The sequence below is a fragment of the Cellulomonas persica genome, assembly GCF_007989825.1.
In the GTDB taxonomy this organism is placed as follows: Bacteria; Actinomycetota; Actinomycetes; order Actinomycetales; family Cellulomonadaceae; genus Cellulomonas; species Cellulomonas persica.
On the sequence record NZ_BJUA01000005.1, the window covers coordinates 171,929 to 228,719 of the forward strand.

Sequence of the window (56,791 nt, forward strand, 5' to 3'; positions counted from 1 at the left end):
CCGTCGGAGTAGCCGTTGGAGGTGTCGATGAACCGGATCGGTGAGTCGAACGCCGCGAGGACCGTCGCGACGCCCTCCTCGGCGGTCACGTCACGCCCGAACAGGTCCGGCATGCTGCCGAGCGGACCGCCGCCGAGCGCGACGGCGGAGACCGTCAGGTCCGTGCCGGGCAGCGGGCGCAGCCACTGCGGTCCGCCGGGTGCGTAGCGGGGCTGGGTCATGCGGGGGTCCTCCTGAGGCATGGACGACGACGCCCGGACGGTCAGTCCGTCAGCGCCGCGACGACCGGCGACTCGAGGAACCGCGTCAGGAGCGGCCCCGCGGTCGTCGACCCGTACTCACCCTCGTCGACGAAGACCGCGACCGCCAGGTCACCCTGGATCGCGATCATCCACACGTGGTTGCGCAGGTCGTCGGTCTCGCCGAACTGCGCGGTGCCCGTCTTGGCCATGACCTCGCCCGGCAGGTCCCGCAGGAACCCCGCGCCGCCGTCGGTCACCACCGCGCGCATGAGCGACCGCAGCGCGGCCCCCTCGTCGGACGTGAGGTCGACGTGCGGGCGCGGCTCGTCCGTCGTCTCGGCGTCCTTGCTGCTCTCGTCGGACTCGTCGTCGGACGCCTGCGCCGACGACGTGCTGTCGTCCGTCGCGTCGTCGGCCGACGACGAGCCCGGCTCGACGAGGTGCGGCGTGACCGTGCGACCCGCGGCGACCGACGCGGCCACCGTCGCCATGCCGAGCGGCGAGGCCAGCACGCGACCCTGCCCGATCATCGTCGCCGCGTGATCCGTGCCGTCCGAGTCCGACGGCACCGCGCCGACGAACGACGCGAAGCCCAGCGACTGTGTCGGCAGGAGCCCCAGCGAGCCCGCGGCGTCGACGACCGCGTCCTGCGGCGTCTCGTCGCGCAGGCCGATGAACGCGGTGTTGCACGAGTTCGCGAACGCGGTGCGCAGCGGGATGTCACCGAGCGCCGCCGCCGGGTAGTCGGGGAAGTTGTCGAAGCGCCGGCCGTCGACCGTGATGCCGTCGGTGCAGGTCACCGAGCTGTCCGGGGTCAGGCCGGCGCGCAGCAGCGCGAGTGCGCTGACGACCTTGAACGTCGAGCCCGGCGCGTACTGCCCGAGCGTCGCGGTCGACAGCCCCTGGCTGCCCGGTCCGCTCGCAGCCGCGAGCACCTCACCCGTCGAGGGACGGATCGCGACGATCGCGGAGGCCGGGCCGACGCTCGCCAGGACGTTCTCGGCGGACTGCTGCACGAGCGAGTCGAGCGTGAGCTGCAGCGGCTCGCCGTCGACCGCCGGCACCGTGAACAGGGTGCGCGCCTGGCCCTCGGAGCCGCTGCCCTCGATCCCGCGGGCGTCGATGCGCAGGCCCGGCCGGCCGCGCAGCTGCTCGTCGAACTGCCGTTGCAGACCGGACAGGCCGGTGAGGTCGCCCGCCTGGATCGCGCCGCCGGACTTCTCGATGATCTCGGCGGTGGCGGTGCCCACCGTGCCGAGGATCGGGCGCGCGAACGTGCGCGTCGGGGCGAGCGGGAGGGAGTCGTCGATCGCGTTGACGCCGGGCAGCTTCCGCAGCGCCGGGACGTCGTAGTAGGAGTCCTCCCGCCGGATGACGATCGCCTCGACGAACGCCTTGTCGCCCGCGGACTCGACGCGCTTGGCGTACTCGTCGGGGTCGATCTCGAGCGCCGCGGCGAGCCCACGCGCGGCGGCGCCCGCCTCCGCGGCGGGCAGGAACGTCTTGTCGATGCCGACGCGGAACACGTCACGCGCCTCGACCAGGACCTCGCCACCCGCGCCCAGCACGTTCGCCCGCTGCGGCGTCTCGCGCGACACGACGAGGTCCTCCGCGACCGTGAGGTCGGGCGCGAGGATCGTCGAGGCCCAGTGCGTGCGCCACACGTCCTCGTCGTCGCGCTCGAGCCGGGCCGTCGTCTCGTACGTCCACTGCCGCTCGGAGTCCGCCGCCGCCGAGCCGGCCGTCGACCACGTGAACCGCAGCACGGCGTCCGCGAGCGCGTCGTCGTCCTCGAGCGTCTCGGCGCTCACCAGGCTCACGCGCAGCGCGTCCTCGCCGAGCGCCTCGACCACGGCGTCGTACGCGTCCGTGCGCTGCTTCTCGGCCTGGTCCGCCGAGACGTCGGGCGTGAACGCGACACCGTCCAGGTCACCCGACTCGAGGGCCGCCGCGAGCGCGGTCGCCGCGTCCTGGGGTCCCGGGGGCGAGGATGTGCACGCCGCCGCGCCGAGCGCCGTGACCAGGGCGATCACCGCTGTCGTCGCGATCGTCCGTCTCCGCGCACCCATTCGTCGGCCCCTTCGTCGCGTGCTGATCCGTCCTGATCCGTGCTGGTCGGCGCCTGCCCGTGGCGCGCTCGTGCCCGAGCGCGCGCGTCATCCGCACCTCGCACCACCGCCACCTCAGCGCGGCTCGCGAGGCGCCGGACGGCGACGTCCAGCGCCACGGGCGGCTGCGCCGAGCAGTGAGACGGGTGTCCACCAGCGGGACCTCGGCACTCTATCGGCCACCCCTGTCACGCGCGCAGGGCTTTGCGCTCCGATCGGACGCGGGGGTCCCTGTCCGACGCCTCGCGGCCCGGCCCCGAACCGCGACGCCAGGGCCCGCTCGCGGCCCGCTGTCGATCCTCGTGCCTCCCGCGCGTCATGCTGGCGACAGCACCCCACCGCACGAGGAGACGTCCCATGCCGCGTTACCTGCTCATCGTCGACTTCCAGCCCGGCGACGACCCGACGCCCCTCGAGGAGTGGACCCCCGCCGAGGTCGACGCCCACATGGCCTACTACCGCCGCCTCAACGACGAGCTCGCGGCCAGCGGCGAGCTCGTCGGCGGCGAGATCCTGTCCGCACCCGACGCGTCGTTCGTGGTCCGGTCCGCCGGGCCGGCCGCGACGAAGGTGACCGAGGGACCGTTCCCCGAGTTCAGCGAGTGGGTCGCGGGGTTCCAGGTCGTCGAGACCGCGACCGTCGAGCGCGCGCTCGAGATCGCGGCGCTCGTGTCCGCGGTGCCCGGGCGCGGTGGCCGGCCGCTCGCGCAGCCGATCCAGGTCCGCGAGGTCGTCGGCGACCCGCCGCGCAACCAGGTCGAGATCACCGCGTGGCTGCACGAGGCCTGAGCGCGCGTCCCGCGGCGGCGCACCCCGCGCGCGGCGGCGCACCCCGCGCGGAGCGGTTCACCCGGCGCACGGGCACGATCCCGGCACGTGGCGCGTTGAGAACCTCGCATCGTCGACGAACCTGCGGAGGTCCACCGCCATGACCCTGCCCACCACGTCGCCCACCACCTCACCCGCCGCGCCGCCCCCGCTCACCGAGCAGGCCGAACGGCTCGTCGCGCTCGGGGTCGCCGAGCTCGCGGGCCTCGCGCCCGACGACCTGCACGCGCTCGTCCGCGCCGCCGACCCGGCGCCCGGCGCGCTGCTCGTCGTGCCCCCTGAGCTCGCGCCGGTGGCGGCGCTCGCGCCGCTGCTGCGGCGCGGCGAGCGCGAGGGGTTCGTCGTCGAGGACATGACGGACGTCGCCGAGTTCGTGCCCATCGCGGGGCTCGACGTCCCGGCCCCGCCCGCGGCCCGCGCCTACGTGGTGTCCGGGCTGGACCGCGGCGACGACCTGGCGAGCTGGTCACCCGACGAGGCCCTGCCCGAGCTCACGTCCCGCGGCCGCACACCGCTCACGCTCGCCGAGGGCGTGCACTGGGCGCTGCAGGTCCCGGACGTGCTGGAGCGCAACCACTGCTTCATGACGATCGGGTCGCGCCGGGTCCGGCCGCGCGGCGGGCTCGACGCGCGCACGCCCGCGCTGTGGATCTCCAACGGCACGGGCCGTGACGGCCGGGAACGCCGCGACGCCCCGAAGGTCGGCTGGTGCTGGGCCGGCAACCGGCACACCTGGCTCGGCTTCGCCTCGGCGCTCAGCCGCACGCCGCTCGTCGGCTGAGGCAGCCAGAGCCGGACGGCCGACCGCGACGGCCTCGTGCTCCTGGGCGCGCGGCGGATCAGGGACCCCGGCCGCGCCGTCGGGCGCAGCCCGGTCAGGGAGCGGCGGTCGGCAGGCGCCCGGTCGTCGGGTCGCGGTCGGTCAGGCAATACGGGTGGCCGGACGGGTCCGCGAGCGTCGTCCACCGGGGCCCGTGGGCGAGCACGCGGGCTCCGGCGGCGACGTGCGCGCGCTCGACCGCCGGACGGTTCGTCGTCGCGAGGTCGAGGTGCGCGCTCACCTCGCGGCGGGGGTCCGTCGCGCCCAGGCGCTGCAGCATGAGGCGCAGCGGGATGCCGTCGGGACGGTCCAGCACGACGAACTCCTCGCGGCTCCCGGTGTGCGCGGGCCAGCGCGTCAGCTCGGACCAGAACGCGGCCTCCTGCGCGAAGCCCGCGGCCGGCACGTCGAGGCACAGCTGGTCGACCAGCGCGGTCACCGGCTCGTCGGACTCGGCCGCGGGGCCGACGTCCGGGGCCGGGACGGCTGCCGGACGACGCGCGTGCCCCTGGTCCGTGACCAGGCAGAAGACGTAGCCGCCGGGCGAGGACAGCACCACGTGCGTGCCCGGGTCGTGCTCGATCGCGGCACCCAGCGCGAGCGCGCGCACGAGCTCGGCGCGCAGCTCCTCGTCGTCGCCCACGTGCAGGTCCAGGTGCACGCGCGGGCCGTCGTCGAAGCGCTGCACCCGCAGGAAGTCGTCACCGTCCGGCGCGACGAGCGTCGCGAACTCGTCGCTCAGGCCGCGCCAGGGCGACAACGACGTGCCCGTCACGCGCAACCAGAACCCGAGCGTCTCGTCGAGCACGTCGGACGGCAGGTCGAGCATCGCCGTGGTCCACCGGATCGCCATGACCGCGCACGCTATCGGGTGGGTCAGACCCGGACGACGACCTTGCCGCGCACGTGCTGCGACTGGCTCGCCTCGTGGGCCGCGGCGGCGTCGGCGAGGTCGAACACCTGCGCCACGTCCACGCGCACCTGCCCCGCCTCGATCAGCGCGGTGAGCGCGTCCAGGTCCGCGGTGCTCGGGCGCACCCACACGTAGTGCCCGCCGAGCTCGTCGCGCGCCTTCGCGTCGACGATCGAGGCGACCGTGCCACCCGGCTTCAGCAGAGCCTTCGTCGTGCCGACGAGGTCGTCGGTCCCGTAGTCGAGGACGACGTCGACGCCCTCGGGCGCGAGCGCGCGGACCGCGTCGACCAGGCCGTCCCCGTAGGCGACAGGCTCGGCACCCAGCGCGACGAGGTGCTCGTGGTTGCGGGGCGAGGCCGTGCCGATCACGCGCGCGCCGCGGGCCGCCGCGATCTGCACCGCGAACTGCCCGACGCCGCCGGCCGCCGCGTGCACCAGGACGGTCTGACCGGCGGTCACGCCCGCGCGCTCGATCGTCTGGAACGCCGTGAGCCCCGCGAGCGGCACCGCCGCGGCCTCCTCGAACGACAGCGACGCGGGCTTGCGGGCCAGCGTGCGCACGGGTGCGGCGACGTACTGCGCGAACGTGCCGCCGTGCATCCAGTCCTTGCGCACGTACCCGTACACCTCGTCGCCCACCTGCAGCTCCGGGGTGTCGAGCCCGACGCGCTCCACGACACCCGCGACGTCCCACCCGGGGACCACGGGGAAGGTCGTGTCGACGATCCCGTCGAGGTAGCCCTCGCGGACCTTCCAGTCGACGGGGTTGACCGACGCGGCCCGCACCGCGACGAGCACCGAGTCCGGGCCGACCTTCGGGACGGGCAGGTCGACGAGCTCGAGGACGTCGCTGTGGCCGTACTTGCTGTAGGCGATCGCACGCATGTCGTGGGCAACGGGACGGCGTCCGCCGATGTTCCCCGGTCCTCACCCGCCTGTTCCCCGGCGCGGTGCCCGTACGCTCACGCCCGTGGACTGGCTGAGCGACACCTGGGCGGACGTGACGACGGCGAGCCCCGTGCCCGAGACGTGGGTCGTGGTCACCACCGCGGTCGTCGTGCTCGCCGCGCTGACCGTGCCCGTCGCGTGGCGGCTCGCGCGGCACGCGCTGACGATCGTGCACGAGGCCGGGCACGCGGGCGTCGCGCTGCTCGTCGGCCGGCAGGTCTCCGGGATCCGCGTCCACTCCGACACGTCCGGCCTGACGCTGTCGCGCGGCAAGCCGCGCGGCCCGGGGATGATCGCGACCGCGTTCGCCGGGTACCCGGCGCCGACGGTCGTCGGCGTCGGCGCCGCGTGGCTCCTGTCCCGCGGGTACGACCTCGCGGTGCTGTGGGCGCTGCTCGTGCTCGTCGTCCTCGTGCTCGTCGCGATCCGCAACTGGTACGGGCTGTGGGCGGTGCTCGTGAGCCTCGCCGCGCTCGTCGTCGTGACCGGGTGGGGCTCGCCCGACGTGCAGGCCGTGTTCGCGTACGCCGTCACGTGGTTCTTCCTGCTGGGGGCGCCGCGCGCGGTCCTCGAGATGCAGTCGGGACGACGAGACGCGCGCCGACGCGGGCGTCGGGACACGTCCGACGCGGGACTGCTCGGCGGCCTGACGCACCTGCCCGGGGCGTTCTGGGTGCTGGTGCTCGCGCTGGTCACGCTCGCGGGCCTCGCGCTCGGCGCGGTGTGGCTCGTCGGGCTCCAGGTCTGACGGCCCTGCCGGGCTCGTCGGGTGGCACCGCGCCGCTCGTCGCTGATGATGGAGCCATGACGCTCAGCGGACGGTTGCTCGTGGCCTCGCCGCAGCTGCTCGACCCGAACTTCCACCGCACCGTCGTCCTCGTGCTCGACCACAACGACGACGGCGCGTTCGGCGTCGTGCTCAACCGCCTGCTGCCGGTCGAGGTGGACGCGGTGCTTCCCGGGTGGCAGGACGTCGTCAGCCGTCCCGACGGGCTCTTCCAGGGCGGCCCGGTGGGGCTCGACGGCGCGATCGGCGTCGCGATCGCCTCGGCGCCGCCGCTCGGCGCGGCGGGCCGCTCGACCGATCCGGACCTCGCGCTCGGCAGCGAGCCCGACGACGAGCGCGACCACGGGTCGCTCGTCGACCCCGCCCGGCTGCGGGGCGCGTCGTCGGACGTGCCGGACGACCACCTCGTCGACCGGTTCACCGGGGCGTTCGGGCTCGTCGACCTCGACGCCGACCCGACGACCGTCGTCGGACGGTTCAGCGGGCTGCGGATCTTCGCGGGGCACGCGGGCTGGGGCGGCGGGCAGCTCGAGGAGGAGATCGACGAGGGTGCGTGGTACGTCGTGCCGTCGGAGCCCGACGACGTGTTCACCGCCGACCCGGAGACGCTGTGGACCCGCGTGCTGCACCGCCAGGGCGGCGACCTGGCGATGCTCGCCCACTACCCGCCCGACCTCCGCCTCAACTGACCCGCACCCACCGCCGACCCAGCGCTCGTCACCCGCACGCGCTCCGGTAGTGGATGCCCCGGGCGGGGCGGGGGCGTAATCGGTTCGTGGGCTGTGGCGGTCGAAGCGCTTCGATTACCGTCGCGGCTGCCGCGCTGCCGCCTGGGCGCCGGCGTCCCGCCAGCGGCACCGCGGCGGGGCACCACGCCACGAAGGAGTGAGCGGATGCGTGTTCCGTCCATCTCGCCGACCCCGGTCGCGCGGCGCGCGGCCGCGTGCGTCCTCGCTGCCGCGCTCGCCGCGGCGGGGGCCGCGGTCGTCACGGCCGCCGGCCCGGCCGAGGCCGCCGACCCACCCAACGCCGCGGGCTACACCTGGGGCAACGTCGAGGTCGTCGGCGGCGGGTTCGTCCCCGGGATCGTCTACAACCGGGGCGAGCAGGGCCTCGTCTACGCCCGCACGGACATCGGCGGCGCGTACCGCCTGGACACGTCCACGCAGCGCTGGGTCCCGCTGCTCGACCACGTCGGCTGGGACGACTGGGGGCACACCGGCGTGCTGTCCCTGGCCACCGACGCGCGCGACCCCGACCGCGTCTACGCGGCCGTCGGCACGTACACCAACGACTGGGACCCGAAGAACGGCGCCATCCTGCGCTCGTCGGACCGGGGCGAGACGTGGCAGCAGACCGACCTGCCGTTCAAGGTCGGCGGCAACATGCCCGGCCGTGGCATGGGCGAGCGCCTGCAGATCGACCCGAACGACAGCCGCGTCCTGTACCTCGGCACCGAGGGGGGCAACGGCCTGTGGCGCTCCACCGACTCGGGCGTGACGTGGGCGAAGGTGACGAGCTTCCCCAACGCCGGCACCTACGCGCAGGACCCGACGTCGAGCAACTCCTACCTCACGTCGAACCAGGGCGTCGTGTGGGTGACGTTCGACCCGACGAGCGGGACGCCCGGCAGCCGCAGCCAGACGATCTACGTGGGCGTCGCGGACAAGGCGAACGGCGTCTACCGCTCGACCGACGGCGGCACCACGTGGTCCCGCGTGCCCGGTCAGCCGACGGGCTTCCTGCCGCACAAGGGCGTGTTCGACGAGGTCGGCAAGCAGCTCTACATCGCGACGAGCGACACCGGCGGCCCGTACGACGGCGCCAAGGGTGACGTGTGGCGGCTCGACGCGACGAGCGGCACGTGGACCCGCATCTCGCCCGTGCCCTCGACGAGCGCCGACGACTACTTCGGCTACTCCGGGCTCACGGTCGACCGGCAGGACCCGGACACGATCATGGTCGCCACGCAGGTCTCGTGGTGGCCGGACATCATCATCTTCCGCTCGACGGACCGCGGCGCCACGTGGTCGCGCATCTGGGACTGGAACGGCTACCCGGACCGCACGCTGCGCTACACGCAGGACATCTCCGCGGCGCCGTGGCTCGCGTTCGGCGCGACGAACCCGCAGCCGCCCGAGCCGCCGGTCAAGCTCGGCTGGATGACCGAGTCGCTCGAGATCGACCCGTTCGACTCCGACCGGATGATGTACGGCACGGGCGCGACGATCTACGGCACCGACAACCTCACCGCCTGGGACCGCGGCGGGAAGATCGACCTCACGGTCAAGGCGCAGGGCATCGAGGAGACCGCGGTGCTCGACCTGGCCGCACCTCCCGGGGCCGTCGAGCTCGTGTCCGCGCTCGGCGACCTCGGCGGGTTCGTGCACACGGACATCACGAAGGTCCCCGCCCGGCAGTTCACGCAGCCGTTCCACAGCTCGGGGACGTCGGTGGACGTCGCCGGGACGAAGCCGGCGACGATGGTCCGCGTCGGGAACACGGCCGACGGGAGCACCGAGTCGCACATCGGCGTGTCCACCTCGTCGGGCTCGACGTGGTGGGCCGGGCAGGAGCCCGGGGGCGTCACGGGTGGGGGCACGGTCGCGGTCTCGGCGGACGGCACGACGATCGTGTGGTCGCCCGACGGCGCCGGCGTGCACCGGTCGACGACGCTCGGGTCGACGTGGACCGCGTCGAGCGGGGTGCCCGCGCAGGCGCGGGTGGAGTCCGACCGCGCGGACGCCGCGGCGTTCTACGCGGTGGCCGCAGGCAGGTTCTACGTCTCGCGTGACTCCGGCGCGACGTTCACGCAGTCCGCTGCCACCGGGTTCGCCACCACGGGCAACATCCGGTTCGCCGCCGTCCCGGGCAAGGCGGGCCACGTGTGGGTCGCAGCCGAGAACGGCCTGTGGCGCTCGTCGGACTACGGCACGACGTTCACGAAGCTCGCGGGCTTCACCGACGGCGGCGCGGTCGGGTTCGGCAAGGCGGCCGCCGGGGCGACGTACCCGGCGATCTACACGACGTCGCAGTACGACGGCGTGCGCGGGTTCTTCCGCTCACTCGACGGTGGTGCCACGTGGACGCGGATCAACGACGACGAGCACCAGTACGCCTGGACCGGCGCCGCGATCACGGGAGACCCGGACGTGTTCGGGCGCGTGTACGTCGCGACGAACGGGCGCGGGATCATCGTCGGGAACACGGGCACCTCGCCCACGGGCACCCCGACGCCCACGCCGACCGTCACGCCGACGCCGACGCCCACGCCGACCGTCACGCCGACGCCGACCGTCACGCCGACGCCGACCGTCACTCCGACGCCGACCGTCACCTCGACACCCACGGTCACGCCCACCCCGACGCCCACCGCGTCGCCGACGACGACGCCACCGCCCGCCGGCGGGTGCGCGGTGGCGTACTCGACCAACGACTGGCCGAACGGGTTCTCGGCGTCCGTGCGGATCACCAACTCCGGGACGACCGCGCTGAGCTCCTGGTCCCTGAGGTTCTCCTTCCCGGGCAACCAGCAGGTCGTCAACGGCTGGTCGGGCCAGTACACGCAGAACGGTCAGGCCGTGACCGTCACGAACGCGCCGTGGAACGGCACGATCGCGGCGGGTGGTTCGGTCGACATCGGGTTCAACGGCAGCTTCACCGGCTCGAACCCGAAGCCCACCAGCTTCACGCTCAACGGCACTTCCTGCACGGTCTCGTGACGGCCGCGGCCGTCGCGCGCTGACGCGGAGGCGTCGGGCGGGTCCCCGTGCCCGCCCGACGCCTCGTCCGCTCCCCGGTGCCTGCACCTGTGGATGACGGCGAGAGCGTGTCCGGACACATCGGTACGGTTCGAACATGCATTCGAGCCTCGTGGAGCTCCGCCCCGCCGTGGACGGTGGTGTCGCGGACGACGCCGCACGCGTGGGCCGTGCGGCGCGCGAGCTCGCCGTGCGGGCACGGGATGCCGCGACCTGGCAGCAGTCGCACCGGCACGCGGTCCTGGCCCGGATCGACGAGGCGGTCGCCGCGCTCACGGCAGCGAAGGCGCACGTGCTGCAGGCCGAGGAGGCTGCAGGGACCTGGCAGGGGCACGGCGACCGGGACCTCGCGGCGTGGCGTGGTCGCGGGAGCAGAGCCGGAGCGGGCGCGGCCGGTGCCGAGCTGCGCGACGCGCGCATCCTGACCTCGATGCCCGAGCTCGAGGACGCACTGCTGGCCAGCGAGCTCTCACCGACGCACGTCGGGGTGCTCGCACGGGTCGCGGCGCGGGCCACCCCAGCGGTCACGGCGGCCCTCGCCTCGCCCGCGGTCCAGGGTGAGCTCGTCGCGCTGGGCAGGCGTCTGGACGGACGCGAGTACGCCCGGGCGGTCGACAGGTTCGTCGCCCAGGCGGACCCGGTCTCCGTCGAGCGTGAGCACGCGGTGCAGCGCGAGCGGCGGCACCTGTTCGTCACCGACCTGCCGTCGGGGACGCGCGTGCAGGGCATGCTCGACGCGCGTGCGGGTCACCGGCTGCGTCTCGCGCTCGAGGCGGCAGCGGGCCGTCCGGCGCAGGACGACGTCCGCACGGCGGAGCAACGCCGTGCGGACGCGCTCGTGGCGCTCGCCGAGCACGCACTGGCGGCGCCCGAGACCGCCTCGGGTGCGGCGTCTCGGCCGCACGTGTCGGTCGTCCTCGGCGAGCAGACGTTCCGCACGCTCACGCGCGCGCTGCACGACGGGCCACGCTCGAGCGGGCAGGGAGCGACGACGGGTCCGGGCGCGACCCACAGCCCGGCACACGAGCTCGCGGCGGCGCTGACGGACGTCCCTGCCGCGACCGACGAGGACGGCGCACCGGTCCCGGCGAGCGAGGTCGCGCGCCTGCTGTGCGACTGCGCGCTGACGCGCGTCGTCATGGACGCCGAGAGTCGCCCGCTCGACGTCGGACGGACGCAGCGGCTCTACTCCGGGCACCTGCGACGTGCCGTGATCGCACGCGACGGCGGCTGCGCGTGGGACGGCTGCGGGAGCCCCGCGCGGTGGTGCGAGGTCCACCACATCCGGTGGTGGGACAGGGATCGCGGCCCGACGTCGGTCGAGAACGGTGTGCTGCTGTGCTCGTACCACCACCACGTGGTGCACGAGCGGGATCTGACCATCGTGCGGCACGCGCCACCGCCGCTGCGCGGGCTGCCGGCGACGGGGCGGGCGCCGGACGACCCGTCGGCGGGTGCTTCGGCAGTCTCGTCGGCCGACTCGGTGGCCGACTCGGTGGCCGGCTCGGTAGCAGACTCGGTGACCGGCGCCCCGCCGGGTGGCGCTCGGTCGTCGCCCTTCGCGCGGCCCGTCGGGGCGGTCGTGTACACGTTCCGCACCCGTCGTGGTGACGTCGTGCGGTCGGGGCTCGGCCGTGCCGACGGTCCGCCTGACACGCCGGGCTGACCGCCGACGCCGGTCGGCGGCCCGGGGTGGCCGATCAGCCGGTGGCGGCGGCGATGCCGATGACCGTCACCACGAGGACGAGGTTGATCACCAGCAGCGGCCAGACGAACTTGAGGTACTTGTCGTAGCCGACCTTGGCGATCGCGAGACCACCGACGACGACCGCGTTCGTCGGTGCGAACAGCAGCATGAGCCCGTGGCCCATCTGGAAGGCGGTGATGACGAGCGCGCGGGAGACGCCGGCGAAGTCGCCCAACGGGGCGAGCAGCGGCATCGCGAGCGTCGCGTGACCCGACGAGGAGGGGATGAGGAACGCCAGCGGGATGTTCACGAGCGTCACGAGCACCGCGAACCCGGCGGCGGAGGCGCCCTCGACGGCCCTTTCCATGGCGTGCAGCACGGTGTCGAGCGTCTCGGTGTTCGTCATGATCACCGAGACGCCGCGCGCCAGGAGGATGACGATCGCGGGACCGATCATGTCGGCCGCGCCGCGCCCGATGAGCGAGACGATCGTCGACTCTCCCATGCGAGCGACCACGCCGACGAGCAGCGCGGCGAGCACGAACAGCATCGTGAGCTGCGGGAACCACCAGCCGAGCTCGAACCAGTACGGCTCGGTCGCGGTGGCGTGCACGAGCTCGTCCTCGGCCGGTCCGGCGGTCGCGCCGAAGATGCTCGACCAGGGGATGACGGAGAAGATCATCAGCGCGAACGTGAGCCCCGTGATGACGAGCACCCACGTCTGCGTGCGGCTGAGCTTGGTCCCGGGCTCGACGGGTGAAGCCTCCTCCTCGTCGTCGGCCACCTCGACGTGCCCGACGATCGACGCCGAGGGGTCCCGGCGCACCTTCGCCGCATAGCGCAGGACGAACGCGACCGCGATCGCCGTCAGCAGCACCCACAGCACGACGCGCAGCACGATCCCGTCGCCGATCGACACCCCCGCCTCGCCAGAGGCGACGCCGATCGAGAACGGGTTGACCGTGGAGGCCATCGACCCGGTGAGCGCGCCGAGGATGATCGCGGCGGCCGCGACCATGCGGTCGTACCCGAGCGCGAGGAACAGCGGGATGAGCAGCGGGTAGAAGCCGAACGTCTCGACCGAGAAGCCCATCGTCGAGCCGAGCAGCGAGAACAGCACCATGATCGCGGCGATCAGCAGCCAGCCACGCGAGCCCAGACGCTGCGCCATCGACGAGACCGCGACCTCGAGGCTGCGCGTCGAGAAGCTGACGGAGATGAACGCGCCGAGCGCCATGATGAACATGACGACGCCGATCGAGCCGAACATCCGGCCCACGTTCTCCGTGTTGACGAAGCCGCTCGTGGCGTCCTGGATGCCGTAGAGCCCGTTGACCGGCGACAGGATCAGCTCGCGGATCCGGTCCCATCCCTCGAGCGGGGAGGGGACCTCCTCGAACGAGCCGGGGATCGGGCCGCCGGTGTCGTCGGTCTGGTACCGGCCGGACGGGATGAAGATCGCGGCGACCCACACCAGGACGGTGACGATCGCGAGCGTGGTGATCGCGGTGGGGAACTTCAGGCTGCGCTTCTTGCGCGGTGCGACGTCGGGCGGCTTCTCGGCGGTCGTCGCGCTCATGCTCAGCTCTCCTTCGTCGCCGCGAGCTCGCGCCAGAACGTCGCCATCGCGACGACCGTCCGTTCGAGCTCGTCGATCAGCAGCCGTTCGTCCGGGCCGTGCATGTTGCAGTAGCCGTCGCTCGCGCCGAACAGGATCTTCTCGGCGGCGGGCTGGGCCTCGTGGAAGGACATGACGATCGGGATCGAGCCGCCGAGCGCCATGGTCCCGGGCTCGGCGCCCCAGGCGACGCGCAGCGCCCGCTCGGCGGCGCGGAACGCGGGGCCGCCCGTCGCGGCGAGGATCCCGTTGCCGGCCTCGCCGACCTGCACGTCGAGCTCGATCCCGAACGGCTTGAGGCCGCGCAGGAACGTGGTGAGCGCCTCGCCCGCCTCCTGGGCGGGCTGGGCGGGGTGCACGCGCAGGTTGAGCACGGCCTTGGCCGACGAGGCGACGGCGTTCAGCGGCGCGGTGGTCGGCGGGGCGTCGAAGCCGATGATCGTGACGGCGGGGCCGGACCAGATGCGTGAGCCGAGGTCGCCGTCGCCGACGAGCGGGACGCCGTCGAGAACCTCGCCGAGCTCGCGGAACTCGTCGTCGCTGTACGTCGAACCGGTCCACGGGTCGCGTCGCAGGCCCGGGACGACGAGCGCGCCCTGGTCGTCATGCAGCGCCGCGAGCGCCCGCACGAGCGCGGTCCGCGCGTCCGGTGCCGCGCCGCCGAACTGGCCCGAGTGCTTGTCCGAGCCCAGGGTCCGCGCCTCGACCGTGACGGTCACGGACCCGCGAAGGCCGATCGTGAGCGTGGGCTGACCGGGACGGACGTTGCCGACGTCGGCGATGACGATCGCGTCCGCGGCGTACGTCTCGGGCGACGCGGGCGGGTGCTCCTCGAAGACGCTGCCGAACTCCTCGTGCCCTTCGAGCACGAACCGCAGCGTGACCGGCGGCTTCGTGCCGTACAGCTCGAGCGCGCCGATCATCGCGGCGATGTTCGCCTTGGAGTCCGCGACGCCGCGGCCGACGACGCGGTCGTCGGTGACGACCGGCTCGTACGGCGGGCTGCTCCACAGCGCCTCGTCGCCCGCGGGCACCACGTCGTAGTGCGTGTACATGAGGACCGTCGGAGCGCCGGGCGGTCCGGGCACGTCGGCGACGATCGTCGGCGCCGTCATGCCGTCGAGCAGGATCTGGTCGATCTGCTCGACGCCCGCGCGGCGCAGCAGCGCGACGACCTCGTCGTGCGCCTCGAGCAGCGGGCCGGGCGGCGAGCCCGGCGCGGCGACCGAAGCGATGCGGGACAGCCGCACCACGTCGTCGACGAGCGTGGGGAGCAGGCGCGCGGCCCCGGCCGCGATGGCGTCGTCACCCAGTGGGTCACTGCTCATAGACGGAACGTAGTTGTAGGGGCCACGTGAGCGCACCCCCTGGCGCGCGAAGAGATTCGTGGTGCATTGTCCGGCCTGGGCACGCGCGGCGCGGCAGACTGCGTCGTGGGGCCGTCTGCGGCGGTCCGGCGCCACCGGGCCACGGAGGGGACGACGTGAGCGATGCGACGCTGAGCCTGATCGTGCTGGGCGCCACGGTCGCGCTGTTCGTCTGGAACCGGCTGCCGGTGGGTGCGGTCGCGGTCCTGTGCTCGCTGGCCCTGCTGGTGACCGGTCTGGTCGACGCGCGCACGGTCGTGGCGGGGTTCGGCGACCCGATCATCATCTTCATCGCGTGCCTGTTCATCCTGGCCGGCGGGCTCGAGTCCGCCGGCGTCACCGCGTGGGCGGGACGCGAGATCGTCGCGCGCGCGGGCACCGGACGCGGTCGCCTGCTGATCGCGGTGATGGCGCTCGCCGCGGTGCTGACCGCGTTCGTGACCCCGAACGGCTCGGCCGCCGCGCTGCTGCCGGTCGCGGTGCTCGCCGCGCGCCGCTCGGGACGGTCGCCGTCGTCGCTGCTCATGCCGCTCGCGTTCGCCGCGAGCGCCGGTGGTCTGCTCATGCTCTCGGGCAGCCCCGTGAACGTGATCGTCTCGGACGCGCTCGCCGACGCGACCGGTGAGGGCTTCGGGTTCTTCGAGTTCGGGGTCGTGGGTGTGCCGCTCGTGCTCGTGACGATCGGCGTGGTGCTGCTCCTGGGCCCGCGCCTGCTGCCGCACCGCGACGCCGAGGGCCTGCCTGCGGACCTGTCGGACCACCTCACCGCGATGCTCGAGCACTACCGGCTCGACGAGGGCTTCACGCGCGTGCGGGTCGGCGCCGGCTCGCCGCTCGTCGGCGCGCCGCCCGACGCGGTCCCGGCACCCGAGGGCGTCGTCGTCGTGGGCGTGCAGCACGCCGACGGCGCGCCGGGCCACGTGGGTGAGGCCGTGCGGGCCGACGACGTCGTGGTCGTCACGGGCACGTCGTCGCAGGTCGCACGGCTCGTCGCGGAGTCGGGCGTCGAGGTGGTCGCGACGCCGTTGACGCACGAGACCCGCGAGGCGCTGCTGGGTCGCGAGGCCGGCGTCGCGGAGGTCGTCGTCGCGCCGCGGTCCGACCTGATCGGGCAGCGCGTGTTCCCCGGGCAGGTCCGTTCGGGGCTGACCGTCCTCGCGGTCCGACGGCTCGGCAAGGACCGCGGTCCGCGCGAGACGATCGCCGCGGAGGGGGACTTCCTGCTGCTGCACGGGCCGTGGCCGGCCGTCGAGCAGCTCGAGCGCGACGACGACGTGCTCGTCGTCGCCGACCCCGCGGCGGTCCGCCGCCAGAACGCCCCGCTCGGCGCCGCGGCGTGGCGAGCGCTCGCGGTCATGGCCGTGACCGTGGCGCTGCTGGCCTCGGGCGTGACCATCCCGGCGGTCGCGGGGCTCGTCGGTGCCGTCGCGATGGTGCTGCTCCGCGTCGTGACGCCGCAGCAGGCGTACCGGTCGGTCTCGTGGCAGGCGCTCGTGCTCATCGGCGGTCTGATCCCGCTGTCCGCGGCGATCTCGTCGAGCGGCGCCGCGGACCTCGTCGCGGGTGGGATCGTCGCGGCGGTGTCCGGCGGTGGGGCGCACCTGCTGCTCGCCGCGCTCTTCCTGCTCACGCTCGTGCTGGGCCAGGTCGTCAGCAACACCGCGACCGTCCTGGTGGTCACGCCGATCGCGCTGTCCGCGGCCGCCGACGCAGGCGTCGCACCCGCACCCGTGCTCATGCTCGTCGCGGTCGCGGGAGCGGCGTCGTTCCTCACGCCCATCGCGACACCCGCCAACATGATCGTCATGGGGCCCGGGGGGTACCGGTTCGGCGACTACTGGAAGCTCGGGGCTGCGGTCACCGTCGCGTGGTTCGTGGTGGCGCTCGCGCTCATCCCGGTGGTGTGGCCGACGTGAGCGGGCCGTCCGACGAGCCGCCCGACGAGCCGCCCGACGACGCCCGCCGCGAGCGCCGCGCGCTCGTCGTCTCGATCCTCGCCTCCGCCGTCATCGGGTTCGCCGCGGCCACGTGGGGCGTGCTGGTCCAGGCCGACGTGCTCGTGTTCGACGGCGTCTACATGCTCGCGGGGATCGGGCTGGTCGCTGTCTCCCTGCTCGCGTCCCGTGCGGCGAACGCGCCGCCCTCCGCACGCTTCCCGTTCGGCCGGTCCGCGGCGACACCCCTCGCCGTGGCGGTGCAGGGTGCCGCGCTGCTCGCGGCGCTGCTGTACGGCGTGGTCTCCGCGGTGGGCACGATCCTCCAGGGCGGCTCTCCCGTGCCCGCGACGGTGCTCATGGTCTACGGCGTCGCATCGGCCGCCGCGTCCTGGCTGGTGGCGGTGCTCGTCGCGCGGACGGCCCCGGCGTCGGAGCTCGCCCGTGCCGAGGTCGTCGCGTGGCGCTCGGGTGCGGTGCTCAGCCTCGTCGTCGCGGTGGGCGGCGTCGTCGCCGCGGTGCTGCGGTCGGCGGGTCGTGACGGACTCGCCGACCACGTCGACCCCGTGCTCGTGCTCGTCGCCGTCGCGCTCGTCGTGCACCTGCCGGTGCGGCTCGTGCGCGACGGCATGCACGAGCTCCTCGAGGGCGCGCCGACCGGGACGCTCGCCGCGGCCCTCGACGACGCCGTCACGCGCACGCGCGAGCAGTTCGACCTGCCCGAACCCACGGTCCGCGCGACCAAGCTGGGTCGCCGCATGTACGTCGAGGTCACGTTCGTCGTCGGGGAGCACGGCTGGGAGGTCGACGACGAGGACGCGGTCCGCCGTGCGCTCACGGCGCGCCTCGACGCGCTGCCGCTCGACGTCTGGGCGACGATCGAGCTCACGACCGATCCGACCCTCGCCGGCTGATCAGGCGCGACCCGCGCGGACCGCGGGGAGCGTGCGCCACCCGTGGCGCTCCGCGGCCGCCGTGAGCACGGGGTCGTCGCCCACGACGACGCCCGTGCCGACGGCCTCGAGCATCGGCAGGTCGCTCGCGTGGTCGCCGTACGCCACGCACGCGGCGGACCAGACGCCGCGCTCACGCACGACGTGCCGCACCACGTCCGCCTTGCGCTCGCCGACGATCGTGTCGCTCGCCACCCCGGTCAGCAGGCCGTCGCGCTCCTCCTGCACGGTCGCGAACCACGCGTCCGCACCGACGGCCCGGGCCACCGGCGCGACCGTCGCGCCGGGTGCGCCCGACACGAGCACGAGGAACGTGCCCGCGGCGCGCAGGGCTGCGAGCTCGTCGGCCACCTGCGGGTGCAGCACGTCCGCCGCGAGCCCCGCGAACCACTGCTCGCCCAAGGTCCGCAGGTCGTCGGCGCGCGCGCCCGCGAACGTCGCGTAGTACGCGCGGCTCACCGCGTCACGGTCGCCGCCGACGTCGAGCGCCGCGATCTCGGCGAGCAGCGCCGCGACCTCGTCCGACGAGCGTCCGCGGGCCCGCTCGTGCGCGACGAGGAATCCGCCCATCGAGTTGATCGTCAGCAGCGTCTCGTCGACGTCGACGAACGCGATCGCGTGCATCCTCACCCCCGGCTCACGCGCCTCCCGGCCGCCCGCGGTCCCGGGCGTCGCGCCACGCTAGCGCGCGGTCAGGTCAGGTGAGCCACGCACCCGCGGCGACCAGCAGCGCGCGCGTCGCGTGCTCCACGGTCTGCGGGTGCGGCGCGAAGTCCGGCGCGTGGTTGGTGGGCGGGGCGGTCGGCTGACCCGACGCGCCCAGCGGCGACGACGGCGCCGCCAGGAGCAGCGCGGGGTCGGCCGAGCCCAGGAACCAGTACACGAGCGGGCAGCCCAGGCCGTGCGCGAGCGCCCCGACGTCGTCGCTCGCGGGCGACGGCGCGGTCAGCGGGTAGGTGGGCATGCGCCGGCCGACGAACGCGCGGTGCACGCGTCGCGCCGCGTCCGGGTCGTTGCGCACGTCCCCGAACGACGCGACGCGCGAGACCTCGGCGGGCCGCGGGCAGCGCGAGCGGTCCGCGACGTGCCGCGCGAGCGCACTGACCTCGTCCGCGATCACGTCGAGCACGCGCTCGTCGGCGCCGCGCAGCGTCAGCTCGGCGTGCACCACGTGCGGCAGCGTGTTGTGGGACGCGCCGCCGTGCACGGCACTGACCGTGAGCTCGACGCCCGCCTCGGCGGCCAGGTCCCCGGCCGCGGCCAGCACGTCGAGCAGCACGGCGACCGTGTCCACGCCCCCGCCCGGGAGCGCGACGTGCCCGCCCGTCCCGTGCAGCGTGACCGCGAGCGCCACCGACGACGAGAGCATCGCGGTCGCGCCGAACGTCACCGTGCCGAGCGGGTCGGGGTTGACGTGCTGGGCGAGCAGCACGTCCGGTGCGGGGACACGCGCGGCCAGGCCGTCGGCCAGCATCGCCGCGGCGCCCCGGCCGGTCTCGGAGTCGGCCTGCAGCAGCACGACGAGCGTGCCCGACCACGCGTCGTGCGTGGTCGCGAGCTGGTCCACCGCGCTGAGCGCCGCCGCGAGGTGCACGTCGTGCCCGCACGCGTGGGACACCCCGACCTGCCGACCACCCAGGGTCGTGCGGCGGCTCGACGCGTACGGCAGCCCCGTCGCCTCCGTCACGGGCAGCGCGTCGAGCTCGGCCCGCAGCGCGACGACCGGCCCGGCGCCGTTGCGCAGCACCCCGACGACGCCGTGCCCGCCGACGCGCTCGCTCACGTCCGCGCCCGCGGCTCGCAGGTGCGCGGCACCGAGCGCGGCGGTCTCCCGCTCGCGACCGGACAGCTCGGGCGCCGCGTGCAGCGCGCGGTACAGGTCCTGCGCGGCCCGCGCGCGGTCGTCGTCGAGGGTCTGGGGCTCGGGAACGGTCGTGGTGGTCACCCTCGCCCGCCCTCTCGCCGGCGCTCGCCGCGGGGCGCCCGCGTGCTCAGCCCGTGCGTCATCGGATCCTCCTTGCGGTGCTGCCGGCGCGTGCTCCCGCCGGCTGGTGGTGCTCGCACGGTTGTGCCGTCGGTGGCGGTGCGCGCCCAGCGGCGGCACAACCGTGCGGAGTTCCATGCGCTCGCTCGCCCCCCTGCGTCGAGCGAGCGCACGAGCTAAGGCGTCCCCGGGACGCTCACGGGAACGGGTGCGGCACGGGGTTCGGGCGCGGGTCGTCGTCCCACGGCACGGCTCCTTCCAGGATCGAGGCCGCGCGAGCGAGGCGAGGGATGCCGACCGTGCGCCGGTGGCGGTGACCGAACGTCAGCGGGACGGTGCCGGGCACCAGCACCTTCACCGCGTGCAGCCCGAGCGCGTCGACGAGCTCGGGCGCGCTCTGGTCGACGACGACCACGTCCATGCCGAGCATGTGCGTGCGTTCGAGCAGCTGCCGCAGCGCGAGCGCGACGTCGCCGGTCGCCAGGCGCGGGCGCGCGCACAGCTCGGCCTCGGTGATCGTCCCCGCCGGGTGCTCGAGGAACTCCCACAGCCCCCGGGACTCCCACAGCCCGTGCAGGCCCGTGTGGTCCTCGTGCGTCTGGACCAGGTCGAAGTCCTCGAGCAGCGGCCGGCACTGCTCGACGGGCAGCGACTCGCGCCGCCGCACCCACGTCGTGTGCATGACGGCCTTGGTCACGCACGCCTCGACGGCCTCCTGGATCGCGGTGAGCGGGTCGGCCGCGGCGCTCGACGCGAGCGACAGCGCGGGTGCCTGCCCGCTGCGCACCGTCTCCTCGTCGGCCGTGACGACCGCGAGCGCGACGGGCACCTGGAAGTCCGAGGTCAGGTCGAGCACGCGCAGGTGCAGCCCGCGCGCCGCGAGGACGTCGCGCTGCGCGGCGAGCTCGCCGTCGTCGGCCGGCTGCACCTCGACGAGCCGGGCCCGCGCGTACCAGGCGAGCAGGAACGCGTCGCGCTCGATCACCTCGAGCAGCCCGTGCAGCACGGCCTCCTCGCGCGATCCGCCCACCGCGCACCCGTTGGACGACTCGGCGACGAACCGCGAGCCGACCCCGCGCTCGTGCCAGTACGCGACGTGCTCGGGGACCAGCACCGCACGGTCGTGCAGCGTCGAGCGCGCCCAGACCCAGCTCGTCGCGCTGCTCGTCTCGAACTGCTCGTACCCCGTGCCACGTGCGAGCAGCGACGGCTCGTGCTCACCGAGCGCACGCGGGTCCACGGCGAGGTGCGCGACCTCGCGCCACGACGCGACGACGACCGGCACCGCGGGCCGCCGGTACCCGCCGAGCGCACGCTCGAGGCCCTCGAGGATCGCGGGCACCTCGCTCGCGGCGAACGTCGGGGCCCGACCGGTCCCGCTCTCGCGCCGCGAGCGTCCCGGGACCGCGGTCTGCGCGGTGACCAGGGCGAGCGGGGACTCCTCGTCGCGCGCGACGTGCGCGACCGGCCCGAACCGCGGGTCGAGCAGGTGCTCGCGCAGCGTCTCGCGGTCGAACCCGCGCGTGCGCAGCGGTCCCGCGACCGCGGGCTGGGGCGTGCGCAGGTCCAGCGGCTCGGGCGGCTTGGCGGGGTTCGCGCACGCGACGCACGCGGGGTGCACGAGGAACCGGTGCAGGGTGAGCTGCCCGCTGTCCCGGTCGAGCACGAGCACCGCGCGCCGCCACAGCCCCGGCGGGTCGGCGAGCACGCGCGCGACCATCGCCCGTACGACGGGCGCCCAGTCGAGCCCTGTGTCGACCGGCGGCCCGCCCGCGGTGTGCGGCGAGACGTCGGACCACCACGCGAGCGCGCAGTCGGCGCACCCGCCCAGGCCGTCGCGCGCGACGAGCGGCCCGACGAGCACGTGGCTGCCGTGCACCCCGACGGCGAGCGAGCGCGGACCGGAGACCGCGAGACGAGACCGACCGCGCGACAGGGCGATCGTGACGGCCTCGGCGACGTCGCTGGTCAGCTCCATGACGCCACCACCGCGTGCAGCCCGACGGTCCTCCAGTCGTCGGCCCGCTCGGGGACGACGAGCAGCAGCGCGCCGGTCTCGACGGCCGAGCGCGCCCACAGGTCGAGCTGGACGCGGACGGTGGGCGAGCGCGTGTCGAGCACGTCGATCACCGGGTCGGGGGTGACGAGGTGCGCGCCCGAGGTCTGCCACTGCGCGAGCCCGACGGCGCGCAGCAACGCACCGTGCGCGGCGGCACCGACGCCCGAGGCCACCGCGCGTCCGAGGAGCTCGCCGTCGGGGTCGCGCACGTCGACGCGGTGCAGCCCGACCTCGGACGCGGAGATCGACATCGTGACGGGCCGCCCGAGGTGGCGGGTGAGTGCCACGTGCAGCGAGCGGACGTCCGCACCGAGGGTCTCGACCTCGCGCCACAGCGGCCGCCAGCCCAGGTCGGACCGTTCGACGAGCCGCGCCACCGCGTCCACGCGCGCGGCCGCCGCCGAGGTGCCGAGCCCGAGCATCCCGGGCAGGTGCCCGACCGGGCCGTCGGCGGCGACGCGCAGTGCACCGAGCGCCACGTCGAGGCGCGCCGCCGCGGTCGTGGCCCCGACGCCGCCGAGAGTGCGCCCGTCGTCGTCGACGATCGCCGCCAGTCCGGCGGGCAGCTGCGGCAGGTCCAGCGGCAGCGGTTCGCCGACCAGGCCGAGGACCGTGTCCCAGAGCGGCTCGAGCCGCGCGATCGCGGCCGGGTCGCCGTGGTCGTCGTGCGGCTCGCTCGCGGACCACGCGTCGACGTCGAGCGCGCGCCCGTCGCGCGAGAGCCGCGGCAGCGCGACGTGCAGCCGGAGCTCGCTGACGATCCCGTCCGTCGTGACGAGGAGCTCGGGCCACCGCTGCGGGTCGCCGTCCTCGACCAGACGTCCGGTCGAGTCGAGCACGGCGAGCGCAAGCTGGGCGGCGACGAGCGCGACCGTCAGCGGGTCGTGCGCGGGAGCGGGTGCAGGGACGGGTGCGGACACGGGGGCGAAGGCGGGCGTCGTGCCGGGCGTCGTGCTCGACGCGGTGCCGTGCGCAGTACCGCCCGGCGAGGTGGCGGTCGGGCGCCCGGACGCGCCCTGCCGGGCGAGGCGCGCGAGCGCCGCGGCCTCGACCTCGGCGTCGGTGTCGCGGTTGCGGGGCCCGACGATCGTCGTGCGCGCGTCGCCGAACGCGAACGCGACGTCGTGCCACGTGTCGTCGGCGCACAGCCGCTCGACCCGCGCGAGCAGGTGCGGGACGCGATCCCCCGCGCCGGGAGCGCTCGGCTGCGTCACGACGTGCCCGTAGCCGACCGCCTCGAGGTGCGCGGCCACCGCGCGGGCGACCGGCCCGTCCCCGGTGACCCGCACGGTCGTCGTGGCGAACGAGCCGTGCGGCCGCCGCCGGCCGGCGCGTGACTGCCTCGAGGTGGACGAGCGCCGGGATCTCGAGCGTGTCGTGGTCCACCTCGCGCAGCAGCTGGTGCGCGTCGAGCCGGGCGAGGATGTTCGCCGCGAGGTCGCGGCCGCGCTGCGGGACCCGGGCCAGGAGCCGCTCGGGCTCGACGCCCGCGCGGAGCACCGGCTCGAGCGTCGCCCACAGCGCCTGCGCGCCCGCGTCGTCGACGATGACGGCGTTCGCACCGGCGCTGATCGCGATCCCCCGCCCGTCGATCGGGCGCGCACGCGTGCCCACGCGCAGCCGCACCCCTCGGCCGGCGGGCAGCGGCGCGTCGACCGGCGGCGGGGTGCTGACGGGCGTGCTCATCGGACCCGCCCGCGCGGTGAGGGTGGCACGTGGGTCGCGGCGGTGCCCGGCACGGGCGGGCACGTGGCGTGCGCGGGATGCAGGTCGGTCATGCCACGTGCCTCTCTGTGGGCGTCGGGTGGGCATCTCGTCGGGTGATGCCCGGCCGTGCGAGCGCCCCCGTGCGGCGACGGCGACGCGCGGACAGCCATCCGTAAACAAACCGAACGTCCGGCTTTGTCGAGGATGAACCACCGGCCCGGAGGTCGTCAAGCACCGAGACGCACCACCGCACGAACGGGGGTATCAAACCGACCGCCCGCCTTGTTATGACGAGTCCGTCGCGGCTAGCGTTCGGGGCACGCGGGCGCGTCGGGCGGCCGCAGACGCGGAGGTCAGCCATGCAGATCAGCAGCTTCGACCAGCGGTACGTCCACAAGCTCGACCCGTGGGCGGTCCTCGTGACCCGCGTGGTGGCGCCCTACGCCGACGCAGCGCTCGACGAGGACACGATCTGGGACGTCGAGGTGAGCCTCCCGCTGCAGGTGGCCCACCCGGTGTACGCGCACCAGAGCGCGGTGCTGCTCGGCATGGAGGCCTTCCGCCAGGCGGGCACGGCGCTCGCCCACGTCGCCGGGGGCGTGCCGCTCGGTCACGCGTTCGTCGCGACGCGCGTCGCGATGCGCTGGACCGCCGACCCCAGCGCGCTCGTCGGCGTCGTCCCCGTGCGCTTCTCCTTCCGTACTCTCTGTGCCGAGCACCGGCGCGGGACGCTCGTCCGGCACGTCTTCGACGCGGACGTGACCGTCGACGGCGTGGTCGTCGCGCAGGCGTCGGGCGACCTGCAGTGCGTGGACCCGCGCGTGCACGCCCGCCTTCGCGCCGGCGCACCGGCATGGCACGAGCTCGAGCCGCGGCACGACCCGGCGGCGCTCGGCGACGTGCGGACCACGCCCGAGGGCCTCGAGGCCTGGCTCGGGTGGGACGCCCAGGACCGCATGGTGTTCGACCACGGCGTCGACCACGTCCCGGCGATGCACCTCGCCCGGGCCGCGATCACCGCGCACCACCTGCTGACCGCCGCCGACACCGTCACCGCGATCGACGTGCGCTGCACGCGCTACGTCGAGCTCACCGGGACCGCCGGCGTGCGCTCGGTCCGCGAGGACGGCGCGACGCGCACCGAGATCCTGCAGGGCGACGAGCCGGCCGCCGTCGTGACGTGCGCGACCGAGGTCCTGCCACCGCTGCGCCGCGCGGACGTCGAGGAGCCGGCGGGCACGGCGCTCGTCTGACTGCCCCGGTCCCGCAGCGACCGGGACTGCTCGGACCACCGGTGAGGTGACGCGCGGGAGGACCCGTGCGACGGGTCCGGTGCGAGTCGGCCGGGGCCGGGCGGCCGGCTCCCTCGCTGCGCGGCGTCAGGCGCGCTGCAGCATGTCCGGGATCACGTGCTCCCGGCCCGGCGCGACGATCCCCGGCAGCAGCAGCGTCCACATCTCGCGCAGCCGCACCATGAGGTCGTCGAGCCGCGTGGACGCGAAGGAGGCCGTCTGGATGCCGGTGAACGCGGCGACGAGGAAGCGCGAGAGCGTCTCCGGGTCGATCGACTCGCGCAGGTCGCCCTGCGCCTTCGCGTGGCTGATCACGGTCGCGGTGGGACCGGCCCACGCGTCGTACGTGGGTCCGCGCACGTCGTCGTCGTCGGGGACCTCGACCGCGAGGCGCATCGCGGCGAGCGCGACGACGTCGTCCCGCATGAGCTCACCGAGCGCACGGACCATCGACACGAGGATCGCGAGCGCGGACAGGTCGCTCGAGGCGAACCGGTCCTGGAGCGCGGTGTTGAGCTCACGCTGCCGGTCGATCACGGCCTGGGCCAGGAGGTCCTTGGACTTGAAGTGGAAGTACATGGCGCCCTTGGTCGCCCCCGCGCGCTCCGCGATGTCGGCGATGCTCGCCCCCGCGAACCCGTGCTCGATGAACTCGGCCGCCGCCGCCTCGACGATCGCGTTCCTCGTCGCCACCGCGCGCGCCTGCTGCGCCACGTCGTCCTCCCTCGGTCCGCTGCAGCGGCAATATACCCGCGTTTCGTTCAAAACGTACCGACCATCCGCCTTGTTTTGACGGAACCGGGTCGCTTGCTCAGTTTTCCCTCAGGTCTCCCTGAGACCGGCCCTGGTCAGGGTGTGCCAGTCGTCGAGCCAGGCGTCGAGCTCGAGGAGCGGCAGCGGGCGGCTGTGCAGGAAGCCCTGCGTCCGGTCGCACCCCATGGCCGCCAGGGCCTCCTGGGTAGCGTCGTCCTCGACACCCTCGGCGGTGACCTGAAGGCCGAGCCGATGGGCGAGGTCGACCGTACCGGCCACGATGGTGCTGGTCCTGTCGTCGGCCAGCAGGCGGGACGTGAAGCTCTGGTCGAGCTTGAGCTCACGCGCCGGGAGGTGGTTCAGGTACGCCAGGGTCGAGTGGCCCGTGCCGTAGTCGTCGATGCTCACCTGCACCCCCGACGACGTCAGCGTCGCCAGCGCGCGGATCGCCTTGTTCGGGTCGTCCATGATCGCCGTCTCGGTGACCTCGAGCGTGAGCATCCCGGCCGGGAGCTGTGAGCGCTGGAGCGCCTGCTCGAGCGTGGGCAGCAGGCCCGGGTGCGTCAGGCAGCTCGCCGAGAGGTTCACCGAGACGGGCAGCCGACGGCCGGTGCGCAGCCACGCCGTCGCGTCCTCGACCGCGCGCGTGAGCACCCACTCGGTCAGGCGCGGCATGAGCTGGTACCGCTCGGCGAGGTCGAGGAACTCGATCGGGGCGAGCAGGCCGAACCGCGGGTGCTGCCAGCGCACGAGCGCCTCGACGCCGACGACGGTGCCGTCGGTGCACGAGATCTGCGGCTGGTAGTGCAGGACGAGCTCGCCCACCTGGTGCGAGGTCGTGGTCAGCAGCGCACGCAGGTCCCGCAGCAGCCCGACACGGCGGTCGGCGTCCGCGGCGATGCGCTCGTCGAACACCGTGATGCCCACTCCCGCGCGCTTGGCGGAGTACATCGCGTGGTCGGCCGCGCGCAGCAGCTCCTCGACGGTGGCCGCGCGCTGCCGCGTGCTGACCACGCCGATGCTCGCGTCGATGTGCACGGGCTCGTCGTCGATGAGGATCGGGGTCCGCACGGCGTCGAGCACCGAGCGCGCGGTGCGCAGCGCGAGCTCGTGGTCGTGCCCGTCGAGCAGCACCGCGAACTCGTCGCCGCCGATCCGGGCGAGCAGGCCGTCGACGCTCAGCGCCGCGGCCATGCGCGCCGCGACGGTCCGCATGAGCGCGTCGCCCGCCGCGTGCCCGCGGTCGTCGTTGACGGCCTTGAACTCGTCGAGGTCGATCATCATGAGGCTGACCTCGCGGCCCCGCAGGAGCCGGCGCTCGAGCCGCTCGACGAACGCGCGCCGGTTCGCGACGCCCGTGAGCCCATCGGTGCGCGACTCGCGCTGCGCGGTCGTCAGCTCGGCGTAGTCGCGGACCATGTAGGCCAGGCGCAGGGTGCCCGCGAGCCCGGCGAGCGCCGCGAGCAGCGGGACGTCGACCCGCCCGCTCGACGAGATCGCGTCGACGACGACCACGGCGACGGCCACGACGACCATGACGATCGAGCCGATGGTCGACGCCGTCGGGGAGATGCCGGCCCGCGGCCGCACCACGGGGGGCGCGGTGCTCGCGAGCGCGATCATCAGCGCGAGGACGATCCAGCCGCAGACGACGCCCGCCATGAGCCGGTCGTGGTGCCCGTTGCCCGTCACCACGGACACGTACGCCACCAGCTCGAGGACGAGGATCGTCGTCAGCACGAGCCCGAGCGCCCACGAGCGCCAGTCGGCCACGAGCCGCGCGGTGGGGATGATCGCGCCGAGCGTGACCAGCAGGACCAGGATCGACGCGACGCGCAGCGCGTGCGTGTTGGACTCCCAGCCGTCGGCGGCGGGGCCGACCATGCGGGTCGCGACGTACATCAGGAGCGCGGTGGCGGTGAGCGCACCGCCCAGCCCCACGAGCCACTCGCCCGACTCCTGGTCGTCGGTGCGCGTGCGGTTCCAGTGCTGGATCGCCTGGTACAGCATGGCTACCGACAGGATCGTCCCGACGCCGAACCCGACCGTCCCGAGGCCGGTCGAGATGTGGCCGCTCAGCGCGACGAGCCCGGCCTCGATCGTGAGCCCGCACCCGACCGCCCACGTGGTCCGTCGGAACCACTGCCACGCGAGCCGCTCACGCGGTGCGCGCAGGCGTGCCGCCTGCGTGGTCGCCACCGCGGCCCACAGCCCGATCCCGCCCGCGAGCGCGAGCATCGGGGCGCTCGGGCCCTGGAGCAGGGCGACGACGAGCAGCACGAACAGGGCCGGGGCGGCCCCGGCCCGCACAGCACGCGCACTCGTCACTTCTTCGACATCGGTACCGAGGCGGTTGAGGTGAGGCCTCGCCCGGCCGGTCACCCCACGGGGCGGCGAGGTACGTCCCTCGTCGTCCGCATTTCACGCAAGGTCGACGACGAACGCCACCCGATCGGTCGAGCGCCTCGCCCCGCCGGGGTGAACGACGAGCGGGTGGCCGCGCGGACGGGGGACGACGAGCGCACCACCCGCCGACCGTCCGGACGCCGACCGGGCCGACGCGGGCCTGCCGCAACCGACCGTGCCGACGCGAGCCGTGCCGACGCCGGGCCCGCGGCAGGGCGCCTCAGGCGACCGAGGGCGTGCGCGCCCGGGCGATGCCGGCGATCGCCGCCGACAGCCCGAGCCGCGGCGCGAGACCGTCCACCTGGACGACCGCGGCGGGCCCGTGCTCGCTGTACAGCTCGACGAGCGCCGCGAGCTCGCCGCGCCCCCCGTAGGGGCACGTGACCTCGAGCAGGGTCTGCGGGCCGTCGTGCACGACGTAGACGACCTCGCCGTCGAACCCGAAGGCCGGCGACACGCGGAACCGCACCGAACCGATCTCGACCGGCGGCGGCAGCACCCGGCCGCGCACGTGCGCGATGCCGAGCAGCGCGCTCAACCCGTGGCGCTCCTCGTCGGACAGACCCTCGCACGCGTCGAGTGCGTCCATGTCGACGAGCACGACGCAGTCCGCCTCCGGCTCCGACGACCCCGGGTGCCACGACGCGTCGACCTCGAGCGTGAGGAACCCGTCGTACGCGCTGTAGGCGGTGCGCACGAGGTCCATGCGCTCCTCGATCGGTACGCCACGCAGGGGGTGGGTGCGCGAGTTCGCGGCCGCGCCGCACGAGCACGAGATCGTCACCATGACCCCCAGGGTGCGCCCGACCACTGACACCCGCCCGCGGGACGCGCCGAGGAACGGGCGATCCGGACGCCGGGACTCGCCGCAACAGTCGCGTTCCTCCCGTTCCGGGTGCGCGCGCTCACCAGCGGGACGACACTGTGCGTCTCGGTGGGGCGGCACCTGACGGACGGCCCGCTCGACGGTCGCACCGTCAGCCCGACGGACCGCCCCCGTACGACGACGGAGGTGCGCGATGGGTCTCGACGACCTGGTCTCGAAGGCGAAGGGCGCTCTGGAGGGTCACGAGGAGCAGGCCAAGGACGCGCTCGACAAGGCGGCCGACGCGGTCAAGTCCCGCACCGACGACGCGGGTGACGCGAAGGTCGACGAGGTCACGGCCAAGGCCAAGGAGTTCCTCGACCAGCAGAAGAACACCTGACGCTCCTGCGGCAAGACGCTGCGCGACGCCGGGGCGCGGATACCATCGAGTCGGATCGGGACCGATCCTCGCGTGGCTGCCCCCCGGGGTCGTGCGCGCCGGTGTGCCGAAGGGAGGTGGGTTCGTGGGTTTCCTCGACCGTTTCGAGAACGGTGTGGAGCGCGCGGTGAACAACGTGTTCGCCAAGACCTTCCGCAGCGACCTGAAGCCCGTCGAGCTGGCCAGCCGGCTGCGGCGCGAGGTCGACGAGCGCGCGGCCGTCGTGGGCCGTGACCGCACGGTCGTGCCGAACGAGTTCACCATCGAGCTGTCCACCCCCGACTACGACCAGGTCGAGGCCTGGGGTGCCGAGACGCTCGCCGACGAGTTCGCCGCGAACGTCACGGACTACGCCGCCAGCCAGCGCTACGCGTTCGTCGGGCCGGTGACCGTGAGCTTCGCGGAGGACACCGAGCTCGAGGCCGGCCGGTTCGAGGTGCACTCGGCGACCGTGCGCGGCGCCGTGGCGCCCGCGACCACGGCCGCGCCCAGCCCGCGCCACCCGCTGCTGGACATCGACGGCCAGCGCTACCTGCTCACGGGTCCCGTCACGGTGATCGGCCGCGGCTCGGAGGCGGACATCATCGTCGACGACCCGGGCGTCTCGCGCCGCCACCTGGAGATCCGGGTCACCGGGGACACCGTCGTGGCCACGGACATGGGGTCGACCAACGGCCTGTTCGTCGAGGGTCACAAGGTGCCCGCCGCGACGCTGCTCGACGGCAACACGCTGACCATCGGGCGGACGCGGATCCTGTTCTGGACGGGCGGGGACCAGGAGCCCGACGAGTGACCGGCCGGTGACGCCCGAACGATGAGCGAGCTGACCATCACCCTGCTGCGGCTGGGCTACCTGGCCCTGCTGTGGGTCCTCGTGCTCTCGTCGATCGCCGTCCTGCGCCGCGACCTGTACGGCACGCGCATCACGAAGCGCCGCGCCCGCCGCCAGGCACCGGTGCCCGCGGGTGGTCCGGTGGCCGTCGGCCCGTCGACCGCGCCGACGCCCGTGGTCGGGCACCAGGGCCGTGCCGGTCAGGGCCGTGCGGGTCAGGGTCGTGGCGCTCAGGGCCGCGGCAGCCAGCGCTCGGCCCGCCTCGTCGTCACCCAGGGCCCGCTGACCGGCACGATCGTCCCGCTCGGCCAGTCCGCCGTGGTCGTGGGTCGCGCCCCGGGCTGCACGCTCGTGCTCGACGACGACTACTCGAGCTCGAAGCACGCGCGGATCTTCCCGCAGGCCGGGCAGTGGTTCGTCGAGGACCTCGGCTCGACCAACGGCACGTTCGTCGGCGACGAGCGCATCGACGCGCCGACCCCCCTGCCCCCCGGTCGCTCGGTCCGTGTGGGCCGTAGCGTGATCGAGCTGCAGGGGTAGCCGGATGACGGTCGCGCTGCGGTACGCCGCCCGGTCCGACGTGGGCCTCGTGCGGAGCAACAACCAGGACTCCGCCTACGCGGGTCCGCACCTGCTCATGGTCGCCGACGGCATGGGCGGTCACGCGGGCGGCGACGTCGCGTCGTCCGTCGCGGTCGCCACGTTCGCGCCGCTCGACGAGGAGTCGCACGGTCCCGACGACGCGCTCGACGAGCTCGAGGGCGCGCTCGAGGAGGCCCGCGAGGAGATCAAGGCCCGCTCGGGTGCCGAGCCGGACCTCGCGGGCATGGGCACCACGGTCACGGCGATCCTGCGGGCGGGCAACAAGCTCGCGATGGTGCACCTGGGCGACTCGCGCGGGTACCTGCTGCGCGACGGCGTGCTCACGCAGGTCACGACCGACCACACGTTCGTGCAGCACCTGGTCGACATCGGCCGCATCACGCCGGCGGAGGCCGAGCACCACCCGCAGCGCTCGGTCGTCATGCGGGTCCTCGGAGACTTCGAGGCGGACCTGACGCCGGACCTGTCCGTGCGCGAGGCGCGCGTGGGTGACCGCTGGCTGCTGTGCTCCGACGGCCTGTCGGGCTTCGTGAGCGCGCAGACCATCGAGACGACGATGCGCGAGCTCACGGACCTCGACTCGTGCGCGGACCGGCTGGTGCAGCTCGCGCTGCGCGGCGGCGGCGGTGACAACGTCACGGTCGTGCTCGCGGACGTGATCGAGCTCGACGACGTCGCCGACGGTGACGCGCCCGGCACGGCGCCGCAGGTCGTGGGCGCGGCGGCGAGCACGCGCGACGACCCGACGGTCGCGGCCGACGGCCCGGCGACCCGCGCGGCCGAGCTCGCGCAGGCGGCGGCTCGTGCGCAGCGAGCGGGTCTGGCGGCAGGCGAGCGCGCGGGCGCGGACGACGAGGCCGGCGGCGCACCGCCGGCCGGGACCGACCCGGGCGACGACGAGGACAGCGACGACTCCGACGAGCAGCCGACGGCCCGCTCGCGACGTGGCCGTGCGGCCATCGCCGGGGCCGTGGCCCTCGCGCTGGTCGTCGCGGTGCTCGGCGGCGGGTACGCCTGGACGCGCACGCAGTACTTCGTCGGCGTGCACGACGGCGAGGTCGCGATCTTCCGGGGCGTGCCCGAGGCCGTCGGGCCGGTCGCGCTCTCGCAGGTCGTGGAGCGCACGGGCGTCGCGGTCGACGACATCGCGTCGCAGTACGTGCGCGAACGCGTCTACCAGACCATCCACGCGGACGACCGCGAGTCCGCACGCCTCCTCGTCGACGAGATCGGCCTGCGTGACGACGCGACGTACCCCGGCCCCGGCTCGGACGAGGGCCCCGACGACAGCGCGACCACGGCCGCGCCCACCCGCACCCCTTCAGCAGAGACGACCACGACCGCGCCGGCCACCACCGGCGCGGACGGGTGAGCCTCATGGCGACCGTCGAGCCGCACCGCGTGCGCGCCGGCCGCGGCACCGAGCTCCTGCTGCTGGTCCTGGCGCTCGCGATCGGGGTCGGGGCGTACGCACTCGTCGGGCTCGGCACCTCGGACGAGGTGCCGCCGGACGTGCTCGGCTACGGCGCCGGGCTCGCGGCCCTGGCCGTCGCGCTGCACCTCGTGCTGCGCTGGCGCGCGCCGTACGCGGACCCGGTGATCCTGCCCGCGACCGTCGCGCTCAACGGCATCGGGCTGGCGATGATCTACCGGATCGACTTCGCCTACGAGCTGCGGGACAAGGCCAACGGCTTCGCGGGCCGCCAGCTCATGTGGACCGCGATCGCGGTGGGCCTGGCCGCGATCGTGCTCGTCGTCCTGCGCGACCACCGCACGCTGCGCCGGTTCACGTACACCGCGATGGTCGTCGCGCTCGGGCTGCTCGCGCTGCCGCTCATGCCCGTGATCGGCCGCTCGATCAACGGGGCCCGCATCTGGGTGTACTTCGGCGGCGTCGGCATGCAGCCCGCGGAGTTCGCCAAGCTCGCACTCGCCGTGTTCTTCGCGGGGTACCTGGTCACGCACCGCGACACGCTCGCGCTCGCCGGGTCCAAGTTCCTCGGCCTGCAGCTGCCGCGCGCGCGGGATCTCGGGCCGATCCTCGTCGTGTGGGCGTGCTCGATCGCGGTCCTGGTCCTCGAGAAGGACCTCGGGACGTCGCTGCTGATCTTCGGCCTGTTCGTCGCGATGCTGTACCTCGCGACCGAGCGCGTCAGCTGGGTCGTCATCGGCCTGCTCATGTTCGTGGGCGGCGCGATGGTCGCCGCGACCGCGTTCGCGCACGTCGGCGCGCGGTTCGACGTGTGGCTGCACGCGCTCGACCCGGAGATCTTCGACCGCGCGCCCGGCGGGTCGGGCCAGCTGGTGCGCGGGCTGTTCGGCATGGCGAGCGGCGGCCTGTTCGGCACCGGGTGGGGCGACGGCCGGCCGGACCTCGTGCCGTACGCCGAGTCCGACTTCATCGTCGCGTCGCTCGGTGAGGAGCTCGGCCTGACGGGCCTGCTCGCGATCCTCATGCTGTACGCCGTCCTCACGCAGCGCGGCATGCGCGCCGCGATCGGCGTGCGCGACGGGTTCGGCAAGCTGCTCGCGGGCGGTCTGGCGTTCGTGGTGGCGTGGCAGTGCTTCGTCGTCGTCGGGGGCGTCACGCGGCTCATCCCGCTGACGGGCCTGACCACGCCGTTCCTCGCGTACGGCGGCTCGAGCCTGCTCGCGAACTGGATCATCGTCGCGCTGCTGCTCCGGATCTCGAACGACGCGCGTCGTCCCGCCCCCGCCGCACGCGGCCTGCGTCCCGACGAGCCGCTGCCCGACGACCTGCTCGACGACGTGCCCGACGAGCCCGACGACGCCGTGCCGGTCCGCGTCTCGGCGAGGGGCGAGCACCCCGTGGGCGCCGAGCCCGACGAGCACCCGACCGAGCGGATCGGGCGGCTGTCGTGAACACTCCCCTGCGCCGCGTCGCGACCGTCATGCTCGTGATGTTCCTGGCCCTCATGGGCTCGGCCACGTGGGTGCAGTACGTCCAGGCACCCGACCTCAACGCCGACTCGCGCAACGTGCGCACGCTGTACCGCGAGTACGGGAACGCGCGCGGGCCGATCGTCGTCGCGGGTGAGGCGATCGCGCAGTCCGTGAAGGTCGACGACCCGTTCGGCTACCAGCGCCAGTACACCGACGGCGAGCTGTACTCCGCGGTCACGGGCTTCTACTCGATCGTCAACGGCAGCTCGCAGCTCGAGCACGCCGCGAACGACCAGCTCACGGGCCGCAGCGACCAGCTGTTCTTCTCGCGCCTGCGGGACATCATCACGGGCCGCAAGCCCGAGGGCGCCGCGGTCGAGACGACCCTGCTCGCGGCCGCGCAGCGCGCCGCACGGGAGGGCCTGGGGGACCAGCACGGTGCGGTCGTCGCGATCGAGCCGAGCACGGGGCGGATCCTGGCGATGGTCTCGACCCCGGGGTTCGACCCGAACGCGCTCGCGACGCACGACTCGGCGGCGGCGAGCGCCGTCTACGCCGAGCTCGCCGCCGCCGACGGCAACCCGCTGCGCAGCAACGCGACGCTCGAGACGTACCCGCCGGGGTCGACGTTCAAGCTCGTCACGGCCGCCGCGGCGCTCGAGAGCGGCGAGTACGACGCGAGCACCACGCTGCCCGCGCCCGTCACCCTCGACCTGCCGCAGACCACGGCGACGATCGGCAACTTCGGCGGCGGCGGCTGCGGCAGCAACCCGATCACGCTGGCCGACGCGCTGCGCGTCTCGTGCAACACCGCGTTCGCCCAGCTGGGAATGGACGTCGGCGACGACGCGCTGCGCGAGCAGGCGGAGCGATTCGGGTTCGACGACGCGTCGCTGACCATCCCGATGCGCGTCGTCGCGAGCCGCTTCCCGCAGGACCCGAACGCGCCGCAGACCGCGCAGTCGGCGATCGGGCAGTTCGACGTCGCGGCCACGCCCCTGCAGATGGCGATGGTGTCCGCCGCGATCGCGAACGACGGCAAGCTCATGCGTCCCTACGTCGTCGACCGCGTGCGCGCCGCGAACCTGTCGGTCGTCTCGCAGACCGAGCCCGAGCAGCTGTCGACCGCGGTCTCGCCCGGGACCGCCGCACAGCTCACCGACATGATGGTCGGCGTCGTCGAGAGCGGGTCCGGCACGGCGGCGAAGATCTCGGGCGTGCAGGTCGCCGGCAAGACCGGCACCGCCCAGACCTCGTCGGAGGCCGCGCCGCACGCGTGGTTCACCGCGTTCGCCCCCGCAGACGACCCGCAGGTCGCCGTCGCGGTGCTCGTCGAGCACGGCGGCTCCGCGGGCTCCGAGGCGACCGGTGGCCGCGTCGCCGCGCCGATCGCGCGCGCCGTGATCCAGGCGGTGCTCGGCTCATGAGGACCACCGCGGGCATCGCGCTCGGCAACCGCTACCGGCTGATCAAGCAGATCGCCGTCGGCGGCATGGGCGAGGTCTGGGAGGGGTACGACGAGTCCCTCGTGCGACCCGTCGCGGTCAAGGTGCTCAAGCAGGAGTTCGCCGGCGACCAGGGCTTCCTCGAGCGGTTCCGCACCGAGGCACGCAACTCCGCGTCGCTGTCGCACGCGAACATCGCCCAGCTCTTCGACTACGGCGAGCAGGACGGCTCGTCGTACCTCGTCATGGAGCTCGTGACCGGCGAACCGCTGTCCGACCTGCTCGAACGCGAGCCCGTCCTGCCCGTGCGCCGGCTCCTGCCGATCCTCGCGCAGACCGCGCGCGGACTGCACGCCGCGCACGAGGCCGGTGTGGTGCACCGCGACGTCAAGCCCGGCAACATCCTGCTGGGCCGCGGCGGGCGCGTGAAGATCACCGACTTCGGGGTCTCGCTCGCGCGCAACCAGATGACCATGACCGCGACCGGCATGGTCATGGGGACCGCGCAGTACCTGTCGCCCGAGCAGGCCGTCGGCCGGCCCGCGACGCCGCTGTCCGACCTGTACTCCCTCGGGATCATCGCCTACGAGGCGCTCGTCGGGCACCGCCCGTTCACCGGCCCCACCGCGGTCGACATCGCGGTCGCGCACGTCAACACGCCCGTGCCGCCGCTGCCCGCGGCGGTCGAGCCGCGTCTCGCGGCCCTCGTCATGCGCCTGCTGTCGAAGGACCCCGCGCAGCGGCCGACCTCGGGCGCCGCGCTCGCGCGCGAGCTCGACCGGCTCATGCCGCGCACCCCGCCGAGCGGCGTGCCGATGGTCGTGACGACCCCGCCCGCCCGGCCGTTGACCCCGCCGCGGCCCGCGACGCCCGTCGGCGTGCCGCCGGGCACCCCGCCGCCGCCCCCACCCTCGTCCATCGCGCCCTCGTCGGGACAGGGCTCGTCGGGACAGGTCTCGTCGGCACGGGGCTCGTCGGGACAGGTCTCGTCGGGACAGGGCTCGTCGGGACAGGGCTCGTCGGGACAGGGCTCGTCGGGACAGGGCTCGTCGGTCCCCGGCGGCACTCCCCCGGTCCCGCCGCCGCCGTCCTACCCGCCGCGCCACGACGTGCGACCGGACTCGACGCCGCTGCGCTCGCGCCGCTCGGTGTCGAGCGGCGGCGCCCGGTCCGGCGCCGGTCGCTCGGTGACCTCGAGCCGCCTCCGCATGCAGGGCTCCGGGCCCCGGATCGGCCGGTTCGGCCGGCTGAGCTGGCCGGTGCTCGCGCTCGTCCTGCTGCTCGGCGCGCTGCTCGGCGCCGCCCTCGCGGGGCAGCTGACCAAGGCCGACGGCCCGTACGATCAGGACCGTCTCGCCCGTATCGTGACCTGGACGTCCGTCAGGGCGACCCCCTCAGGTGGGATGATCGCCCCGGACGTCACCCCTGTGCGCGTCAGCCAGGGAACCCAGACGGAAGTGAAGGACGCCTAGTGGTGGACAGCGGACCCCGCATCCTCGCCGGTCGGTACGAGGTCGGTGAGCTCATCGGCCGCGGCGGCATGGCCGAGGTGCACATCGGGCACGACACGCGGCTGGGCCGGACCGTCGCGATCAAGATCCTGCGCTCCGACCTCGCCCGCGACCCGTCGTTCCAGAACCGGTTCCGCCGCGAGGCGCAGGCCGCGGCGGCGCTCAACCACCCGGCGATCGTGGCCGTGTACGACACGGGCGAGGACGTGTTCACCGAGCCCACGGGCGTCGTCGCGCACGTGCCGTTCATCGTCATGGAGTACGTCGAGGGCCACACCGTGCGGGACATCCTGCGCGACGGCCACGCGGTGCCGATCGAGGAGGCCGTCGAGATCACGATCGGCGTGCTCTCGGCGCTCGAGTACTCGCACCACGCGGGCATCGTGCACCGCGACATCAAGCCCGCGAACGTCATGCTCACGCCCACCGGCGCGGTCAAGGTCATGGACTTCGGCATCGCGCGTGCCGTCGCGGACTCCGCGGCGACCATGACCGCGACGCAGGCCGTGATCGGCACCGCGCAGTACCTGTCGCCCGAGCAGGCCCGCGGCGAGTCCGTCGACGCGCGCTCCGACCTGTACTCCACGGGCTGCCTGCTGTTCGAGCTGCTCACCGGCCGGCCGCCGTTCACGGGTGACTCGCTCGTCTCGGTCGCGTACCAGCACGTGCGCGAGGCCGCGCCGGTCCCGAGCTCGCTCGCGTCCGACGTGCCCGAGGCGCTCGACCGCATCACCATGAAGGCCCTGACCAAGGACCGCGACCAGCGCTACCCGAACGCGGCCGAGTTCCGCTCGGACCTCGAGGCCGTCCTGCGCGGCGGCGTGGTCGGCGCGCCCCCGGTGGGCACCGCGATGGTCGCGGCGGTCCCGGCGGCGGAGGCCACGCAGGTCATGGCGCCGGCGACCGCCACGCAGGCGTTCCCGCCCGCCGCGACGCCGTGGGGGTCCACGGGCCTGACCGCCGTCGCAGCCGAGACCCCGCCGGTCGACGAGGACGAGAACAAGCGCCCGTGGCTCATCTGGGTGCTCGTCGCGATCGCGGTGCTCGCCGTCGCGGGGATCGTCGCGCTGCTCGTCGCGAACAGCGGCGACGACACCGCCAAGCAGGTCGAGGTGCCGACGCTCGTCGGGCTCACGGAGGACGACGCGAAAGCGGCGATCCTCGCGGCCGACCTGGTGGTCGGCAAGCGCACCACCGAGCCGTCGGACAAGCCGCAGGGCGAGGTCATCAGCAGCAACCCCGCCGAGGGCACGCTCGTCGACACCGAGACGCGCGTCGACTACGTGCTGTCGTCGGGCCCGGACTCCGTCGAGATCGAGGACGTCTCGGGACGCACCGAGGGGCAGGCCGAGCAGATCCTCGAGGGTCAGGGCCTCAAGGTGAACGGCGACCGCCAGGAGGACAACAACCCGAACTTCCCGAAGGGCCAGGTCACCAAGACCGACCCGGCCGCGGGGGAGACGGTCGACGCGGGCTCGTCGGTCACGCTGTTCGTCTCGACGGGCAACGTCGAGCTGCCGGACCTCGTGGGCAAGACCCAGGACGAGGCGCTCGACATCCTGGCCGACCTCAAGCTCGTCTCGTCGGTCCGCGAGGTCACGACGACCGAGAAGGAGGCCGGGACGGTGCTCAGCCAGGACCGTCAGGCGGGCCTGGTCTCGCAGGGGACGCGCGTGACGATCGAGGTCGCGGTCGCGCCCGAGACCGCCATCGTGCCGAAGCTCGAGAACATGACGTACTCCGAGGCCGTCCAGGCGCTCGCCGCGCTGGGCCTGACCAACGTCCAGAAGCAGGAGGACGGCTCCGACCGCGAGGCCGGCCGCGTGCTGTTCACCGACCCGAACGCGGGCACCGAGGTCGAGCTCGACCAGCTGATCATCATCCACGTCTCGGCCGGCCCGCAGCAGCCGCCACCCGACCCGGACCCGGGCACCTCCGAGGAGCCAGACCCGGGTGACGGGAACGACCAGGGCTGACCCTGACGGGACCCGCAAGCACGACGACCCCGCGGGTGCGCCGGATCTGAGCGTTCAGATCCCGCGCAGACGCGGGGTCGTCGCCGTTCGGGGGCTGTGCGAGGGTGTTACAGGCGGACCAGGGGGTGCAGGCCCGCCGAGCGGGCGACCGCCTCGTCGTCCCCGCACGCCTGGAGCCAGTTGGCCAGCAGGCGGTGACCGCCCTCGGTCAGCACGGACTCGGGGTGGAACTGCACGCCGTACAGCGGCAGGGTGCGGTGCTGCAGGCCCATGATCACGTCGCCCGTGCGGGCGGTCACGACGAGCTCGTCGGACACCGTCCCGTTGACCACCGCGAGCGAGTGGTACCGCGTCGCGGTGAACGGCGACGGCAGGTCCTCGAGCACGCCCTGGCCCTCGTGCTCGACCGGGCTCGTCTTGCCGTGCATGAGCTCGGGCGCGTGCGTGACGGTGCCGCCGTAGACCTCGCCGAGCGCCTGGTGACCCAGGCAGACGCCGAGCATCGGCGTGCCGGTCGCGGCGCAGTCACGGATGACGTCCATGCTCGCGCCGGCCTCGGCGGGCGTCCCCGGGCCGGGCGAGACGAGCACGCCGTCGAACTCGGCACGCTCGGCCAGCGGAGGCACGGCGTCGTTGCGCACGACGACGGTCTCGGCACCGAGCTGGTTGAGGTAGCCCACGATCGTGTAGACGAACGAGTCGTAGTTGTCGATCACGAGGATCCGGGTCATCACTCACCCACCGTGGTGTCGTTGAAGGGCATGAACGGCGCGACCGCGGGGAACACCCACGTGAAGCAGACCGCGAGCACGGCGGCCACGAGGACCGCCACGAGCAGCACGCGCACCAGCACCGGGCCGGGCAGGTGGCGCCAGAGCCAGGCGTACATCATCGCCTCCTGCGGTCGTCACGACGAACGGCATTCCCACCGGCGAGGGCAGGACCGCCGCGCTCCCTCATGATGCGCCCTCGAGCAGCTCGGCCGGCGTGCCGTCCGCGACGGGCGCCCAGTAGTCGAGCACCGCGTGCACGACGTACCGCTCGCGCGCGGAGAACATCGGGTGGCACGTCGTGAGCGTCAGGTAGCGCTCGGTGGGGGACTCGCCGGGCTTGCCGGGCACCGGGGCGATGACCTCGGTCTGCGACGGCTTGACGACCTGCCACGACGTCACGCGGTACACGTACCAGGTGTCGGTGCCGGGTCCGCCGTCCACGGTCGCCGTGCGCAGCACGATCGGGTCGCCCTCCTGCAGCTCGGCGACGCGGTTGAACGGCTTGGCGAACGTGGTCCGGTGGCCGGCGAGCGCGACGTTGCCCAGGCCGCCGGGCATCGCGGTGCCCGGATAGTGCCCGACGCCGAGCACGTCGAGGACCGTCTCGCGGTCCACGCCCTCGCTGACGGGGCGCTCGGGCTCGCCGTCCCAGCGCGGCACCTGGATCGTCGCGAACGTGACCGCGTGGTCGACCTCGGCCATGACGGGCGGCTCGTCGTGCCGCTCGGGCGCGACGAGGGGGCCGCTCGACGCGGTGGGCGCGGGGGTCGGGACGGGGATGCGGGGGAGCTCACGGACCACCTCGGCCTGCGCACGGTTGCCCTGCACGTCGGTCCACCACAGCTGCCACACGAGGAACGCCAGCACGAGCACGCCGAGCGTGATGAGCAGCTCCCCGACGACGCCGAGCACGCCGTACGCGACACGCGCGCCACGCGACGGCCGGCGTCGCGCCGGTGCGGACGTCCGGGCGCTCATCGCGCCGGTGCGGGGTCGGCGGTCGCCGCGGCGCCCACCTCGGTGCTCGCGGTGTCGTCGTCCACACCCGGCAGCACGGGCGTGCCCTCCGGGACGGTCGCGTACCGCAGGTCTGTCGAGCCGGAGTACGCGTCGAGCTCGATCCCGTTCTCGGTCTCGACGGACCAGCCGAGCCCGACGGCCGCGGCGTCCGCGCGGTAGGCGCGCACCTGCGGCGAGTCGCTCAGCGCCGCGCGGAGCTTGTCGGGGTCACCGATCGCCTGCACGACGTACGGCGGCGAGTACACCTGCCCCTGCAGACGCAGCACGTTGCCGACGCACCGGAACGCGCTCGTCGAGATCACGCGCTGCCCCATGAGGGACATCGCCTCGGCCCCGCCGGCCCACAGCGCGTTCATCACCGACTGGATGTCCTGCTGGTGCACGACGAGCACGTCGGGGCTGATGCCCTCGAGACCGGGCTGGTCCTGCGGGGCGCCGTCCAGCGTGACCGTCAGGCCGGGGCCGGTCACCGGCAGCGCGCCCGACTCGACGCGGAAGCCCGTGGGCGGGTCGAGCACGCGCGTGCCCGCCGCGCGCGCGGCGGCCTCGGTGAGCCCGTCGACCTCGCCGCGCAGCTGGTCGACCTCGGCGGTCAGGTCCTCGACGCGCTCGACCTCCGCGACGGTGAGCTCGCGCAGGTCCTGGGGGTGCCGCTCGGCCTCGTCGGCCTGGGCGAACTTGGCGTTCGCGGCGAACAGCGCGCCGGACAGCACGAGCACCACGGTCACGGACGCGGTGCCGCGGGGCACGCGTCGGGACGCGCGGTGCGTGCGTTCGGTCACGGCGTCCTCTCGGGCCGAGGGCTGGGGCGGCCCTGCGGCGTTCGGCGATCAGTGCGGCGGTCGGTGCTGCGCACGGCGCGGGAGAGGCGCACCGGCACGGTATTGTCGCCCACTACGCTAGGCGATGGTGCCGGTAGCCGATCCGAGGTCGATCCGACCGCTCGATCCGTCCCGTCACCGTCCGACCATCCCGGTGAGGCGGCCGTCCGACGGGGCCTCGTCGCAGAGCAGGAGATCTCGGTGCCCGAGTCGAAGTCGCGCAAGAAGGCCACGTACACGCCTCCGCCGGAGAAGGCGGCCGCCAAGCCGAGCCCCCGCTGGTGGGTCCCGGTGATGCTCGGGCTCATGGTGCTCGGGCTCGTGTGGATCGTGGTCTTCTACATCGGCCGCTCGACGAGCGGCGCGGACCTGCCGCTGCCGATCGGCAGCTGGAACCTGGCCGTCGGCGCGGCCCTGATCATCGCCGGCTTCAGCATGACGACGCGCTGGCGCTGAGCCCACGGCTCAGCCCGCCCGCTGCACGCACGAGAGGCGCCGCCCCCACCGGGGGTCGGCGCCTCTCGTGCGTCCCGGCTTCTCGTGCGTCCGTGCCGGCTGTCCACGCCCGATGCCCGGTCATCCCCAGCGGTGGACACAGCTGTGGATAACTACACGCGTGTAGTTCTCGTCGTCAGGCGGTGTCCAGCCGGTCGCGCCGCGCCCGTCAGGGCCCTTCGACGATCGCCCACTGCAGCTCGCGCGGCAGCGTCCACAGCGTCTGCACGTCCTCGGGCGCGGTCCCGTAGGCCCACGTCGTGACCACGAGCAGCAGCGCGACGACGACCACGGGCAGCACCACGGCGACCAGCCGACGCCGCTCCTGCGGGGCGAACGCGTACGCCGCAGCGACGAGGGCCCCGACGACGAGACCGCCCAGGTGCCCCTGCCAGGAGATCCCCGGCACGACGAAGCTGAACAGCATGTTGATCGCGATGATCCCGAGGATGCTCTGCGCGGGATGGCCCGAGCGCCACATCACGACGAACGCCGCACCGAACAACCCGAAGATCGCCCCCGAGGCACCGACCACGCCGCCGAACCAGTTCGACCACCCGAGCGCCGCGGACGCGAGCACCACGACGCTGCCGCCCAGCGCGCTGAGCAGGTAGAGCGTGACGTACCGCGCACGGCCGAGCTGCACCTCGAGGTACGGCCCGACCGCCCACAGCGCCACCATGTTGAGCAGGATGTGGAAGAACGAGCCCTCGGAGTGCAGGAACGCCGACGTGAGGAACCGGAACGGCTCCTCGTGCCCCCAGAACGGCGAGTAGTACCAGCGCGCGGTGAAGTCGGGGACGGTGCGCTGTGCGATGAACGCGACCACGCACACCGCGATGATCGACAGCGTGACGACCGGCCGGGTGCCGGGCCGCAGCACGCCGCCGAACGCGGTGCGCGTCGAGCGCTGGTTCGCGGCCGCCTCCCGCACGCAGTCGACGCACTGCACGCCGACTGCGGCGGGCCGCTGGCAGTCGGGGCACACGGGACGTGCGCACCGCTGGCAGCGGACGTAGGCGACCCGGTCCGGATGACGCGGGCAGACGGGAGCCGCGTCCGTGGGGGCACCCGGGGGAGCGTCCGGAGGGACGGTGTTCTCGCTGATGGTGGGTCCTCGCAGGTCGGGAGGTCAGTCCTCGATGTCGACCGACTCGATGACGACGTCCGTGACGGGACGGTCACCGGGGCGGGTCGGGGAGGTCGCGATCGCGTCGACCACGGCACGGCTCGCGTCGTCGGCGACCTTGCCGAAGATCGTGTGCTTGCCGTTGAGCCACGTGGTCGCGGCCACCGAGATGAAGAACTGCGAGCCGTTCGTCCCGCCGACCTTGCCGGTCACCGGGTCGAGGCGCTTGCCGGCGTTCGCCATGGCGAGCAGGTAGGGCTCCGAGAACGTCAGCTCGGGGTGGATCTCGTCGTCGAAGGTGTAGCCGGGGCCGCCGCGGCCGTTCCCGAGCGGGTCGCCGCCCTGGATCATGAAGCCCTCGATGACGCGGTGGAACACCGTGCCCGGGTACAGCGGGTCGGTGCTCGTCGCACCGGTCGCCGGGTTCGTCCACTCCCGGGTGCCCTTCGCCAGTCCGACGAAGTTGGCCACCGTCTGGGGGGCGTGGTTCGGGTAGAGCTCGATCCGGATGTCACCGGCCGTCGTGTGCAGGGTCGCGAACATGCCGTCAAGTCTCGCACGGGTGACCTGACGCAGGTCCGCTGCACGCGCGCCGGTCCGGTGGCAGAGTGTGAGGCCAGCGCCAGCAGCGCGAACGTGGAACCGTGGGGAGTGGACATGCCTTTCAAGAGCCGTCCGAACATCGACGTCGACACCGAGCAGCTCAAGAAGCAGGCCGGGCTGGCGGCGGGTCAGGCGAAGGTCGCAGCCGGGTCGATCAAGGACGCGAGCACCACTGCGGCGTCCAAGGCCGCCGACGCCGCCGTGGTCGCCAAGGAGTGGACGGCGCCGCGCGTCGAGGCGTTCGTCGAGTGGTTCCTGCCGCGTGCGGAGCACCTCTACAAGGAGAGCGTGAAGGCCGCCGCGCCCAAGGTCGAGCAGGCCGCCGAGCGCGTCTCGCCCGCGATCGACACCGCGCACGACAAGCTCGTCGACGAGCTCCTGCCACGCCTCGTGCAGGCCGTCAACGAGGCCGCCGAGAAGGCGGGCGCCGCGGCCGAGAAGGCGGTCGACACCGCGAGCAAGAAGGCAGCCGCGGGTGCCGCCGCGACCGCCGCGCTGGCCGCGGCGCAGCGCAAGCAGAAGTCGCACACCGGGGCGAAGATCTTCTGGACCGTCGCGGGCCTCGTCGGGCTCGGTGCGATCCTCGTCGCCTGGAAGCGGTCGCAGGACCAGACCGACCCGTGGGCCGAGCCGTGGGAACCGACCGACGCCCTGGGCTCGTCGACGAGCGCCACCACGCTGCGCGAGCGCGCGCAGGACGCCAAGCACGAGCTGGCCGAGCAGGCCGGCGACGCTGCGGACGCGCTCGGCGAGGCCGCGGGTGCCGCGGTCGCCAAGGGCAAGGTCGCGGCGGCCAAGGCCGCGGAGTCGGTCAGCGAGGCCAAGGAGGAGCTCAGCGAGAAGCTGGCCGAGGCCAAGGAGGACGTCGCCGAGAAGGTCGCCGAGGCCAAGGACACGGCCGCGCAGACCGCGCGCAAGGCCACGCGCCGCTCCGCTCCCAAGCGTCCGACGGGCGAGGGCGACACCCCCACCGTGAGCTGACCCGCGCGTCGCCAGACGCCCCACGACGGCCCGGCCCACCACCTCGGTGCGCCGGGCCTCGTCGTGCCCGGCCCCGACCTCGAGGTGCCAGCGGTGTGCCGGTGGCGGAACCGGCCGCGATGAACCGATTAGGACGTTGTGGCGCGCGCGGGCGTCACCCGACGATTCGCCTGGCGTGTCGCACCGGTGCGACCTCCTCCGGTCGCGGGCGCCTGCCGTTCCGCGCGTAGGAAGAGGAACCATGCGTCATCGAGCCACGTCCCCCCATCCATCCGGTGCGCTGAGGCGACGGGGACGCACGCGCGTCGCCGCCGGCCTGAGCCTGACCCTGGCCGCGAGCGCGCTCGTCGTCCCCCTGGCGACGTCCGCGAGCGCGGCCCCCGACTTCAACTACGCCGAGGCGTTGCAGAAGTCGATGTTCTTCTACCAGGCCCAGGCCTCGGGCGACCTGCCCGACAACTACCCCGTCTCCTGGCGCGGCGACTCGGGCCTGCAGGACGGCTCGGACGTCGGGGTCGACCTCACGGGCGGCTGGTACGACGCCGGCGACCACGTGAAGTTCGGCTTCCCGATGGCCTTCACGACGACGATGCTCGCGTGGGGCGCCGTCGAGTCCCCCACCGGCTACACGAAGGCCGGCCAGCTCGACGAGCTCAAGGGCAACCTGCGCTGGGTCAACGACTACTTCGTCAAGGCGCACACCGCGCCCAACGAGCTGTACGTGCAGGTGGGCGGCGGCGAGGCCGACCACAAGTGGTGGGGTCCGGCCGAGGTCATGACGATGGCCCGCCCGGCGTACAAGATCACCGCGTCCTGCCCGGGCTCGGACGTCGCGGGCGAGACCGCCGCGGCGATGGCGGCCTCGTCGCTCGTCTTCAAGGCGGACGACCCGACGTACGCCGCCAAGCTCGTCACGCACGCCAAGCAGCTCTACTCGTTCGCCGACACCTACCGCGGCGCGTACTCCGACTGCGTCAAGGACGCGCAGGCGTACTACAAGTCGTGGTCGGGCTACCAGGACGAGCTCGTGTGGGGCGCGTACTGGCTGTACAAGGCCACGGGCGACGCGACGTACCTGGCGAAGGCCGAGGCCGAGTACGACAAGCTCGGCACCGAGAACCAGTCGACGACGAAGTCGTTCAAGTGGACCGTCGCGTGGGACAACAAGCAGTTCGCGACGTACGCGCTGCTCGCGATGGAGACGGGCAAGCAGAAGTACGTCGACGACGCGAACCGCTGGCTCGACTACTGGACCGTCGGTGCCGAGGGCCAGAAGATCGCGTACTCGCCGGGCGGCATGGCCGTGCTCGACTCGTGGGGTGCGCTGCGGTACGCCGCGAACACCTCGTTCGTCGCGCTCGTGTACTCCGACTGGACCACCGACTCGACGCGCAAGGCGCGCTACCACGACTTCGGCGTGAAGCAGATCAACTACGCGCTGGGCGACAACCCGCGCAAGTCGTCGTACGTCGTCGGCTTCGGCGCGAACCCGCCGACCATGCCGCACCACCGCACCGCGCACGGCTCGTGGCTCGACTCGATCACGACGCCCGCCGCCTCGCGGCACGTGCTGTACGGCGCGCTCGTCGGCGGCCCGTCCGCGGCGAACGACGCGTACAAGGACGACCGGCAGGACTACGTCGCCAACGAGGTCGCCACGGACTACAACGCCGGCTTCACGTCGGCGCTCGCGTACCTGGTCGACCAGTACGGCGGCACTGCGCTGGCGAGCTTCCCGACGCCCGAGCAGCCCGACGGTGACCAGATGTTCGTCGAGGCGCAGCTCAACCAGCCCGCAGGCGGCACGTTCACCGAGATCAAGGCGATGATCCGCAACCAGTCGGCGTTCCCGGCGAGCTCGCTCAAGAACGCCAAGGTCCGCTACTGGTTCCGCACCGACGGCTTCGCGGCCTCGGACGTCACGCTCAGCTCGAACTACAGCGAGTGCGGCGCGCAGTCCGGCAAGGGCGTGAGCGCGGGCGGCACGCTCGGCTACGTCGAGCTCAGCTGCGTCGGGCAGAACATCCACCCGGGTGGCCAGTCGCAGCACCGTCGCGAGCTGCAGTTCCGGCTCACCGGCCCGTCGGGCTGGGACGCGACGAACGACCCGTCGTTCGCCGGCCTGACCACGACCGGCCTGGCCAAGGCCCCGGCCATCACGCTGTACGACGGCAGCACGCTGGTGTACGGCAAGGAGCCGACCGGCACGACGCCGGGCGACACGACCGCGCCGACCGTCCCGGGCACGCCCGTCGCCTCGTCGGTCACGACGAGCGGCGCGACCCTCACGTGGGCCGCGTCGAGCGACGACACGGGCGTCGTCGCGTACGACGTGTACCGCGTGCAGGGGACGACGAGCACGCTCGTCGCCTCCCCGACGACCGTCACGACGACCCTCACGGGCCTGTCCGCGGGCACCGCCTACACGTACAACGTGAAGGCGCGCGACGCCGCCGGGAACGTCTCGGCCGCGTCGTCGTCGGTGACCTTCACGACGACGGAGATCCCGGCCGACACGACCGCGCCGACCGTCCCGGGCACGCCCGTGGCCTCGTCGGTCACCTCGACGGGCGCGACCCTCACGTGGACCGCGTCGACCGACGCCGGCTCCGGGCTCGCCGCGTACGACGTCTACCGCGTCCAGGGCACGACGAGCACGCTCGTCGCCTCCCCGACGACCACGACGACGACGCTCACCGGCCTCACGCCCGCCACCGCGTACACGTACGTGGTGCGGGCACGCGACGCCGCCGGCAACGTCTCCGCGGCCTCGTCGGCGGTCACGTTCTCGACGCTCGAGATCCCGGCCGACACCACGGCACCCACCGTGCCGGGCACGCCCACGGCCTCGGGCATCACGACGACGGGCGCCACGCTCACCTGGGCGGCGTCGACCGACGCGGGCTCGGGCGTCGCGAAGTACGAGGTGCTGCGCGTCTCGGGCAGCACCCAGACGCTCGTCGCCTCGCCGACGACCACGTCGGTGGCGCTGACCGGGCTCACCGCGGACACCTCGTACTCGTACGTGGTGCGCGCGGTCGACGCGGCCGGCAACACCTCGGCGGCGAGCAGCGCGGTCACGTTCCGCACGCTCGGCAGCACGCCGACCCAGACGTGCACGGTGGTGTACACGCCGAACAGCTGGAACACCGGCTTCACGGCGTCGCTGAAGATCACCAACACCGGCACGTCCGCCCTGACCTGGGCGCTCGCGTTCGACCTCACCGCGGGGCAGAAGGTGTCCAACGGCTGGAGCGCGACGTGGACCCAGACGGGCACGTCCGTGACGGCGACCGGCCTGTCCTGGAACCAGACGCTCGCGCCCGGTGCGAGCACCGAGATCGGGTTCCAGGGCACGCACTCGGGCAGCAACCCGTCGCCGACGAGCTTCACGGTGAACGGCTCCGTCTGCGGCTGACCGCCGCCTGAGGCAGGACCCGGAGGGGGTCGGCGCGCGTGCGTCGGCCCCCTCCCCTGTGCCCGCCGCCCGTCGCTGCCGCGCGCGGGGCGGGTGCTCGCCAGCTCGGCACACACGCGCGAGCTCGGCAGTCCGGATGCACGATCTCGCGCGGTACTGCCGAGCTCGGCGCCCGGACCGGGACCAAATGGTGTTGCCGCGGGCCGGGGCGCCCGACAGCCTCGTCGCATGACTCCTCAGCTCGTCGACCAGTGGCCCCCCGCCGGCGTCCGCATCCTGTGCGGCGACCTCGAGCTGCGGTTCCTCACCGACGACCTGCTCGTGCCGCTCGCCGCGCTCGCGAGCGAGGGCGTGCACGCCCCCGACTTCATGCCGTTCACGCAGCCGTGGACCCGTGGCACGCCCGACGAGGTGCGCCGCTCGGTGCTGCAGTACCAGTGGGGCCTGCGCGGCTCGTGGTCGCGCGAGAAGTGGTCGCTCGAGCTCGGGGTGCTGCGCGACGGCGAGGTGCTCGGCATCCAGGGCGTGTACGCCAAGGACTTCGCGGTGACGCGCGAGGCGGAGACCGGTTCGTGGCTCGGCCTGCGCCACCAGGGCCAGGGCGTCGGCACGCTCATGCGGCTCGCGGTGCTGCACCTGTTCTTCGACGGCCTGGGCGGCGAGCACGCGACGACGTCGGCGTTCGAGGACAACGGTCCGTCGAACGGTGTGACCCGCCGGCTCGGCTACCGCACGAACGGCGAGACGACGGTCGCCCGCGAGGGCACCGCCGCGCGTTCGCTGCGCTACGTGCTGCACCGCGCCGACTGGGACACGCGTCCCGCCGAGCTGCGCCCGGGCGTCACCCTGGAGGGTGTCCCCGCGCTGCGGGCCTTCCTCGGCCTCGACGAGTAGGCACCCTCCCGCTCGTGCTCGGGCGCCCCTCCGGGGCAATCGGGTCCCCCCTGAGAACCAGGCACGTCCGGGACGACCGGGTCTCTCGGAGAGCTGGATGCTGTCGGTAGGTTGTGCGCCTGACTAGATGGTCGTACTGTCTAGCACGTGGACGACGACGTGCGGTGGCCCGCCGAGTGGATGCGTGGCGTGCTCGAGGTGTGCGTGCTGCGCGTCGTCGGGCACGGGCCCACCTACGGGTACGCCATCGCTCAGGCGCTCGAGGACGCGGGACTCGGGGCCGTCAAGGGCGGCACGCTCTACCCGCTGCTGGCGCGGTTCGAGACCGCGGGGCTCGTCGCCGTCGAGTGGCGGCCGGGCACCAGCGGGCCGGGGCGCAAGTACTACACGCTGACCGAGAGCGGCCGGGCCGAGGCCGCCCGCCGCAGCGCCGACTGGCTCGCCTTCAGCGACGCCGCGCGCGCACTGCTGACCAGCACCGACGACGCGGCACGACGCAGGGGAGACGAGTGACCATGACGAAGGAGACCACGGGCCGTCGCTACGCGATCGAGCGCTCGCTCGCGCCGCACGTCGACGCGCAGTGGGCCGAGGCCGTGCTGGTGGAGCTGCGGCTGCAGGGCGTCGCCGGGACGGCGATCGCCGAGGTGCTGAGCGAGGTCGAGTCGCACGTCGTCGAGAGCGGAGAGGACGCCCTGACGGCCTTCGGGGACCCGGTGCAGTTCGCGCAGTCGCTCGAGCTGCCCGCCGACCCGCGCCAGGACCTCACCGTCCAGCCGTCGGCGGTCGTCCTGAGCGCGGCGCAGGTGCTCGGCGCGCTGCTGGTCGTCGGCGGTGCGGCCGCGCTCGGCGCGGGCGAGCCGGCCCCGATCACGTGGGGTCTGCTCATGTCCGCCCTCGCGGCGACGCTGCTCACGCTCGTCGTCCTGCGCGTCGGCACCCGACTCCTGCGGGTCGTCGTGTCAGCACCGGTGCGCAGCAGGCAGTTCGCGGCCGTCGTCGCCGCCGGGACCGCAGCGTTCGCGCTCGTCGTGCTCCCCGCCGCGCTGCTGCGCGAGGTGGTGCTCGAGCTGCCCGGTCCGCTCGCACTCGGCCTGGGTGCCCTCACGCTCGCCGCGACGACGGGCTTCTCGCTGTGGCACGACCGCCTGGAGCCTGACGACCTGATCGTCTCGCCGTTCGACGACGCGCTCGACGACCCGCGGGACTCGCGTCACCGCGCCCCGTGGGTCGCACAGCTCGCCCTGCTCCTCCCGGTGGCCCTGGCCGCCGTGGCCGTCTACGTCCTGGTCCGCACAGGCGCCTGACCGGCGCCCGGCGGGTCAGGACAGGAACAGGGCGCGCAGCCTCGTCGTCGTGAGCGTGACTCCCGCGGCGATCATCACCAGGAAGTACGCGGTGTGGCCGAGCATCGCGACGCTCAGCGCACCCGTGGTCAGGCCGCGGATCAGCTCGACGGCGTGCCACAGCGGGAACGCCTTGATGACCCACTGGATCGGCTCGCTGTAGACCGACAGCGGGTAGAACGTGGCGGAGAACAGGAACATCGGCAGCAGCACGAAGTTGATCCAGTCCATCTGCTGGAAGGTCTTCATGAAGCTGGTGATCGCCATGCCGACGGACGCGAAGCCGAACGCGACGAGCAGCACCGCGGGGATCGCGAGGGCCGCCGTCCAGGCCAGGTTCAGGCCCAGGACCTGCATGACGGTGAGGAACCCGACCGCGTAGACCCCGCCGCGCAGCAGCGCGTAGACGATCTCACCGAGCGCGACGTCGAGCGGGCCGATCGACGTCGCGAGCATCGCGTCGTACAGCCGGCCGAACCGCATCTTGAAGAACACGTTCCACGTCGAGTCGTAGATCGCGCCGTTCATCGCGGACACCGCGAGGAGCCCGGGCGCGATGAACGCGGCGTACGGCACCTCGGTGCCGGTCGACAGCGTCACGTCGCCGATGAAGGAGCCCAGGCCCCAGCCCATCGCGAGCAGGTAGAACACGGGCTCGAAGAACCCGGAGACGACGACCGCCCAGTTGCTCGAGCGGGTGGCCTGCAGCGACCGTGCGACGACCGCGCGCGCGTTGCCCGCGTACAGCGCGCGGATCGCGCCGGTGCCGGGCACCGAGACGACGGAGCTCATCGCAGCCTCCCGACGAAGATGCGGCGGGCGATCACCCAGCCGACGGCCGCCAGGACGACGAGCACCGCGAGGTGCGCGCCGATCGGCCACGAGTCCGACCCTGCGCCGTACGACAGGGTGCGGCCCACCTCGGAGCCGTGCCAGATGGGGGAGACCCACCCGATCCACTGCAGCCAGCCGGGCAGCGTCGCCAGCGGGTAGAACGTGCCGGAGAACAGGAACAGCGGCGTGAAGACGAAGCGCTGGACCATGGCGAACTGGCCGGTGTCCTCCGTGAGGCTGGCCGAGAAGGCGAGCAGCGGCAGGCCGAACGCGAGTCCCGCGAGCACACCGACCGGGACGAGCAGCGCGCCGGTCGCGACGTCGCCGACCGCACCGAACGCGACCATGAGGGCGTAGTAGGCCGTCGAGACGAAGACCATGCGCAGCGTCACCGCGACGATCAGGCCCGTGCAGATCTGGTGCGGGCTGACCGGGGAGGCGTTCATCGCCCAGAAGATGCGCCGCCACCGGAAACCGCCCATCACGGTGTACGTGAACTCCTCGGTGGTCACCGAGACCGCCGCGGTCACCAGCAGCGCGGGGGCGACGAACCACAGGTAGTCCACGGGTCCGTCCGGCCCGCTCGCCACGGGCACGGTCAGGAACGCGGCCAGCCCCAGCCCGATGCCGAGCATGTAGATCAGCGGGTTGCCGATGCCGGTCATCACCACGGTCCAGCCGTAGGACCGCATCTGCCGCAGCTGGTGCTCGGCGATGTACCACCAGCCGAGCCGGCGCGGGCGCACGGCAGCGCCGAGCGCCGCCGTGACCATGGCGGGCTCGTCCGTCGTCACGTCGGCGCTCACTCGATCAGGCTCCGCCCGGTCAGGCGCAGGAACACGTCCTCGAGCGACGAGCGCCGCACGAGGCTCGTCGTCGGGTGCAGACCTGCGTGCGCGACGCGCTCGAGCAGCCGCTCGCCGTCGTCGGTGTAGAGCAGCACACGGTCCGGGAGCACCTCGAGGCGCTCGGCCAGCCCCGCGAGCTGCTCGGCGGCCGACGCGTTGCGGTCCGAGCCGAACCGCAGCTCGACCACCTCACGCGTCGAGTACTGCCGGATCAGCGCCGCAGGCGAGCCCTCGGCCATGATCTGACCCTTGTCGACGACGATCAGGCGGTCGCACAGCTGCTCCGCCTCGTCCATGTAGTGCGTGGTGAGCACGAGCGTCGTGCCGCGCTCCTTGAGCCGGAACAGCCGGTCCCACAGCACGTGGCGCGCCTGCGGGTCGAGCCCGGTCGTCGGCTCGTCGAGCATGAGGATGCGCGGCTCGTTGATGAGGGCGCGCGCGATCGTCAGGCGCCGCTTCATGCCGCCCGACAGGTCGTCGACCTTGGCCTTCGCCTTGTCCTCGAGCTGCGCGAAGGACAGCAGCTCGTCGGCCCGCGTCGCGCACACCGAGCGGGGGATGCCGAAGTAGCGGCCGTACACGATGAGGTTCTCGCGCACGCGCAGCTCGGCGTCGAGGTTGTCCTCCTGCGGGACCACGCCGAGCTGCGAGCGGATCTCCGGCCCGTGCGTGTCCGGGTCCAGGCCGACGACGCGCAGGTCACCGGCGGTGCGCTGCGAGACCGCGCCGATCATGCGCATCGTCGTCGACTTGCCCGCACCGTTGGGTCCCAGCAGCCCGAACGACTCGCCGGGCGGGACCTCGAAGTCGATGCCGGCGACGGCGGTGAAGTCACCGAAGCGTTTGGTCAGTCCACGGGCGCTGATCACGGGCTGGCTCACAGCCGCCCAACCTAACCCGGGGGACCGACACCGCCGAACGTTTACCTGGCGACCGCCCGCCTCGTCCCGATCTGCCCACGCGTCGTCGTCCGCGGCTGCGCCTCGACCGGTCCGTCGCGCGGTGCTGCCCTCTGTGGTCGACCGTCAGTGGCCGGTGGTCACGATCCGGTCGAGCTCCTCAGGCGTGCCGGCACGGGCCGCCGCCCACGGGTTGGTCCGGCACGCGGTCCCCGCGACGGTGTCGCTCAGGAACGCCTGGTCCTGCCGGATGCGCTCGGCGAGCTCGGCGCCGCTCATCCCCTGCGCCGCGGCGACGTCGTGCCGGGTCACGCAGTCCTCGAGCGCCTGCTCGACCGGGATGCCGTCGGGGTTGTCCCGCAGCTGGCCGTAGAGCATCTCGACGTACATCGTGGTGCCGCGTGAGCAGCCGTCGACGTCCGCACGCTGCTCGTCGTCGCTGCGGTCCTGCGGGTCGCCGGTGTCGAGACCGCCCTGCGGCGGCAGCCGCACGTCGTAGCCCTTCGCGACGAGGCACTCCTTGGCCGCGTCGCGGGCGCGCGCGTACTCGTCGTCGGTGATGCGGTAGTCCGCGAGGACCTCACGCTCGAGGTCGCTGGGTCCCGAGGCGAGGATCTCGTCGACCTGCTCGCGGAAGGTCGGCGCGACGGCCGACGAGTCGGTGGAGGCGCCGTCGGTGGCGCCCGTCGACGAGCACGCCCCGCAGAGCGCGACGACGACGAGCGCCACCAGCGGCGCGATGGCTCGGGTCATCGATCAGAAGTAGTACGAACCCGAGACCGAGCCGCTCTTGGTGCCCTGCGCGATGCGGTGCGTGATCATCGTCGTCGTCGCGGTCGCGACCGACGCCTGGTTCTGGCCGACCCAGCTGCCCCACGAGGTGCGCTGCGTGCCGCCGGCGTCGTAGTACTTCACGCCGGCACGAGCGGTCGTACAGGTGTAGTTCGTGACCGTCGCGCCCCTGGCGGTGGCGGCACCGTCGACGCTGCAGCTGCCCGCCATGGTCGAGAGCGTGATGGTCTTGGCCGAGGCCGGCACGGACGTGCCGACGATCGCGAGGACGGCGAGGCCGCCGGCCACGAGTGACGTACGCAAGGAACGCTTCACTGCTACCCCCTGGAAGTGCCTTCGGCGGCGCCGGACGACGCCGTCGTCGTCGGACCTTGCGGCCCGCGCCGACCCTTGCAAAGTGGACCAACCGGTGTCAAGCGATCGTTTCGGACTCGGCTGCGAAATGCAGGTGAACGGTGGGCGAAAGTGGGGCGTCCGGGTGTCCGCGGCCGACGACCGTGCGGCAGCGGCCCCGAAGACGAAACCTGCTCGTAGCCCTAGGGCCTGCCCGCCGTGACATCGGGACGAGTAGCGTCCGGCCATGATCCTCGCCGACCTCCAGTCGCGCCTGCGCATCGCCCTGACCAACACGCTGGTCGAGGAGTGGACCCTGTTCACCCCGACCACCGGCACGAGCAGGCCGAGCGAGCGCACGATCGCGTTCCAGCTCGGGTGGTACGTGCGGCAGACCGTCGAGCGCACGTGGAACGTCGACAGCGAGTACGACCGCTCCGGGATGATGCTCGAGTCGTCGGTGCAGTTCGGTCCCGACGCGGGGCACGTGCCCAACCTGATCGTCCACCACCGCGGCCTGCTCGGCCCCGAGCACAACCTGCTGCTCGTGCACGTGGCCGTCGACTCCACGACCGCCGACGAGCCCGGACCCGGGATCGAGACCGCGCAGGCGCTGCAACGCCGGTTCGGCTACCGCTACGCCATGCTGCTCGACCTGCGCCTGCACACCGAGGGCCGACGCGCGTCGGTCACGCCGTACTGGCAGTGGGCGACGCTCGAGCACGGCCCCGAGACGCCCGAGCCGGTGGCCGTCTACACGCCGCGCGTGCTCAACGAGATCACCGAACGCGCCCGGCGCGCGGGGGACTGACCCTAGAGTTCCGCCATGTCGAAACCCCGTTCCTCGGCCGTCCCGGTCGGCGTCGTCACCGCGCTCGTCGGCTTCACGAGCTCGTTCGCCGTGGTGCTCGCCGGCCTGCGGGCCGTGGGCGCCGACGCGTCTCAGGCCTCCTCGGGGCTCGTCGCACTGTGCGTGCTGCAGGGGGTCGGGACCGTCTGGCTGAGCCGCCGGTACCGCACGCCGATCACGCTCGCGTGGTCCACGCCCGGCGCCGCGCTGCTCGTGACCTCGGCCGTCGTCTCGTGGCGCGCCGCAGTCGGTGCGTTCCTGGTGACCGGCCTGCTCATCGCCGCGACCGGGCTGTGGGGCGCGCTCGGCCGTCTCGTCGCCGCGATCCCCGTGTGGCTCGCGCACGCGATGCTCGCCGGCATCCTGCTGCCCCTGTGCCTCGCGCCCGTGCTGGCCGCCGTCGACACACCGCTGTACGTCCTGCCGATCGTCGTCGTGTGGCTCGTCGTGCAGCGGTACGCGCCGCGCTGGTCGGCGCCCGCCGCGTTCGCGGTCGCGCTCGTCGTGGCCGTCGTCTTCGCGGTCGAGTCCGACCTGCTCGCGTGGCCCGACGTGCCCGGCATGCAGCTCACCGCGCCCGCGTTCGAGGTCGGTGCGGTCGTCGGCGTCGCGCTCCCGCTCTACGTGGTGACGATGGCGTCCCAGAACGTCCCGGGCGCGGCCGTGCTCGCGACGGCCGGCTACACCGCGCCGTGGCGTCCGACGATGCTGCTGACCGGCCTCGGGACCGCGCTCGGCGCACCCGCCGGCGCGCACGCGATCAACCTCGCCGCGATCACCGCCGCGCTCCCGGCCTCGCCCGACGCGGACCCCGACCCCGCGCAGCGCTGGCGCGCCTCGCAGGCCGCCGGGTGGACGTACGTCGTCCTGGCGCCGCTCGCACCCGCGCTCATCGCGCTCGTCGACGTCGGACCCTACGGCCTCGTGGAGTCCGTCGCCGGTCTCGCCCTGCTCACCACGTTCGCCGCGTCGCTGCACGCCGCGATGTCGTCCGCGGCGGACCGGGTCGCGGCCGCGCTCGCCCTCATGCTCGCCGCGAGCGGGCTGTCGATCGCCGGCGTCGGCTCGGCGTTCTGGGCACTCGTCGTCGGACTCGTGGTGCACGCCGTCCTGCGCCCGCGCGAGGCCGCCGCCGCCACGCTCGCCGCGCAGGACGCCCACGCACGCGACGACGGGGCCGTCACCGGCGGCGACGTGGACGGCGAGGCGCCGGACGACGACATCCTGGGCGAACCCGCGCAGGACCAGCCGGCCCGATGAGCGACGGCTAACCCTCCGGAAGCTCCCAGCCCTCGTCGGAGACGCAGCGAGGAACGCCTCGGCGTTCGCTGCCGCCTGCGCCGGCGCGCTGCTCTCGAGCGTCGCGACCGCGTCGGTCAGCGGGCTGTCGTCGAGGAGATCCCGCCCGTGCAACCGGCGAGCAGCACGACGGGCAAGACACCGAGCGCAAGAGACCGGGCGACCGTCCGCTGCATGCGGGCACCCTACTGGCGGATGCAGGTCGGCGTGCGCGAGACGACGGCGTCCTTGCCCGTCAGGGCGATGTCAGAGCTGGTGGAGCCAAGGGGACTCGAACCCCTAACCCCCTGCTTGCAAAGCAGGTGCGCTACCAATTGCGCCATGGCCCCGGGAGCCGCACGCCGCGTCCCGGGGGTGCGGCGATCAGGCGGGGATCACTCGAAGGTGTCGGTGACCTCGGCCCACAGGTCCCGCTCGTCGCGGTCCTGCGTGACCTTCTGGTAGACGACGTAGCCGACGGCGGCCAGGGCCACCAGGAGCAGAAGCTTCTTCATGGGTCCCCCACAAGGTCGGGAGTGGGCCTAACAGGACTTGAACCTGTGACCTCTTCCTTATCAGGGAAGCGCTCTAACCGTCTGAGCTATAGGCCCGTGCACCGCTGCAGCCGCAGCGCGCCGGACGAGACTACCTCAGCGCGTGCCCGTCGCCCAAACCGGCGGAGCACGCGAGGTGGTCCCGCTGTCAGGGAGCGACGATCACTCGTCCGTCATGGTCACGTGCAGCCCGCCGACGAGGGCCGCGACGATGTTGTAGAGGAACGCCGCGATGGTCG

Annotated in this window: 51 protein-coding genes and 2 tRNA genes (2 of these 53 cut by a window edge); 25 read left to right on the forward strand and 28 right to left on the reverse strand. The window is 73.6% G+C overall.

Annotated elements, in window-relative coordinates; translation table 11 throughout:
* Positions 1-221, reverse strand: partial view of an aldo/keto reductase gene (locus tag CPE01_RS06730; protein ID WP_146805880.1) — the beginning only. It extends 751 nt beyond the left edge of the window; only the first 221 of its 972 coding nucleotides appear in the window; the start codon lies at positions 219-221; the stop codon falls past the left edge of the window.
* A gap of 41 nt (positions 222-262) precedes the next feature.
* Positions 263-2,275: a penicillin-binding transpeptidase domain-containing protein gene (locus CPE01_RS06735; RefSeq protein WP_246783784.1), complete on the reverse strand. Its 2,013-nt coding sequence runs from the start codon at positions 2,273-2,275 to the stop codon at positions 263-265.
* 432 nt (positions 2,276-2,707) lie between these two features.
* On the opposite strand from CPE01_RS06735, the gene CPE01_RS06740 reads away from it, so the two are divergent.
* Both CPE01_RS06740 and CPE01_RS06745 read left to right on the forward strand, forming a co-directional pair.
* Positions 2,708-3,139 (forward strand): YciI family protein, encoded by a 432-nt coding sequence (locus tag CPE01_RS06740; protein ID WP_146805882.1) that lies wholly within the window; start codon positions 2,708-2,710, stop codon positions 3,137-3,139.
* 139 nt (positions 3,140-3,278) lie between these two features.
* The gene (locus CPE01_RS06745) at positions 3,279-3,959 is read left to right on the forward strand and encodes a DUF5701 family protein (protein ID WP_146805883.1); all 681 of its coding nucleotides are present in this window, start codon (positions 3,279-3,281) and stop codon (positions 3,957-3,959) included.
* 94 nt (positions 3,960-4,053) lie between these two features.
* Here CPE01_RS06745 and CPE01_RS06750 read toward each other — a convergent pair whose 3' ends face one another.
* A complete protein-coding gene (locus CPE01_RS06750; RefSeq protein ID WP_146805884.1) occupies positions 4,054-4,851 on the reverse strand; it encodes a VOC family protein in 798 nt (265 codons plus the stop codon).
* Positions 4,852-4,874: 23 nt separating this feature from the next.
* Positions 4,875-5,798: an NADP-dependent oxidoreductase gene (locus CPE01_RS06755; RefSeq protein ID WP_146805885.1), complete on the reverse strand. Its 924-nt coding sequence runs from the start codon at positions 5,796-5,798 to the stop codon at positions 4,875-4,877.
* A gap of 85 nt (positions 5,799-5,883) precedes the next feature.
* On the opposite strand from CPE01_RS06755, the gene CPE01_RS06760 reads away from it, so the two are divergent.
* From CPE01_RS06760 to CPE01_RS06775, 4 genes are all read left to right on the forward strand, one after another.
* A complete protein-coding gene (locus CPE01_RS06760) occupies positions 5,884-6,609 on the forward strand; it encodes a M50 family metallopeptidase (protein ID WP_146805886.1) in 726 nt (241 codons plus the stop codon).
* A gap of 56 nt (positions 6,610-6,665) precedes the next feature.
* The gene (locus CPE01_RS06765; RefSeq protein WP_146805887.1) at positions 6,666-7,337 is read left to right on the forward strand and encodes a YqgE/AlgH family protein; all 672 of its coding nucleotides are present in this window, start codon (positions 6,666-6,668) and stop codon (positions 7,335-7,337) included.
* Positions 7,338-7,541: 204 nt separating this feature from the next.
* Positions 7,542-10,370 carry a cellulose binding domain-containing protein gene (locus CPE01_RS06770; RefSeq protein WP_146805888.1) on the forward strand — a complete coding sequence of 943 codons (2,829 nt, stop codon included), beginning with the start codon at positions 7,542-7,544 and terminating at the stop codon, positions 10,368-10,370.
* Positions 10,371-10,506: 136 nt separating this feature from the next.
* Positions 10,507-12,075, forward strand: a complete 1,569-nt coding sequence (locus CPE01_RS06775) for an HNH endonuclease signature motif containing protein (protein ID WP_146805889.1) — start codon at positions 10,507-10,509, stop codon at positions 12,073-12,075.
* A 34-nt stretch (positions 12,076-12,109) separates the two neighbouring features.
* Here CPE01_RS06775 and CPE01_RS06780 read toward each other — a convergent pair whose 3' ends face one another.
* Together CPE01_RS06780 and CPE01_RS06785 are read right to left on the reverse strand one after the other, a co-directional pair.
* The gene (locus CPE01_RS06780; protein WP_146805890.1) at positions 12,110-13,675 is read right to left on the reverse strand and encodes a YfcC family protein; all 1,566 of its coding nucleotides are present in this window, start codon (positions 13,673-13,675) and stop codon (positions 12,110-12,112) included.
* A 2-nt stretch (positions 13,676-13,677) separates the two neighbouring features.
* Positions 13,678-15,042, reverse strand: coding sequence for a M20/M25/M40 family metallo-hydrolase (locus tag CPE01_RS06785; RefSeq protein WP_146805891.1), 1,365 nt, complete (start codon positions 15,040-15,042; stop codon positions 13,678-13,680).
* A gap of 155 nt (positions 15,043-15,197) precedes the next feature.
* Between CPE01_RS06785 and CPE01_RS06790 the strand changes: the two genes are divergently transcribed.
* Both CPE01_RS06790 and CPE01_RS06795 read left to right on the forward strand, forming a co-directional pair.
* Positions 15,198-16,997: an SLC13 family permease gene (locus CPE01_RS06790; protein WP_146805892.1), complete on the forward strand. Its 1,800-nt coding sequence runs from the start codon at positions 15,198-15,200 to the stop codon at positions 16,995-16,997.
* The gene (locus CPE01_RS06795) at positions 16,994-17,929 is read left to right on the forward strand and encodes a cation efflux transmembrane domain-containing protein (RefSeq protein ID WP_186811438.1); all 936 of its coding nucleotides are present in this window, start codon (positions 16,994-16,996) and stop codon (positions 17,927-17,929) included. Before CPE01_RS06790 ends, CPE01_RS06795 begins: the two co-directional genes overlap by 4 nt.
* On the opposite strand, the gene CPE01_RS06800 is transcribed toward CPE01_RS06795, so the two are convergent.
* The 4 genes from CPE01_RS06800 to CPE01_RS06815 all read right to left on the reverse strand — a co-directional run bounded on the left by CPE01_RS06800 (position 17,930) and on the right by CPE01_RS06815 (position 23,300).
* A complete protein-coding gene (locus tag CPE01_RS06800; protein ID WP_146805894.1) occupies positions 17,930-18,592 on the reverse strand; it encodes an HAD family hydrolase in 663 nt (220 codons plus the stop codon).
* Between the two features lie 73 nt (positions 18,593-18,665).
* Complete coding sequence (locus CPE01_RS06805) at positions 18,666-19,913, reverse strand: M20/M25/M40 family metallo-hydrolase (RefSeq protein WP_186811439.1); 1,248 nt, start codon at positions 19,911-19,913, stop codon at positions 18,666-18,668.
* A gap of 235 nt (positions 19,914-20,148) precedes the next feature.
* Entirely contained in the window at positions 20,149-21,930 is a 1,782-nt protein-coding gene (locus tag CPE01_RS06810) for a YcaO-like family protein (protein ID WP_146805896.1), read from the reverse strand.
* Complete coding sequence (locus CPE01_RS06815) at positions 21,921-23,300, reverse strand: hypothetical protein (RefSeq protein WP_146805897.1); 1,380 nt, start codon at positions 23,298-23,300, stop codon at positions 21,921-21,923. The genes CPE01_RS06810 and CPE01_RS06815 overlap by 10 nt, the downstream gene beginning before the upstream one ends.
* A 777-nt stretch (positions 23,301-24,077) precedes the next feature.
* On the opposite strand from CPE01_RS06815, the gene CPE01_RS06820 reads away from it, so the two are divergent.
* Positions 24,078-24,971 carry an AfsA-related hotdog domain-containing protein gene (locus CPE01_RS06820; RefSeq protein WP_186811440.1) on the forward strand — a complete coding sequence of 298 codons (894 nt, stop codon included), beginning with the start codon at positions 24,078-24,080 and terminating at the stop codon, positions 24,969-24,971.
* A gap of 126 nt (positions 24,972-25,097) precedes the next feature.
* Here the strand turns inward: CPE01_RS06820 and CPE01_RS06825 are convergent, their stop codons facing one another.
* From CPE01_RS06825 to CPE01_RS06835, 3 genes are all read right to left on the reverse strand, one after another.
* Positions 25,098-25,724, reverse strand: a complete 627-nt coding sequence (locus CPE01_RS06825) for a ScbR family autoregulator-binding transcription factor (RefSeq protein WP_186811441.1) — start codon at positions 25,722-25,724, stop codon at positions 25,098-25,100.
* 108 nt (positions 25,725-25,832) lie between these two features.
* A complete protein-coding gene (locus CPE01_RS06830) occupies positions 25,833-28,073 on the reverse strand; it encodes a putative bifunctional diguanylate cyclase/phosphodiesterase (protein ID WP_146805900.1) in 2,241 nt (746 codons plus the stop codon).
* Positions 28,074-28,389: 316 nt separating this feature from the next.
* On the reverse strand, positions 28,390-28,956 hold the full coding sequence (locus tag CPE01_RS06835) for a hypothetical protein (protein WP_146805901.1): 567 nt from the start codon (positions 28,954-28,956) through the stop codon (positions 28,390-28,392).
* A gap of 232 nt (positions 28,957-29,188) precedes the next feature.
* Between CPE01_RS06835 and CPE01_RS06840 the strand changes: the two genes are divergently transcribed.
* From CPE01_RS06840 to pknB, 8 genes are all read left to right on the forward strand, one after another.
* On the forward strand, positions 29,189-29,374 hold the full coding sequence (locus CPE01_RS06840) for an antitoxin (protein WP_146805902.1): 186 nt from the start codon (positions 29,189-29,191) through the stop codon (positions 29,372-29,374).
* Between the two features lie 124 nt (positions 29,375-29,498).
* Positions 29,499-30,206, forward strand: a complete 708-nt coding sequence (locus CPE01_RS06845) for an FHA domain-containing protein (RefSeq protein WP_146805903.1) — start codon at positions 29,499-29,501, stop codon at positions 30,204-30,206.
* 21 nt (positions 30,207-30,227) lie between these two features.
* The gene (locus tag CPE01_RS06850; protein WP_146805904.1) at positions 30,228-30,785 is read left to right on the forward strand and encodes an FHA domain-containing protein FhaB/FipA; all 558 of its coding nucleotides are present in this window, start codon (positions 30,228-30,230) and stop codon (positions 30,783-30,785) included.
* 4 nt (positions 30,786-30,789) lie between these two features.
* Positions 30,790-32,220, forward strand: coding sequence for a PP2C family protein-serine/threonine phosphatase (locus CPE01_RS06855; RefSeq protein WP_146805905.1), 1,431 nt, complete (start codon positions 30,790-30,792; stop codon positions 32,218-32,220).
* 5 nt (positions 32,221-32,225) lie between these two features.
* Positions 32,226-33,731 (forward strand): FtsW/RodA/SpoVE family cell cycle protein, encoded by a 1,506-nt coding sequence (locus CPE01_RS06860; protein WP_146805906.1) that lies wholly within the window; start codon positions 32,226-32,228, stop codon positions 33,729-33,731.
* Positions 33,728-35,179, forward strand: coding sequence for a peptidoglycan D,D-transpeptidase FtsI family protein (locus CPE01_RS06865; RefSeq protein ID WP_146805907.1), 1,452 nt, complete (start codon positions 33,728-33,730; stop codon positions 35,177-35,179). Before CPE01_RS06860 ends, CPE01_RS06865 begins: the two co-directional genes overlap by 4 nt.
* On the forward strand, positions 35,176-36,669 hold the full coding sequence (locus tag CPE01_RS06870) for a serine/threonine-protein kinase (RefSeq protein WP_146805908.1): 1,494 nt from the start codon (positions 35,176-35,178) through the stop codon (positions 36,667-36,669). The genes CPE01_RS06865 and CPE01_RS06870 overlap by 4 nt, the downstream gene beginning before the upstream one ends.
* On the forward strand, positions 36,669-38,684 hold the full coding sequence (pknB, locus tag CPE01_RS06875; RefSeq protein WP_146805909.1) for a Stk1 family PASTA domain-containing Ser/Thr kinase: 2,016 nt from the start codon (positions 36,669-36,671) through the stop codon (positions 38,682-38,684). The genes CPE01_RS06870 and pknB overlap by 1 nt, the downstream gene beginning before the upstream one ends.
* A 107-nt stretch (positions 38,685-38,791) precedes the next feature.
* Here pknB and CPE01_RS06880 read toward each other — a convergent pair whose 3' ends face one another.
* The 4 genes from CPE01_RS06880 to CPE01_RS06890 all read right to left on the reverse strand — a co-directional run bounded on the left by CPE01_RS06880 (position 38,792) and on the right by CPE01_RS06890 (position 41,259).
* Positions 38,792-39,415 carry an aminodeoxychorismate/anthranilate synthase component II gene (locus CPE01_RS06880; RefSeq protein WP_146805910.1) on the reverse strand — a complete coding sequence of 208 codons (624 nt, stop codon included), beginning with the start codon at positions 39,413-39,415 and terminating at the stop codon, positions 38,792-38,794.
* Entirely contained in the window at positions 39,415-39,573 is a 159-nt protein-coding gene (locus tag CPE01_RS16395; RefSeq protein ID WP_186811442.1) for a hypothetical protein, read from the reverse strand. The genes CPE01_RS06880 and CPE01_RS16395 overlap by 1 nt, the downstream gene beginning before the upstream one ends.
* A gap of 67 nt (positions 39,574-39,640) precedes the next feature.
* Entirely contained in the window at positions 39,641-40,435 is a 795-nt protein-coding gene (locus tag CPE01_RS06885; RefSeq protein ID WP_146805911.1) for a class E sortase, read from the reverse strand.
* Positions 40,432-41,259 (reverse strand): DUF881 domain-containing protein, encoded by an 828-nt coding sequence (locus CPE01_RS06890; protein WP_146805912.1) that lies wholly within the window; start codon positions 41,257-41,259, stop codon positions 40,432-40,434. Before CPE01_RS06890 ends, CPE01_RS06885 begins: the two co-directional genes overlap by 4 nt.
* 240 nt (positions 41,260-41,499) lie before the next feature.
* Here CPE01_RS06890 and CPE01_RS06895 point away from each other — a divergent pair, with 240 nt between their 5' ends.
* On the forward strand, positions 41,500-41,754 hold the full coding sequence (locus CPE01_RS06895; protein ID WP_146805913.1) for a cell division protein CrgA: 255 nt from the start codon (positions 41,500-41,502) through the stop codon (positions 41,752-41,754).
* 208 nt (positions 41,755-41,962) lie between these two features.
* Here the strand turns inward: CPE01_RS06895 and CPE01_RS06900 are convergent, their stop codons facing one another.
* Together CPE01_RS06900 and CPE01_RS06905 are read right to left on the reverse strand one after the other, a co-directional pair.
* Entirely contained in the window at positions 41,963-42,916 is a 954-nt protein-coding gene (locus CPE01_RS06900) for a rhomboid family intramembrane serine protease (RefSeq protein WP_307723682.1), read from the reverse strand.
* 9 nt (positions 42,917-42,925) lie between these two features.
* The gene (locus CPE01_RS06905) at positions 42,926-43,465 is read right to left on the reverse strand and encodes a peptidylprolyl isomerase (RefSeq protein WP_146805915.1); all 540 of its coding nucleotides are present in this window, start codon (positions 43,463-43,465) and stop codon (positions 42,926-42,928) included.
* A gap of 114 nt (positions 43,466-43,579) precedes the next feature.
* On the opposite strand from CPE01_RS06905, the gene CPE01_RS06910 reads away from it, so the two are divergent.
* From CPE01_RS06910 to CPE01_RS06930, 5 genes are all read left to right on the forward strand, one after another.
* On the forward strand, positions 43,580-44,506 hold the full coding sequence (locus tag CPE01_RS06910; protein WP_146805916.1) for a hypothetical protein: 927 nt from the start codon (positions 43,580-43,582) through the stop codon (positions 44,504-44,506).
* Between the two features lie 241 nt (positions 44,507-44,747).
* Complete coding sequence (locus CPE01_RS06915; protein WP_146805917.1) at positions 44,748-47,924, forward strand: glycoside hydrolase family 9 protein; 3,177 nt, start codon at positions 44,748-44,750, stop codon at positions 47,922-47,924.
* Between the two features lie 228 nt (positions 47,925-48,152).
* Positions 48,153-48,818, forward strand: a complete 666-nt coding sequence (locus CPE01_RS06920) for a GNAT family N-acetyltransferase (protein ID WP_146805918.1) — start codon at positions 48,153-48,155, stop codon at positions 48,816-48,818.
* A gap of 180 nt (positions 48,819-48,998) precedes the next feature.
* A complete protein-coding gene (locus tag CPE01_RS06925; RefSeq protein WP_146805960.1) occupies positions 48,999-49,331 on the forward strand; it encodes a PadR family transcriptional regulator in 333 nt (110 codons plus the stop codon).
* A gap of 2 nt (positions 49,332-49,333) precedes the next feature.
* Positions 49,334-50,125 (forward strand): hypothetical protein, encoded by a 792-nt coding sequence (locus CPE01_RS06930; protein WP_146805919.1) that lies wholly within the window; start codon positions 49,334-49,336, stop codon positions 50,123-50,125.
* Between the two features lie 15 nt (positions 50,126-50,140).
* Here CPE01_RS06930 and CPE01_RS06935 read toward each other — a convergent pair whose 3' ends face one another.
* The 5 genes from CPE01_RS06935 to CPE01_RS06955 form a co-directional block, all read right to left on the reverse strand.
* Entirely contained in the window at positions 50,141-50,956 is an 816-nt protein-coding gene (locus CPE01_RS06935) for an ABC transporter permease (protein WP_146805920.1), read from the reverse strand.
* Positions 50,953-51,771 (reverse strand): ABC transporter permease, encoded by an 819-nt coding sequence (locus CPE01_RS06940; protein ID WP_146805961.1) that lies wholly within the window; start codon positions 51,769-51,771, stop codon positions 50,953-50,955. The genes CPE01_RS06935 and CPE01_RS06940 overlap by 4 nt, the downstream gene beginning before the upstream one ends.
* Positions 51,772-51,800: 29 nt before the next feature.
* Complete coding sequence (locus CPE01_RS06945) at positions 51,801-52,727, reverse strand: ABC transporter ATP-binding protein (RefSeq protein WP_146805921.1); 927 nt, start codon at positions 52,725-52,727, stop codon at positions 51,801-51,803.
* A 144-nt stretch (positions 52,728-52,871) separates the two neighbouring features.
* Positions 52,872-53,498, reverse strand: a complete 627-nt coding sequence (locus CPE01_RS06950; protein ID WP_146805922.1) for an LD-carboxypeptidase — start codon at positions 53,496-53,498, stop codon at positions 52,872-52,874.
* Positions 53,499-53,501: 3 nt separating this feature from the next.
* Positions 53,502-53,840: a hypothetical protein gene (locus CPE01_RS06955; RefSeq protein ID WP_146805923.1), complete on the reverse strand. Its 339-nt coding sequence runs from the start codon at positions 53,838-53,840 to the stop codon at positions 53,502-53,504.
* A 277-nt stretch (positions 53,841-54,117) separates the two neighbouring features.
* On the opposite strand from CPE01_RS06955, the gene CPE01_RS06960 reads away from it, so the two are divergent.
* On the forward strand, positions 54,118-54,681 hold the full coding sequence (locus tag CPE01_RS06960; RefSeq protein ID WP_146805924.1) for a hypothetical protein: 564 nt from the start codon (positions 54,118-54,120) through the stop codon (positions 54,679-54,681).
* Between the two features lie 15 nt (positions 54,682-54,696).
* Entirely contained in the window at positions 54,697-55,980 is a 1,284-nt protein-coding gene (locus CPE01_RS06965; protein ID WP_146805925.1) for a benzoate/H(+) symporter BenE family transporter, read from the forward strand.
* A gap of 292 nt (positions 55,981-56,272) precedes the next feature.
* Here the strand turns inward: CPE01_RS06965 and CPE01_RS06970 are convergent.
* The 4 genes from CPE01_RS06970 to CPE01_RS06980 form a co-directional block, all read right to left on the reverse strand.
* Positions 56,273-56,348 (reverse strand) — tRNA-Ala (locus CPE01_RS06970).
* Between the two features lie 45 nt (positions 56,349-56,393).
* On the reverse strand, positions 56,394-56,513 hold the full coding sequence (locus CPE01_RS16615) for a DLW-39 family protein (RefSeq protein ID WP_222592880.1): 120 nt from the start codon (positions 56,511-56,513) through the stop codon (positions 56,394-56,396).
* Positions 56,514-56,535: 22 nt separating this feature from the next.
* Positions 56,536-56,609 (reverse strand) — tRNA-Ile (locus CPE01_RS06975).
* Positions 56,610-56,714: 105 nt separating this feature from the next.
* A protein-coding gene (locus CPE01_RS06980) for a DUF3566 domain-containing protein (RefSeq protein WP_146805926.1) crosses the window boundary here: on the reverse strand, positions 56,715-56,791 show its final stretch. It continues 847 nt past the right edge of the window; 77 of the gene's 924 nt are visible here — the last part of the coding sequence; its start codon lies beyond the right edge, outside the window; it ends in the stop codon at positions 56,715-56,717.

Excerpts from the sequence above, each read along its gene's own strand:
- CPE01_RS06940 (WP_146805961.1), bottom strand. The coding sequence starts at position 51,771 with ATGGTCACGGCGGCGCTCGGCGCTGCCGTGCGCCCGCGCCGGCTCGGC.
- CPE01_RS06930 (WP_146805919.1), top strand. The coding sequence starts at position 49,334 with ATGACGAAGGAGACCACGGGCCGTCGCTACGCGATCGAGCGCTCGCTC.
- CPE01_RS06925 (WP_146805960.1), top strand. The coding sequence starts at position 48,999 with ATGCGTGGCGTGCTCGAGGTGTGCGTGCTGCGCGTCGTCGGGCACGGG.
- CPE01_RS06905 (WP_146805915.1), bottom strand. The coding sequence starts at position 43,465 with ATGTTCGCGACCCTGCACACGACGGCCGGTGACATCCGGATCGAGCTC.
- CPE01_RS06855 (WP_146805905.1), top strand. The coding sequence starts at position 30,790 with ATGACGGTCGCGCTGCGGTACGCCGCCCGGTCCGACGTGGGCCTCGTG.
- CPE01_RS06850 (WP_146805904.1), top strand. The coding sequence starts at position 30,228 with ATGAGCGAGCTGACCATCACCCTGCTGCGGCTGGGCTACCTGGCCCTG.
- CPE01_RS16395 (WP_186811442.1), bottom strand. The coding sequence starts at position 39,573 with ATGTACGCCTGGCTCTGGCGCCACCTGCCCGGCCCGGTGCTGGTGCGC.
- CPE01_RS06870 (WP_146805908.1), top strand. The coding sequence starts at position 35,176 with ATGAGGACCACCGCGGGCATCGCGCTCGGCAACCGCTACCGGCTGATC.
- CPE01_RS06775 (WP_146805889.1), top strand. The coding sequence starts at position 10,507 with ATGCATTCGAGCCTCGTGGAGCTCCGCCCCGCCGTGGACGGTGGTGTC.
- CPE01_RS06785 (WP_146805891.1), bottom strand. The coding sequence starts at position 15,042 with ATGAGCAGTGACCCACTGGGTGACGACGCCATCGCGGCCGGGGCCGCG.
- CPE01_RS06965 (WP_146805925.1), top strand. The coding sequence starts at position 54,697 with ATGTCGAAACCCCGTTCCTCGGCCGTCCCGGTCGGCGTCGTCACCGCG.
- CPE01_RS06860 (WP_146805906.1), top strand. The coding sequence starts at position 32,226 with ATGGCGACCGTCGAGCCGCACCGCGTGCGCGCCGGCCGCGGCACCGAG.
- CPE01_RS06935 (WP_146805920.1), bottom strand. The coding sequence starts at position 50,956 with ATGAGCTCCGTCGTCTCGGTGCCCGGCACCGGCGCGATCCGCGCGCTG.
- CPE01_RS16615 (WP_222592880.1), bottom strand. The coding sequence starts at position 56,513 with ATGAAGAAGCTTCTGCTCCTGGTGGCCCTGGCCGCCGTCGGCTACGTC.
- CPE01_RS06800 (WP_146805894.1), bottom strand. The coding sequence starts at position 18,592 with ATGCACGCGATCGCGTTCGTCGACGTCGACGAGACGCTGCTGACGATC.
- CPE01_RS06810 (WP_146805896.1), bottom strand. The coding sequence starts at position 21,930 with ATGGAGCTGACCAGCGACGTCGCCGAGGCCGTCACGATCGCCCTGTCG.
- CPE01_RS06820 (WP_186811440.1), top strand. The coding sequence starts at position 24,078 with ATGCAGATCAGCAGCTTCGACCAGCGGTACGTCCACAAGCTCGACCCG.
- CPE01_RS06835 (WP_146805901.1), bottom strand. The coding sequence starts at position 28,956 with ATGGTGACGATCTCGTGCTCGTGCGGCGCGGCCGCGAACTCGCGCACC.
- CPE01_RS06950 (WP_146805922.1), bottom strand. The coding sequence starts at position 53,498 with ATGACCCGAGCCATCGCGCCGCTGGTGGCGCTCGTCGTCGTCGCGCTC.
- CPE01_RS06960 (WP_146805924.1), top strand. The coding sequence starts at position 54,118 with ATGATCCTCGCCGACCTCCAGTCGCGCCTGCGCATCGCCCTGACCAAC.
- CPE01_RS06915 (WP_146805917.1), top strand. The coding sequence starts at position 44,748 with ATGCGTCATCGAGCCACGTCCCCCCATCCATCCGGTGCGCTGAGGCGA.
- CPE01_RS06770 (WP_146805888.1), top strand. The coding sequence starts at position 7,542 with ATGCGTGTTCCGTCCATCTCGCCGACCCCGGTCGCGCGGCGCGCGGCC.
- CPE01_RS06885 (WP_146805911.1), bottom strand. The coding sequence starts at position 40,435 with ATGAGCGCCCGGACGTCCGCACCGGCGCGACGCCGGCCGTCGCGTGGC.
- CPE01_RS06765 (WP_146805887.1), top strand. The coding sequence starts at position 6,666 with ATGACGCTCAGCGGACGGTTGCTCGTGGCCTCGCCGCAGCTGCTCGAC.
- CPE01_RS06750 (WP_146805884.1), bottom strand. The coding sequence starts at position 4,851 with ATGGCGATCCGGTGGACCACGGCGATGCTCGACCTGCCGTCCGACGTG.
- CPE01_RS06920 (WP_146805918.1), top strand. The coding sequence starts at position 48,153 with ATGACTCCTCAGCTCGTCGACCAGTGGCCCCCCGCCGGCGTCCGCATC.
- CPE01_RS06755 (WP_146805885.1), bottom strand. The coding sequence starts at position 5,798 with ATGCGTGCGATCGCCTACAGCAAGTACGGCCACAGCGACGTCCTCGAG.
- CPE01_RS06740 (WP_146805882.1), top strand. The coding sequence starts at position 2,708 with ATGCCGCGTTACCTGCTCATCGTCGACTTCCAGCCCGGCGACGACCCG.
- CPE01_RS06840 (WP_146805902.1), top strand. The coding sequence starts at position 29,189 with ATGGGTCTCGACGACCTGGTCTCGAAGGCGAAGGGCGCTCTGGAGGGT.
- CPE01_RS06745 (WP_146805883.1), top strand. The coding sequence starts at position 3,279 with ATGACCCTGCCCACCACGTCGCCCACCACCTCACCCGCCGCGCCGCCC.
- CPE01_RS06780 (WP_146805890.1), bottom strand. The coding sequence starts at position 13,675 with ATGAGCGCGACGACCGCCGAGAAGCCGCCCGACGTCGCACCGCGCAAG.
- CPE01_RS06880 (WP_146805910.1), bottom strand. The coding sequence starts at position 39,415 with ATGACCCGGATCCTCGTGATCGACAACTACGACTCGTTCGTCTACACG.
- CPE01_RS06910 (WP_146805916.1), top strand. The coding sequence starts at position 43,580 with ATGCCTTTCAAGAGCCGTCCGAACATCGACGTCGACACCGAGCAGCTC.